We start from the raw sequence: 40,686 nt of genomic DNA, 5'->3' as shown, positions 1-40,686 counted from the left end.
TTCTTGCTCATGATCAGGGTCTCCTGGTCGGTCTGATCAGAGCTTAGCGCCTGGTCCGAATTTCGGGGGCCACTTCAGACAGCGATAACGATCGCCTATCGGGCCAACTGCCTTTCTGCTAATGGCTACCCATCACCCTATCGCCAAGCGAACTTATTGAGAGGTGTGATGGGTAGTCGGGCGTCAGGAGCTCGACGCCCCAGGTTTCATTTCACTGGCGGATACCGTTCGGACATCCCCCTCCTCGCTGACCTTGAGTTCCACATTGGGGTTGGGATCGTTGACCACCATCTCCAGCTCTCTGGTCGCCCTGTCGCGACTGCGCAGGCGCCGTATGGTGTTCACGATCATCAGAATGATCACGATGGAGAAGGGGAAGGCACCAATGATGGTTCCAGTCTGGACCGTATCGACCACCCCACTGCCCCCCAGGGTTAGCAGTACCGTCGCTACCGCACCGATGCTGAGGACCAGGACCACGCGGAACCAGGCGCCAGCGCGCTTCGGTGCGGAAACGAACTCCGCCAGGGCGTAGGTGCCGGCATCCAGGGATGTCACGTAGTAGGTCGCCACCAGTACCGTCGCCACCACCAGCAGCAAGCTGCCGATCACCGGTATGGACTCCAGCATCGCAAACAGCCCGCTGGCAACATCTGCATTCACCGCATCGGAGATACCACGGCCACTCTTGTCGTCGTAATAGATCGCAGCGGAACCGAGAACCCCGATCCAGAGCATGACGATAAAGGAGGGGATGATGGTGACACCGATAACGAATTCACGCAGCGTGCGACCCCGCGAGATCCTGGCGATAAAGCCGGCCACGAAGGGGGAGAAGGCAATCACCCAGCACCAGATGAAGACGGTCCACCAGCCATTCCAGCTCTGCTGCCAGGAGGTCAGCGGATCGGCCGTGCTCGGGGCATCGGTCCAGAAACTCATGGGTACGAAGTTCGTGAAGTAGGAACCGAAGGTCTGGGTGATATTGGAGATGATGAACAGTGTCGGTCCAAAGATGAAGGCAGCCACCACCAGTACCACACTCAGGATCGAGTTCGTCTCACTGATCAGGCGCATCCCCTTGCTGATGCCGAAGAAGGCCGAGATAGCCGCGGCGGCACCCAGGCCCACGATGACAAACAGCCAGATGGTCGGCCCGGAGGAGACTCCGGTGAATGAAGTTAGACCCGCGGTGAACTGCATCGCCGCAAAGGCAAAGGAGGTAGAGAGCCCCAGGATGGTTGCCATGATTGCCAGCAACTCGATGACCACGCCGGCACCACCACGCGACCAGCGTGGCAGCAGATCCACCGTCGCCTCACGGAAGGTCAGGGTCTTGCCCAGGTTGTGGTGCGAATAGGCGAGACACACCGCCACGACGCAGTACATGGCCCAGGCGGTGAAGCCCCAGTGGAAGTAGGCCCAGACGATACCACCGCCCGCCACATTACCCTCCATTGCCTCGAAGACGGGGCTGGAGTCACGCAGCATGATGGGCTCGGCCACCGACCAGAAGATCAGGCCGATCCCCTGACCACAGGCGAACAGCATCGAGTACCAGGCAAAGTTGCTGTATTCGGGCTTCGCCTTGGGGCCGCCCAGCCTGACTCGACTTCCGACCTTGCTGAACACCAGCCAGCCGCATACCGCGACGGCAAAGAGCGAATAGAGGATAAACAACCAGGTGAAGCCACCCGTGACATAGGTCCTCATGTCGAAGATGACCGAGGCAACACCATCGGGGTTTCCAAGCACCATCAGGATCAGCGCAATGATGGCAACGGGAGGAGCAAACTGGATGACCAGTCGCCCGAAGGGGGGGAGGTCTCGTCCCGTGAACCGTGGGACCGTGACCGGTTCTTTATCTGACATCTTGATACCTCGCTATTATTGTACTTGGCATCATCCCTGACATCTCTGGGCCCCGAGGGTGATTCGGAGCCCATGACAGTGAATCAGTTCAAGTGCGATACGATTCCCGATATACACTCCTCGAGGATCATTTCTCCCTTCTCCGGCGTCGAATTGAGCGGAGAAGACAGGGTCCCGGACGGTGCTACCCAGGAGGGGTCGGGGGGAAAGACATCGTAGGGAGGGAAGGTGGCCGGCTCCACGTCGACGGCCTTCGACATGTCGACGAGCTCAGGGTGAAGCTTGAGCATGATCGACGTCTCCAGCACACCGCCATGCTCAACGGCCCAGCCTGTGAAGCCGTCAGGGAACACCTTCTCGATGGTCTCCTCGCTGATGAAGTCCCAGTAGGAGAGCAGATAGATCTTGATCGAAATGCCTTCACCCTTGCACTTGTTGACCAGCCTGTCGGCGGCCTCACAGAGGTGCATGGAGTTCTCGAAGTGGCCATTGATCAGGATGAATTCGCGATTTCCATGGTTGACATAGGCCTGCAACACATCGAATACATAGTTCTCAAGCGAGGCGCCCGACACGCAGGTTGTGCCGGGAAAGAAGTTGCCTCCCCCGGATTTTACCTGTGACTTGTATCCATAGCTGATGGCGGGCGCTACCAGCATGTTGTTGCTTCTTTCCGCCACCTTCTCGCCAATATGGCTGGGAATCAGCACATCGGGATTGAGCGACATATGAGGCCCATGCTGCTCGATGGCCCCCACCGGGAGGATGATTCTGCACTGACCACTTTCCGTCAGCGACTTGTAGGTAACCCAGTCAAGGTTCTCTATCTTGACACTGCTCATCTCGTTTCTCCCCGCACGCTATCGTCAAGAAGGGGGAGCAGAGCTCCCCCTTTGTCGTTAAAACATTACTTGATGATATTGTGCTCCGGGCCATACGGGAAGCCGGTGATATTGTCGGCCCCGTGCTCGTTGACCACCAGGATATCGTGCTCGCGATAGCCACCGGCACCCGGCAGCCCCTCCGGTACGGTGATCATCGGCTCCATGGAGACCACCATGTTGGGCTCGATCACTGTCTCGATGTCCTCACGCAGCTCCAGACCCGCCTCGCGGCCGTAGTAGTGGCTCAGGGTGCCGAAGGAGTGGCCGTAACCGAAGGTGCGGTACTTGAGCAGGTCGTGCTTGGCGAAGATCTCGTTGAGCTCATGGGCGATGTCACAGCAACGCACGCCGGGCTTGATCAACTCCTGACCGCGGCGGTGCACCTCGCAGTTCACCTCCCACAGACGCAGGTGCTCGTCGGAGGCATGTCCGAGGAACATGGTGCGCTCCAGGGCGGTGTAGTAGCCGGAGATCATCGGGAAGGTGTTCAGGCTGAGGATATCGCCGGGCTGCACGCGACGGCTGGTCACCGGGTTGTGGGCACCGTCGGTGTTGATACCGGACTGGAACCACACCCAGGTATCCATCAGCTCGCTGTTGGGGTAGGTCTTGGCGATCTCGCGCACCATGGCGGCCTGACCGGCCAGCGACACCTCGTACTCCGGCACGCCGGCGTAGATGGCATCGCGCACGGCAACGCCGCCCACGTCGGCGATGCGAGCGCCCTGGCGAATCAGCGCGATCTCCTCGTCGGACTTGACCATGCGCATCTGCATGGTGGGCACGCCGGCGTCGACCAGCTCGACATCACCCAGCGCATCGACCAGCTTCTGCTTGTTCTGCAGCGTCATGTGGTCGTACTCGACGCCGACGCGACGCTTGCCTTCGCAGAGCTGCTTGACGGCCTTGAAGAAGTTGTCCTTCTGCCAGTCGGTGTAGACGATGTTGTCGCCCAGGCGATTGCGACGATAGGGCTGACCGCCGTCGATGTTGGCGGTCACGGTGGTGAAGCTGTCCTGGGTCACCACCAGGCCGTAGTCGCGGCCGAACTTGCAGTAGACGAAGTCACTGAAGTAGTTGATGTTGTGATAGGAGGTCAACACAACAGCGTCGACCTCGTTCTTCGCCATGTAGTCGCGCAGGCGAGCGAGGCGCCCCTTCATCTCGTTATCGGAGAACGTCGGTACCACTTTCTCGCCGTTGGGAATCTCGATAAGTGACGGCAGTTGCATGTTGTTATCTCCTCTTGTGTCAACGGAATCGTCATACCAGCCAGGCGTTTCCGGCCTCAGATGCCGGTATCGGGACGCCCCTCGCTTGCCATGTTGTACTGGTTACTGCTGGTACGAATGACTATGGCCAGACACCTTCCGTTGCACCAATGACTAGTGCAAATGCCCCCATTGGCGAGCGAAATACGCTTTATATTCAGATGGTTGACAAAAGAAAAGGCTTCAAGGAACTGCTATTGAGAGCCCTGCCGGCGTGCCTCCCGCGGGGAGTGGCCATAGCGCTCGCTGAAGGCCCGCGAAAAGCTGGATGCGGAGGAGAAGCCACTGGCCAGACCAATGGCGAGTACATCCATGTCGGTCTCGACCAGCAGGTGCTGGGCACGCTCCAGGCGCAGGCCTAGATACCAGCTCCGCGGAGTGGTGGTGAGGTGGCGTTCGAAGAGGCGCTGGAGCTGCCGCGAGGAGACACCGCAGCGGCGGGCGATTTCTGCCACCGACAATGGGGCTTCCAGGTGGCGCTCCATCAGCGCTACCGCCTCCACAAGGCGACGGTTATGGGTTCCCAGGCGTCGCGCCAGGGTCATCCGCTGCTGGTCGCCGCGACTGCGCAACCGTTCGTGGATCAGCTGTTCGGAGACATCGATGGCCAGCCGCGTGCCGTGGCGCCGGGCGATCACCGCCAGGGCCATGTCCATGGCGGCGGCTCCGCCGGCACAGGAGAAGCGCCGCTCGCCGAGTTCGAACAACTCATCGGAGGTGGGGATGGCGGGGAAGCGTTCGCGGAAGACGGGCAGACTCTCCCAGTGCAGGGTGACCCGCTCGTCCTTCAGCAGGCCGGCGGCGGCGAGCAGGAAACAGCCGGTATCCAGCCCTCCCAGGGCACCCCCGGCCTGGTCGAGCCGGTGCAGCCATGCCATCAACGGACGACCGAGGTAGGCCTCGGGCTCGAAACCGCTGCATACCGCCAGGGAGGGAAGATGGTGAACCTCGTCGATGGCGCAGTCGACGAGCAGGGTCATGTCGTTACTGGCGGTGACCGGCTCGCCATCGACGCTGATCAGCGTCCAGTCGAACAGTGGCCGACCGCTGATACGGTTGGCGATACGCAGCGGCTCTACCGCGGCGAAGAACGCCATCATCGAGAACTGCGGCAGGAGTAGAAACCCCACCTGCTCGGGCAACGGGCCCGTGTACTCCAGTCGCACGCTCTCCCCTCTCGTCAGCCGCCGATTCTCTCATTCGCCACCCCTCTCACCTGCCGCAATGCCTAGCCGCCCATCTGGATTATGCTTACTCGTCGACCACCATCAGATCGCGCATCTTCTGCTCGTCGAGCACCGTGAGCCGCTGACGATCGATATTGATGGCGCCGCTGTCGCGCAGCTTTCCCAGCAGTCGGGAGAGGGTCTCCGGGGTCACCGCCAGCTGGGCGGCCAGCCAGCGCTTGGGAATGGTCAGGCGCACCACCCGCGGCTCGTTGCTTCGCCCCGATGGTAGCTGGCGCAGGATGTAGCTGACCAGCCGCGACATGGCATCGCCCTGGGTCAGCAGCGCCATGTCCTCGAGACGGTCGGTAAGTTCCAGCGCCAGACGACTCATGAACTCGGCGCGACATTCGGGGTGACGATCCATGGCCTCGCGGCAGCGCGCGGCAGGGATCGACAGCACATGGGTTCGGCGCAGCGCTTCGGAGGAGTAGAGATAGACACCCTCTCGGGAGACCATGCTCAGTTCACCCAGGGTGCCCCCTCGCTCCACGCAGCGGATGGTGGCCAGCCGACCGTCGCCGGCACTTCGCACCAGCCTTACCGCCCCGCTGATCACGATATGCAGCCACTCGGCAGGGGTGTCCTGGCGAAACAGCCACTCGCGGCTGGCCAGGGTGCGCGGCTCGCAATCCTCGAGCAGCGCCTCGACCTCCGCGTCGGAGAGCGCACCGAGCCACGGCACACCGCGCACCAGATCACGTAGCTGGCGCGGCTTGAACAGCAGGTCAGCGGCCGAACTGGGCGGCTGGGCAGTATCCATAGGCATGGTGTTCCTCCACATCGGTATCCGCGTCGACCAGCAGGTAGCCATGGGCCTGGCTGGCGGCACTCAGCATATGCGACCCCTGCCCACCGGCCAGCTGCGCCACCGGTGTGCCGGAACTCCAGTCGATCACGACACGCAGCAATTCGCGGCGCCCACGCGGTCCACGTCGTGTAAAGCCGGCCTTGACCGGGAAGCGTTGCAGCGGTGGCGGCGTCATGCCCTGGCGCCCCTGCAGCAGCGGCAGGGCGAGGAATTGCCACCCCACCAGCGAGGCCACCGGATTGCCCGGCAGGGCGACCAGCGGTGTGCCGGCGTCGAGGGATTTGCCAAGAAAGCCCAGGGCGAAGGGCTTGCCAGGCTTGATCCCCACCCCATGAAAGACGATGCCCCCCAGCCGCTCGATGGCCGGGCGCACATGATCCTCCTCGCCCACCGATACACCACCGCTACAGACTACCAGATCGGCCTCGTCGCGGGCCCGTTCCAGGGCTCGATGCAGCTCATGAGGGTCATCCAGAACCACGCCGATATCGATCAGCTCGATGCCCTGGTGGGCCATCAGCGACTTGAGCATCGCGCGGTTGCTGTCGAAGACCTGGCCCGGGGCACGCGGCTGGCCTGGCTCGATAAGCTCGTCGCCGGTGGAGAGCAGCGCGACCCTCACCCGTCGCCTCACCGTTACCTCGGCGATGCCATGACTGGCCAGCAGGGCTATCGCGGCGGCCTCGAGACGAGTGTTCGAGGCAAGCAGCGGTGTCCCGGCACGACTCTCCTCGCCCTGGCGGCGGATATTGGCCCCCGGAGAGAGGCCTCCCTCGACATGCACCCGGCCCTCGGCATCCAGACGCACCTTCTCCTGTGGCACCACGGCATCGGCACCGATGGGTACCGGGGCGCCGGTGAAAATACGCGCACAGCCTCCCTCGGGGAGGTGCATCACGCCGGCACCGGCGGGTACGCGCTGGATGACCGGCAGGCCTCGGGGGGTCAGCTCGGCCAGGCGCAGGGCATAGCCGTCCATGGCGCTGTTATCGACGCCGGGCAGATCCAGGGTGGCGGCGACAGCGTCACCCAACACGCGCCCCTCGGCCTCTTCCAATGCCACCCGCTCGACCCCTGCCACCGGACGGGACGCCGCGGCCATGCGCTCACGCGCATCGAACAGGTCCACCAGCCCCGGGGTGATCACCTCAGCGCAGCCGCAGTTCATGCGTCAATCTCCTCGCCGCTTTGCATCTCGCTCAGCGCCTCGCCAGGCGCCGCCTCGGGCTGGCGGCTGGCACAGCTCGAAGCACGTGGCAGCACCATGGCCACGAAGTTGCAGGGCCGGGTACGGGCATCGAGCTGTTCGAGCAGGATGCCGTCCCAGGCGGTGGCACACGCCTTGGGCGAACCGGGCATGGCAAACACCAGGGTTCGGTCGATAAGCCCCGCCACGGCGCGGGACTGAATGGTGGAGGTGCCGATCGTGGCCAGCGACAGATGGCGGAACAGCTCGCCGTAGCCATCGACCGCCTTGTCGAACAGCGGGGCCAGTGCCTCGGGGGTGGTATCGCGGGTGGTAAAGCCGGTGCCGCCGTTGACCAGCACCACCTGAATGTCATCGCGTACCACCCACTTCGAGACCACTGCCCGGATGCGATAGATGTTGTCGGGCACGATGCAGCGCTCCACCAGGGTATGGCCGGCATCGGTCAGGCGCGCGGAAAGCAGGTCACCGCTGCCATCCTCCGCGAAGCCGCGGGTGTCCGATACGGTCAGCACGGCGATACCGAGAGGGGCAAAGGGTGTATTGGCAGAAACATGGGACATGAGGGCCTCCTTTCCGGCCATGGTGCGGCGGAGCGGGGTGTGGGGGAAGTGACGGGCATCAAGAAAGCGCAAGATCCTGCCGCCCGGTGGGGCGACAGGATCTCGAGGGAGGGGTTTACTGCATCAGGGCGCTGCCGCTCTCGTCGTCGAGGCTGACGCCTTCGACGCCGATCTCCGCCTGAAGCGCCATCAGATAGTGGCGCAGGGCGCGGCGGGTGGACTGCTCGCGCAGGCTGTGGCGCACATGCTCGGCTACCTCTTCATAGGGGCGCTCGCGCCCCCCCTGGCGGGCATCGATGCTGACCACATGCCAGCCGTAGCGCGAGGCGAGGGGGCGATCATGGAGTCCTTCGGGCAGGCGATGCAGGGCATCGTCGAGCTCGGCCACGGTCTGGCCCGGGGCCAGCCAGCCCAGCTCGCCACCCTCCTCCTTCGAGGGACAGGAGGAGTGACGCTGGGCAAACTCGGTAAAGCGCTCGGGATGCTCGCCCAGCTCCTTGACGAGCTTCTCGCCCAGACGATAGCCGGCATCCCGAGCCTCGGCATCGTCCGGCGCCGCGGCCAGCAGGATATGGCGAACCTGCAGCCGCGTCGGCTCACTGAAGCGCTCGGCGTGGGTGGCGTGGAAGCGCCGGCAGTCCTCCTCCGAGGGCTCGGGCACGTCCAGCTCCTGCTCCAGCAGGGCGGCGATGATGGCATCATCCTCGTCGAGGTCCGAACCGTCGGCATCGGCCAGGCCCAGGGCGGCGGCGCGCTGGCGGAGCAGCTCGCGCACCACCAGGGCACGGGCGGCCTTGAGCTGGGCGGTACCGGCGCTGTCCGCCGGGTGGTACTGCATCTCCTGGGCGATGTCGGCCTCCGCGATGGTGGCCTCGCCGACCCGGATGGGAGGGGGGCTCGCGCCCCCCGGGATCATCTCGATATCGATCTTATGCATGACTAAATCCTAGGAGCTTTTTTCAAGCGGCCTGACAAAGGGGCTTTTCCGGCGGCAGGCCCCGGGGCGCCGGACCGTCGAGGAGGCGCTGTGAACCCTTCCCTGGGCGCTACCGACGCCATCCATGGCGTAGGACCTCCTCTTCGACCTGCCCCCGGCGCCCTGCCAGAAACGTGGGCAAGGCCTATGTTCAGCCCCGCTTGCGCACCAGCTGGTAACGACGGGTCACGTAGCCGAAGGGCACGCTCCACACATGGACCAGGCGCGAGAAGGGGAACAGCAGAATGATGGTCATGCCCAGGAAGATATGAATCTTGTAGATCCAGGAGACCTCGGCCATGTAGTCCGCCGCGCCGCCGCTGAAGAAGATGATCGACTGTGCCCAGCTGGAAAGGGTCAGCATCATCGCGCCGTCCAGATGACCCAACGAGAAGATGACGGTGACCAAACCCAGAAACGCCTGGAAGACGATCAGGCCGAGAATCACGGTGTCCATGAGGCTCGAGGAGGCCTTGACCCGCGGATTGGTGATCCGGCGATGCAGCAGCATGGCGCCACCCACGAGGCAGGCAATGCCTGCCGCCCCGCCGACGATGATGGCGATCAGCTGCTTGGTGCCGGCGTGCAGGAAGGGCGCGTAGACCCAGTGCGGGGTCAGCATGCCGAACAGGTGGCCGAAGAAGATCACGATGATGCCGACATGAAAGAGATTGCTGGCCAGACGCATGTTCTTCGAGGTGAGCATCTGGCTCGAGCCGGTCTTCCAGGTGTATTGCCCATGGTCGTAACGCAGCAGGCTGCCGACCAGGAACACCGTACCGGCCAGATACGGATAGTAGCCGTAGATCAGGTGTTGCAGATATTCGGAAAACATGGTGATTCTCCTTAACGGTCGGTCGGGCCGCGGTCGGCGGCGCTACTCGCGGCACTGCCGGGCAGGATTCGAACGGGGTCGCTGGGCACGGTCTTCTTGCGCTCGGCCAGCCGGCGCCCCTCGGCGGACTGCAGGGCACAATCCTGGTCGGAATCGGCGGTGAAGCGTACCGCCTCCTCTTCCCACACCTCGTCCAGGGCCTCGGCGGTGTAGTCGGGCGCCTCCTCCTTCGCCGTCTGGCGATGGGCGGCGACGTCATCATCGGCACCGATCAGCGCCAGCAGCGCCAGGGGCACCAGGGCATAATCGGCCTCACGCTCCTCGAGACGCGCGGTCAGCAGCGCCAGGATATGGCGGATCTCGCCCAGCCAGCGGCCGATCTCGGCCTCGGAACGGGTGGAGAGATACTCCAGGAACAGCGGCAGATAATCCGGCAGTTCATGGGCGTCGAGCTCGAAGCCCGCGGCACGGTACTCGGCCATCAGGTCGACCATCGCCTGACCCCGGTCGCGGGACTCGCCATGCACATGCTCGAAGAGCAGCAGCGAGGTATTGCGACCGCGGTCGAACAGCGCCACATACTCCGCCTGGAGCTCCATGATGTCGGCCTCCAGAAGACGCTGGCACCAATCCATCAGGGCGGTGCGTCGCGCCGCCGACAGGCGGCGCTCGGCATTCAGGATCTCGATCATCTCCGGGGCGGCGGCCTGGAGCTCCTCGGTGGGGTAGTCCAGCAGCCGGGCCAGCACGCGCAGGCTCAGCATGTCTGCCACCATTTCCATCTGTTGTGCGGCTTCAGCCATGACGGGCCTCCTCGGTTTTCTTATCGCTCCGAACACTGCTCTGTGCCTGCGGATCGAAGGTCTCTACCGGCTTCACCAGGGTCGCGGTGGTCTTGCGACCGCCAAACAGGCTCTCGCTGCTGTCGCCGTGGCAGCCATCACCGAAGCTGAAGCCGCAGCCGCCACGCTCGGGGAAGGCCTCGGTCGCCATCTCGCGATGGCTGGTGGGGATCACGAAGCGATCCTCGTAGTTGGCGATGGCCAGGTAGCGGTACATCTCTTCCACCTGCTGCTCGGTCAGGCCGACGCCCTCCAGCACCTCGGTGTTGGCCTGGCCCTCCACATGCTTGCCGCGCATGTAGAGGCGCATGGCCATCAGGCGCTTGAGCGCCAGCACCACGGGCTCCTCCTCACCGGCGGTCAGCATGTTGGCCAGGTACTTCACCGGAATGCGCAGCGACTCGATCTTGGGCATCACGCCGTCGAACTCGACCTTGCCGGCCTCGGCGGCGGACTGGATCGGTGACAGCGGCGGCACGTACCAGACCATCGGCAGGGTGCGATACTCGGGGTGCAGCGGCAGCGCCAGCCCCCAGTCCATGGCCATCTTGTAGACCGGCGAGGCCTGGGCGGCCTTGATCACGTTATCGGTGATGCCATCCTTCTTCGCCTGGGCGATCACTTCCGGGTCGTTGGGATCCAGGAAGATCTCGCACTGACGATGATAGAGATCGCGCACGTCCGGTGAACTTGCCACCTCCTCGATACGGTCGGCATCGTAGAGCAGCACACCGAGGTAGCGAATGCGGCCCACACAAGTCTCGGAGCAGACCGTCGGCTGGCCGGCCTCGATGCGTGGGTAGCAGAAGATGCACTTCTCGGACTTGCCGGTCTTCCAGTTGTAGTAGATCTTCTTGTAGGGACAGCCGGAGATGCACATCCGCCAGCCGCGGCACTTGTCCTGGTCGATCAGGACGATGCCGTCCTCCTCGCGCTTGTAGATGGCCCCGGAGGGGCAGCTCGCCACGCAGGTCGGGTTCAGGCAGTGCTCGCACAGGCGCGGCAGATACATCATGAAGGTGTTCTCGAACTGGCCGTAGATATCGGCCTGCACCTTCTCGAAGTTCATGTCCTTGCGCCGCTTGGCGAACTCGGTGCCCAGTATCTCCTCCCAGTTGGGACCCCACTCGATCTTGTTCATGCGCTGGCCGGAGATCAGCGAGCGCGGACGCGCGGTGGGCTGGTGCTCACCCTGCTTGGCGGTGTGCAGATGCTCGTAGTCGAAGGTGAACGGCTCGTAGTAGTCGTCGATCTCCGGCAGGTCGGGGTTGGCGAAGATATTCGCCAGCACCCGCCACTTGCCGCCGATGCGCGGCTCGATCTTGCCGTCCTTGCGACGCATCCAGCCGCCCTTCCACTTGTCCTGGTTCTCCCACTCCTTGGGATAACCGATGCCGGGCTTGGTCTCGACGTTGTTGAACCAGGCGTATTCCACTCCCTCACGACTGGTCCAGACGTTCTTGCAGGTCACCGAGCAGGTGTGGCAGCCGATGCACTTGTCGAGGTTGAGGACCATGCCTACCTGGGAACGAATCTTCATTTCACGGCCTCCTGCTCGTAATCATTGCCTTCACCGTCCAGCCAGTCGATCTTCTTCATCTTGCGCACGATAACGAACTCATCGCGGTTGGAACCGACGGTGCCGTAGTAGTTGAAGCTGTAGGAGAGCTGCGCGTAGCCACCGATCATATGAGTCGGCTTGGGGCACACACGCGTCACCGAGTTATGGATGCCGCCACGGGTCCCGGTCATCTCGGAGCCCGGCATGTTCAGGATCCGCTCCTGGGCGTGATACATCATCGCCATGCCGTTCTTGACCCGCTGACTGACCACCGCCCGGGCCGCGATGGCGCCGTTGGCGTTGTAGAGCTCGATCCAGTCGTTGTCCTCGACACCGATGGATTTCGCATCGTCCTCGGACATCCAGACGATCGGACCGCCCCGCGACAGGGTCTGCATCAGCAGGTTGTCGCTGTAGGTGGAGTGGATGCCCCACTTCTGGTGCGGAGTGATCCAGTTCAGCGCGATCTCCGGGTTACCGTTGCCCTTGTTTTCTGCAAAACCGTGCTCGGCCACGCTTACCGCCGCCTTGGTGTCGATGGGCGGACGATAGACCAGCAGGCTCTCGCCGAAGGCGCGCATCCAGGGGTGATCCTGATAGAACTGCTGGCGACCGCTCACCGTGCGCCACGGGATCAGCTCATGCACGTTGGTATAACCGGCGTTGTAGGAGACGTGCTCGTCCTCGAGGCCGGACCAGGTGGGGCTGGAGATGATCTTTCGGGGCTGGGCGACGATGTCGCGGAAGCGGATCTTCTCGTCCTCCTTGGGCAGCGCCAGGTGGGTATGATCCCGCCCGGTGATCTTGGAGAGCGCGTCCCAGGCTTTCACCGCCACCTGGCCGTTAGTCTCCGGCGCCAGGGTCAGGATCATCTCGGCGGCATCGACGGCACTGTCGAGACGCGGGCGCCCCTTGTGCGGCCCCTCGGTCTTGCGGTGGTTGAGCTTGCCGAGCAGGTCCACCTCGGACTCGGTCTTCCAGCTGATACCCTTGCCGCCGTTGCCGATGCTCTCGAGCAGCGGGCCGATGGAGGTGAAGCGCTCATAGGTCTCGGGGTAGTTACGCTTGACCTCGATCAGCGCCGGCATGGTCTTGCCGGGAATGGGCTCGCACTCGCCCTTCTTCCAGTCCTTCACATCGACCTGAGCCAGCTCGGCCGGGGAGTCGTGCTGATGCGGCAGGGTGACCAGGTCGGTCTCCTCGCCCAGGTGCCCCTCGGCGGCCTCGGAGAATGACTTGGCGATCCCCTTGAAGATCTCCCAGTCGCTGCGCGACTCCCACGCCGGGTCGGTGGCCGCGGTCAGCGGGTGGATGAAGGGGTGCATGTCGGAGGTGTTGAGGTCGTCCTTCTCGTACCAGGTCGCCGTAGGCAGCACGACGTCCGAGTAGAGGCAGGTGGTGGACATGCGGAAGTCCAGGGTCACCAGCAGGTCGACCTTGCCCTCGGGGGCATCGTCATGCCACTTGACCTCTTCCGGCTTCTGGCCGCCGAAGTCGCCCAGGTCCTTGCCCTGGATACCGTGACGGGTACCCAGCAGGTACTTGAGCATGTACTCATGGCCCTTTCCGGAGCTGCCCAGCAGGTTGGAACGCCAGATGAACATGTTGCGCGGGAAGTTCTGGGGGTTGTCCGGATCCTCCGCGGCGAAGGCGAGCTTGCCCTCCTTGAGCTGCTGGACGGCGTAGTCCTGGGTGGACATGCCGGCGGCCTCGGCGGCCGCGGCCAGGCGCAGCGGGTTGGTACCCAGCTGAGGCGCGGAAGGCAGCCAGCCCATGCGCTCGGCGCGCACGTTGAAGTCGATCAGGCTGCCGGGGTAGTCCTCGGCCTTGGCCAGCGGCGACAGGATCTCCTTGATCTCGAGCTTCTCGTAGCGCCACTGTGAGGAGTGGTTGTAGAAAAAGGAGGTACCGTTCATGTGGCGCGGCGGACGCTGCCAGTCGAGGCCGAAGGCCAGCGGGGTCCAGCCGGTCTGCGGTCGCAGCTTCTCCTGCCCGACATAGTGGGACCAGCCGCCGCCGCTCTGCCCGATGCAGCCACACATGACCAGCATGTTGATCAGGCCACGGTAGTTCATGTCCATGTGGTACCAGTGGTTCATGCCGGCACCGACGATGATCATGCTGCGACCCTGGGTCTTGTCGGCATTCTCGGCGAACTCACGGGCGATACGGGTGGCCTGCTCGGCGGGCACGCCGGTGATCTTCTCCTGCCAGGCCGGGGTGTAGGGCTTCACCTCGTCCAGGGAGGTGGCACCGTCATCCTCGCCAAACCCGCGGTCGATGCCGTAGTTGGCGCACATCAGGTCGAACACCGTGACCGCGAGCGCCTCGGAGCCGTCGGCCTTCTTCAGGCGCTTGACGGGCAGGCTGTGGAACAGCAGCTCGTCGCTGGCGCCGCCGCTCTTGACGTGATCGAAGTGTTCGTGAGCGATGCCACCGAAGTAGGGGAAGGCGACCTTCGCCACCTCGTCATGCCTGTCGGCCAGGGTCAGCAGCGGCTTGATCTCGGTGCCTTCGGCGTCCAGCGGCTCGAGATTCCACTTGCCCACCTCGTCGCCGGTCTCGCCCCAGCGGAAGCCGATGGAGCCCCGCGGGACCACCAGCTGGTCGCGGGCCTCGTCCCACGCCACGGTCTTCCACTCGGGGTTGTTGCCCTGGCCCAGGCTCGCCTCGAAGTCGCTGGCGCGCATCTGGCGGCCCGGCGCATAGCTGCCGTCCTCGCGAGCCTCGAGCTCGACCAGGAACGGCATGTCGGTATAGCGCCGCACATAGTCGCTGAAGTAGCTGCTGCTCTTCTCGAGGTGGAACTCCTTGAGGATGACGTGACCCATGGCCATGGCCAGGGCAGCATCGGTGCCCTGCTTGGCGGAGAGCCACTCGTCGGTGAGCTTGGAGACCTCGGCGTAGTCAGGGGTGATCGAGACGGTCTTGGTACCCTTGTAGCGCACCTCGGTGAAGAAGTGGGCGTCCGGGGTCCGCGTCTGCGGCACGTTGGAGCCCCAGGCAATGATGTAGCCGGAGTTGTACCAGTCGGCGGACTCGGGCACGTCGGTCTGCTCGCCCCAGGTCTGGGGGCTGGCCGGGGGCAGGTCGCAGTACCAGTCGTAGAACGACAGGCAGACGCCACCGATCAGCGACAGATAGCGGGCACCGGAAGCGTAGCTGACCATGGACATGGCGGGAATCGGCGAGAAGCCGATGATGCGATCCGGGCCGTACTGCTTGGTGGTATAGACGTTGGAGGCGCCGATCAGCTGGTTAAGCTCGTTCCAGTCGGCGCGCACGAAGCCGCCCATGCCGCGGGCACGCTTGTACTGCTTGGCCTTGGCCGGGTCCTCGACGATGGAGGCCCACGCCTCGACCGGATCCTTCTTCTCCTCCAGCGCCTGGCGCCACAGCTTGAGCAGCGGCTTGCGGATCAGCGGATACTTGAGACGATTGGCACTGTACATGTACCAGGAGTAGCTGGCACCGCGCGGACAACCCCGCGGCTCGTGGTTGGGCAGGTCGGGCCGGGTGCGCGGATAGTCGGTCTGCTGGGTCTCCCAGGTGACCAGGCCATTCTTGACGTAGATCTTCCAACTGCAGGATCCGGTGCAGTTCACCCCATGGGTAGAGCGCACGATCTTGTCATGCTGCCAGCGCTGCCGGTAGCCGTTCTCCCAGCCGCGGGACTCGTCGCGCAGCTCGCCGTGATCATTGGCAAAGGGCTCGCGGGCCTTGCGGAAGAAGTTCAGCCGATCGATGAAGTGACTCATGGTCGCTCTCCAGGCTCCTGAAAAAGAGGTGTGACCTCGCGGGGCCACTCGGTCAGCCTGGATCGAGTGCGCATCATGCGTGGACCAGGCCGGTGACATGCAGGCAATTCTGGGTGATCGGCGCGACGATTACTGCCCGGTTACCTCCATATACCGTCTCTCTACCACCAAGGAGATAGAGGCCCGTCATGGGCGAGGTATCGCCTTTATCAGGCCCCTTTTCCCCCCGCGCCGTTGACGTGATCCCAGAGCATCATCAGCATGCACACCACCAGCGACGCGTAGAGAAACATGAACCCCGCGGTGCGGATGCCTACCCAGTGATTGCCCAGGGCGAACATCAGCGGCAGCAGAGCGCCAAACAGACCGCCCAGGGTCAGCGCCAGCCCGCCCACCAGCGCCAGCTGACTGCCGTGGTCGCGGTGAATCATGCGCATCAGGCTGCCCTGTCCCACCCCCATGATCAGCCCCATGGTCACCAGCAGCGTCAGAAAGCCCCACAGCGGCGCGGCATAGTGCAGCGTCAGCACCCGGCCCACCCCCTCGATCTGCATGGTGAAGGGGGGGTAGGAGAGCAGAAACAGGCAGACCAGCACGAAGGCGCTGACCCACCAGCGCAGGTCGCGAAAGTCGTGGGCGTCCCCCCAGGCGCCGCCAGCCACCTGCCCCAGCCCCACCGCCAGCGGGAAGGGCAGTGCCAGCAGCGCGGCACTTCGCAACTCCAGGCCATACTGGGCACCGAGGTAGCCCGGCAGCCACAGCGACAGCGCCACGAAGGCGCCATAGAAGAAGCTGTAGACCACCGCCAGTCGCCAGGGGCGCCAGTGTCGCAGTGCCTCGAGCCAGCCCGGCCGCTCTCCTCTCGTCATGGCGTCATCGTCGATCTCGCCCGAATCGGCCGAGGGGTCCGGGTCATCGGCGAACAGCCACAACAGCGTCGCCACCGCCAGCACCGGCAGCAGATAGAGCAGAGGGGCACTGCGCCAGCCATAGGCCTGGCTGATCAGCGGCAGCAGCAGGTAGCTGAGTCCGGCCCCCACCATCCCGGCACCATAGAGCCCCAGCGCCAGACCGGCATGCCGCCGCGGTGACAGCGCGGCCACATAGACCAGTCCCGCCGCCAGCGAGCCGGCCCCAAGCCCCAGGCCGGCGCCGGCAAGCAGGAAGTGCAGATAGGTGCTGGAGTGGGCCACCGCCCACAGGAAGGGGCAGATCAGCAGCAGGCAGGCGATCATCACTCGTCGCCCCCCATGGCGCCGGGCCAGGGCGGCCATGGGCAGCGCCGCCATCGCCCCGGTCAGCATGGGGGTGGCCAGCATGAGCGCGAAGCCGAGCTCGCCCAGTCTCAGCATGGCGCGCAGCTCCAGCCCCAGCACCGCGAAGATGGTCCAGCTGGCGAACACCAGCGCAAAGGCCAGCGGCGACAGCAGGACCACCACCAGGGGGCGGTAGCCGACGACAGCATCGCGTTCGGAGACGTGGGGCATCGCAAGGCCAGGGAGCGGTGGAGTGTGGCCAAAGTCTGTGTAGAGCCGCCCCGGGGGTCAAAGGGGCAGTGGAGGTACCTGCCCTACCCCCTTGGGTGTAGTAGACTCGAGCCAGCACCATGCAATGCGCCACTCCCCGACGGCCTGTGGAGACTATGAAACTGCTGCAACACTCCCTGGTGGCGCGCATCGTCGCCTCCCTGCTCGCCATCAGCGCCATGGCCCTGGTCAGTATCGTGGTCACCATGACGGTGGCCAACGACAGCCGTGGTGACGCCGCCGCCATCAACGTGGCCGGCTCGCTGCGCATGAACACCTACCAGATCGTCGCGGCCCTGCAACGTTACGAGCGGCACCCCGAGCCGGCGCAACGCGAACGGGTGGAGTCGCTGATGTCACGCCTGGAGACCCGTCTGGCCAGCCCCCGGCTGACCGCCACGCTGCCCACGGCCGAGGACCACCCCCTGGGGGAGCAGTACCGGTTGCTGGTGGCGAACTGGCACACGGCGCTGGCTCCCCAGGTGAGCCAGGCCATCGACGAGGTAAGGATTCAGGTCGACCCGCTGCGTCAGACGCTGGACAGCCTGGTGGCGGACATCGACCGGCTGGTCAGCCTCCTCGAACAGAACAGCGAATCGAAGATCCAGCTGCTCAGCGCCCTGCAGATCCTGTTCCTGGTGCTGACCGCGGTCGTGGTGGCCATCGCCCTCTACGATATTCGTCACAACCTGGTGGCGCCGCTGCACCAGCTAGTGGTACTGGCGCGCGAGGCCGCCCGACGCAACTTCGATTATCGAACGCACCTTACCGGCAACGACGAGCTCGCCCTGCTCGGGCGCACCCTGGACGGCATGGCGACGGAGCTCGGTGCCAGCTACGCCGAACTGGAGGCACACGCCTCACGCAAGCAGCGGGAGCTCGAGCGCAGCAATCGAGCCATGGAGTTAATGCACGATGGCAGCCGCGCGCTCTACGGCGGTGGCAACGACCTCTGCGCCAGCGCCGCGCCCATGCTGCGCGAGCTGGGCCAGCTGCTCGAGGTCGGTCCGATACGGCTATCGCTGAACGACCCCTACGATGATCGCCAGATCCCGATACTGGCCACCCACTCGCCACGCCGCCCGGAGTATTGCCGCGATCACGACTGCCACGCCTGCCTGATCGACCCCGTGCCCCTCAGGCTGGAGCAGACCGAACAGGGTGAGTGCCTACTGCTGCCGGTGAGCGTCGGCGAGCTGATGCTCGGCACCCTGGAGGTGTGGCACCCCAGTAGCCAGCCGCTCTCCGACAGCGTGCGCCGCCTGCTCAATGCCCTGGCCGACCAGCTGGCCAACGCCATCTATCTGCAGCGTCGCATCGAGGAGCAGCAGCAGGTGTCGCTGATGAACGAGCGCGCCATCATCGCCCGGGAGCTGCATGACTCCCTGGCCCAGTCGCTCTCCTATCTCAAGATGCAGGTGGCCAGGCTCGAGCGCATGCAACAGAAGGATGCCCCGCGGGAGAGCCAGGCGGCGGTATTCGACGAGCTGCGCACCGGACTCGGCAGCGCCTACCGTCAGCTGCGCGAGCTGCTCACCACCTTCCGCCTCAAGCTGGAGGCCCCGGGCCTGACCAGCGCCCTGCGTCAGACGGCCCGGGAGTTCGGCGAGCGTCTCGGTTTCAGCGTCCCTCTGGAGATCGACGTACCGCCTCACCTGCTCAGCCCCAATGAGGAGATCCATGTGCTGCAGGTGGTGCGCGAGGCGCTGGCCAACGTGCTCAAGCATGCCAACGCCCACTGGGCCGCCGTCACCGTCAACTTCCAGGCGGCCAGGCTGCACGTTGTCATCGAGGACGACGGCATCGGCCTTGCCGACGACGGCTCGCCGCCGATGCACTACGGGCTGGTGATCATGCGCGACCGTGCCGACTCCCTGGGCGGTCGCCTGAGCCTGCATAACCGCCCCGGCGGCGGTACGCGAGTCGAGCTGATCTTCACGCCCCAGACCGCCCGCCTGATTCACCAGCAGGTGGCCCCCCACCCAGACGCCGCCACCCTGCCTGCCGACGAGGTGGCCGATTCTCCCCATGGCTACAGGAGTCGAGGATGACCGCCATCACGACCGATCACCCCGCCACCATCCTGATCATCGACGATCATCCGCTACTGCGGCGCGGCGTCTCCCAGCTACTGGAGCTGGAGGATGACCTGCTGCTCGCCGGCGAGGCCGGCGAGCCCGAGGAGGGAATCCGCCTGGTACAGGAGCTCGACCCCGACATGGTGCTGCTCGATCTCAATATGCCGGGCATCGACGGCATCGAGACGCTCAGGCGGCTGCGAGGCAATGGCTTCGCCGGTCGGGTGGTGATGTTCACGGTCTCGGACCATGAAGAGGATGTGGTCAACGCCCTGCAGTCGGGCGCCGACGGCTACCTGCTCAAGGACATGGACCCCGACGAGATGATTCGTCAGCTGCGTCAGGCGGCACTGGGTCGCATGGTGCTCAGCGAGAGCCTGACCTCGCTGCTCGCCGATGCACTGCGCAAGCAGCGCAGCCAGCCGGCGGCACCGGATATCCACAGCCTGACCCAGCGGGAACGCGAGATCCTGCGCGAACTGGCCGCGGGGCTCTCCAACAAGATGATCGCCCGCAAGCTGGAGATCACCGAGGGCACGGTGAAGGTCCACGTCAAGCACCTGCTCAAGAAGCTCAACCTGCGCTCGCGGGTCGAGGCGGCGGTGTGGGCCGTGCAGGAGGGCATCGAGCGCTAGCCGAAGCGGGCTCTGTGTGGATACCTCCAAATACCCCCGGAGCGTCGACGCGCCCCTTACCCTTACCTCTGAAATAATAATAACTCAATAAAAACAGCAAATTAAAAACAGCTCTCTCCTACCCCCCTGGAGGTATGCCACCGCCAGGGGGAGCCGCATGCCACGTTTCCCGATGCCGCCGCGCGGCGTATCTTTCCCCCATCTTCGCGCGCCTTGATATTGATCAACCCGATCATGGCCGATGCGAGCACCGCTAGACCTCAAGGGGGAAACGTCATGACCAGAAAGAATGCCGACATCGAACGGTGGGATGTCGAGAACGAGGAGTTCTGGGAGTCGGAAGGCAAGAAGGTTGCCAACCGCAACCTGTGGGTCTCCATTCCCAGCCTGCTGCTGGGCTTCGCCGTCTGGCTGATGTGGGGCATGATCACCACTCAGATGCAGAACCTGGGCTTTCCGTTCTCGGTGGAGCAGCTGTTCACTCTGACCGCGATTGCCGGTCTGGCCGGTGCCACCCTACGCATCCCGGCCTCCTTCATGATCCGTATCGCCGGTGGTCGCAATACCATCTTCCTGACGACCGCCCTGCTAATGCTCCCCGCCATGGGAACCGGCATCGCGTTGATGAACCCCGGGACGCCGTTCTGGGTGTTCCAGGCCCTGGCCCTGCTCTCGGGCATCGGCGGCGGCAACTTCGCCAACTCGATGAGCAACATCTCCAACTTCTTCCCCAAGAAGCAGCAGGGCTATGCCCTGGGCATGAACGCCGGGCTCGGCAACTTCGGCGTCACCACCATGCAGATCCTGATCCCGCTGGTGATGACGGTGGGCCTGTTCGGCGCTTTGGGTGGCGAGCCGATGGCGCTTGAGAAGGCCAGCGGCACCCTGATCGGCCGCATCGAGGCGGGCACCGATACCTGGATCCAGAACGCCGGGTTCGTGTGGATGCTGCTGCTGATTCCGCTGGCCTTCGCGGGCTGGTTCGGCATGAACAACCTGCGCACCATCACCCCGAATCCAGGCTCCCCACTGCAGGCCTTCGGCAAGATTCTCGGCCTCTACGGGGTCGGCATCGTGACCTCCATCGCCGGCGTGGTGGCGCTGGGCTATCTCAACATGTGGATCGCCCTGCCGCTGACCATCGTGCTAACCGTGGTGCTGCTGCGCCTGATCCCGGGTGATATCAAGCCCGCCATCAAGAAGCAGTTCGAGATCTTCTCCAACAAGCACACCTGGTCGATGACCGTGCTCTATATCGCCACCTTCGGCTCCTTCATCGGCTTCTCCGCGGCCCTGCCGCTCTCCATCTCGGTGATCTTCGGCAACATGATGGAGGTGGCCGCCGATGGCAGCATGGTCCGTGTCGCCAACCCGGACGCCCCCAGCGCCCTGACCTGGGCCTGGATGGGGCCCTTCGTCGGCGCCCTGATCCGTCCGGTGGGCGGCTGGATCTCTGACAAGCTGGGCGGCTCCATCGTCACCCAGGTGATCACCGCGATCATGGTGGTGGGCTCCGTGGGCGCCGGCTACGTGATGATGCTGGCCTACAACTCCACCGACCCCAACCAGTACTTCTGGATGTTCCTGCTGCTGTTCATCCTGCTGTTCGCCGCCAGCGGCATCGGCAACGGTTCGACCTTCCGCAGCATCGGCTTCATCTTCGACCCCCAGCAGAAGGGCCCGGCGCTGGGCTGGACCTCCGCCGTCGCCGCCTATGGCTCCTTTATCGCACCCCGGGTGATGGGTGAGCAGATCAAGGCCGGCACGCCGGAGCTCGCCATGTACGGCTTCGCGGTTTTCTACGCCGTCTGCCTGGTGGTCAACTGGTGGTTCTACCTGCGTCCCGGCGCCTATGTGAAGAACCCCTGATCCCTTACCGAACCCGATATCGTCCCTTAACCCGATAGACTCGGAGGGTCCCATGGCCTCTGAACGCTTCAAGCAGACCTCGGTGCTGATCGCCAACACCTTCGCCTTCACCATGTGCTTCATGGTGTGGACCATGTTCGGCGAGATCGGCGTGCCGATCGCCGAGGAGCTCAACCTCAACGGTACCCAGTTCGGTATCCTCACCGCGGTCCCCATCCTGACCGGCGCCCTGTCGCGCCTGCCCCTGGGCTCGCTGACCGACCGCCACGGTGGCCGGCCGGTGTTCTTCATCATCCTGCTGCTGATCGTGCCGGCCATCTGGCTGGTGCAGTTCGCCACCGAGTACTGGCAACTGCTGGTACTGGGCGCCTTCGTCGGCCTGGCCGGCGGCTCCTTCTCGGTAGGCATCACCTACACCGCCAAGTGGTTCGAGAAGGATCGCCAGGGCCTGGCCATGGGCATCTTCGGCGCCGGCAACGCCGGTGCCGCGGTCACCAAGTTCATTGCCCCCACCGTGATCGTGGTGCTGGGCTGGCAGGCGGTGCCCAATATCTACGCGGGCATCATGCTGGTCACCGCCGTGCTGTTCTGGTTCTTCACCTACTCCAACCCGGCCCACCGCACCACCAACCGTGTCTCGCTGCGCGACCAGCTCAAGGTGCTCAACGACCCCAAGGTGTGGAAGTACTGCCAGTACTACTCCGTGGTGTTCGGCGGCTATGTCGGCGTCTCCCTGTGGCTGACCCGCTACTATATGGGGGAGTACGGCCTCGGCATCCAGGTCGCCGCCCTGATCGCCACCATCTTCGTGCTCCCCTCCGGCGTGATCCGCGCCTTCGGCGGCTGGCTCTCCGACCGCTTCGGGGCGCATACCGTCACCTGGGCCTGCATGTGGGCCAGCCTGATCGCCCTGTTCATCATGTCCTACCCCGAGACCCAGTACCGTGTGGCCGGCGCCGGCGGCGAAGGGGTGGTGGAGTTTGGCTTCGGCATCCCGGTATGGCTGTTCACCAGTGCGCTGTTCGTGGTGGGCATCGCCTGGGGCATCGGCAAGGCCTCGGTCTTCAAGTATCTCTCCAACGAGTATCATGAGAACCTCGGCCTGGTCTCCGGCATCGTCGGCCTGGCCGGCGGGGTGGGTGGCTTCCTGCTGCCGATCATGTTCGGCGCCCTGGTGGACCTCACCGGCGTGGCCACCACCGTATGGATGCTCTGCTTCGGCGTGACCCTGGTCTCGATCATCTGGATGTGGTGGACCGAGCGCCGTGCCCCGATGCTGACCCGCGACGCCAAGCATCCTGAAAAGCCGGCCGTGAGTTGATCCAGGCCAAGGCTATGCACACGGCCTCGCACTATAATAGTATTCTGAATACATCATTAGACCGGCTCGCCAGGGCCGGTCGCCTGTCACGCGAGGACCCGCCATGTCCACCCCTCAGGCCATACCCGCCAATGCTCGCCATATGAACGAAGCGGCTCCCGACAAGCAGTCCCGGGGGCGCGGCGCCGCCGTCATCGTCTACATGCTCTTCCTGGGCAGCGTGCTGGCGGTGGTAACGGCACCTGTCGGCGTGCTGATCGCCCACGTCAAGCAGCGCAGCGCCGAGCCTTGGGTAAAGAGCCACCTGCAGTTCCAGATTCGCACCTTCTGGCTGGGCGTGCTGGGCGGGGCGTTCTTCACTGCCGCCTGGCAGCTGCTCGGGCTGGTCGGCACGCCGCCCATGGCCCCCTGGGCCCTGGGTTACCTCTACTTCACCGCCTGCCTGATCTGGATGGTAGGCCGCTGTGCCGTGGGCATCGCCCGCCTGACCTCCAACCGCCCGGTGGATAACCCGCGCAGCCTGGCCTTCGGCGGCGCCCGGGTCACCCTGAGCGACGCATGAGGGAGCAGGAGCTTCCCAACCCCGGCTGGGGGCCGCTCTCTGCCCTGCCCGGCAACCCGCTGATATGGGTGCTGATCCTCAGCGAGTTGCTGGTGTTCATGGCATTCTTCGCCCTCTACTCCTCGGAGCGCGCCGCCCAGGTGGCGCTGTTCGACGCCTCCCAGCAGCAGCTTGATCCGCTGCTGGGAGGGCTCAACACTTTGGTGCTGCTGACCAGCGGGCTCTGTGTGGCATTGGCGGTGGAGGCCACCGCCAGCGAGCGTATCCGGCGTGCCCGCCAGTGGCTGGCCGCCTCCATGGGGCTCGGCGTGTTGTTCGGCGTGATCAAGGTGGTCGAGTATTCGAGCAAGTTCGCCATCGGCATCACGCCTGAGACCAACACCTTCTTCGGCTTCTACTATGGGCTGACCGCCTTTCATTTCGCCCACGTGCTGTTCGGCCTGGCGCTGCTGGGATTGGTCAGCTGGCGCACCAGCCTGGAGAACGTGGAGACCGCCGCCGCCTTCTGGCATATGGTCGATCTGATCTGGATCCTGCTCTACCCGCTGCTTTATCTCTTGCGCTGAGGGCTCTCTTCTACACAGGCCCGAAGCACAATCGCAGTTGGCTCTGTCTTGATAGCGAAAGGCGCCGGGGACAGGTCGAAGAGGGGGTCCTACGCCAGGGGTGAGAAGCACTGCTTCGAACGGGCTGGCCATGGAGGGCCAGCACCGGTCCTGCAAGCGGAGCAGGATGCGAGAGCGAAGCAGGGCGTCGGTAGCGCCCAAGGAAGGGTTCACAGCGCCCCCTCGCAGGCCTGTCGCCGGAACAGCCTTGAGCGGTGATTCCATCTGCGAAAACCTCACACTGCCCCGGAGGCTTTATGACATCTCTGCCCGGCACCCGCCGCCTGCTGACCACCTGGGCCGTGCTGATGGGCCTGACGGTGGTGTCGATGGTCTCGGCGCTGCTCGATGCCGATGACTGGCAGACGCTGCCGTTATGGTCGGCGGCGCTGGTCATCCTGGCCACCGGCTTCAAGGCCCAGCGCCTGCTGATGGTCTATCTCAACCTGCGCAGGGCCACTCCGGCCTGGAAGGGGGCCTTCGTGGGCCTGGTGATCCTCACCCTCGCGCTGATCGGTACCGGCTATCTGGTGGGCCGGATGGCCTGAGGCGCATTGCTTGAGCGTCACACAACAAAGGGCCTGCAAATGCAGGCGAGGCTATCGCATATAGCCCTGATCGGTCGGGGCTGATCTGGAGGCAAGCCTTTGAGGAGGCGCTGTGGACCCCTCCCTGGGCGCTACCGATGCCATCCCTGGCATAGGACCTCCTCGTCGGCTTGCCACCAGCGCCCCTCATATTTCGTCACACTCTATCGTCCTAGCGTCGCTGAGGATGCTTCGGCGGTGCACTCGCCCGAGCCCAGCTCTCCAGGGAACGCCCCAGGCGCATCAGGCCGTAGACCAGCACCGGCGCCAACAGTATCAGCCCCACCCCCCAGTCGCGGTTATTGATCAGCCACACCAGCGGCAGCACCAGCGCCACGGCGACCAGGCACCAGGCCGCCACGGCGAGGATCAGTCGGGTTCGAGAGGTCATGGGCGCATCTCCTCGGCGATGGTATGGATTGCAGCGGCTCAGGTGGCGATGATCTGGCGATAGATACTCGGCAACGCCAGGGCGAGGTGCTCGGGACGCTGTACGATGGCGTAGCCACCGCGACCGAACAGGTGAGGGATATACTGCCCCGCCTCGCGATCGATGGTCACCCCGAACACCTTCACCTCCTGGCGCCGCGCCTCGAGCACCGCCTTGCGGGTATCCTCGATACCGTAGCGGCCCTCGTAGTAGTCATTATCGTTGGGCTTGCCATCGGTCAGCATCAGCAGCAGGCGATGACGGTTGGGGCGCTCGCTCAGCTGCCTGGACAGGTGACGAATCGCCGGTCCCATGCGCGTGTAGCTACCCGGCTTCAGCGCCGAAATGCGCCGCGTCACCCGCTCCCCCATGGGCTCGTCGAATGACTTTAGCGTATTGACCCACACCTTGTGGCGACGCTGGGAGGTGAAGCTGTGAATCGAATAGTCGTCGCCGCAGCCCGCCAGACCGTGCCCCAGCACCAGCAGGGCCTCCTTGGCCACATCGAGCACGCGACGATCCTGCAGCCACGCCTCGGTGGAGAGCGACACATCCACCAGGATCGAGACCGCCAGATCCCGAGCTTGGGTGCGGCTGGCCAGATAGAGCCGGTCACTCGCCTCGCCGGTGGCGGCCAGATCGCAGCGCGAGCGGATCACGGCGTCCATGTCGAGCTCGCTGCCATCCAGTTGGCCGCGCAGGATCTCGCGCCGCGGGCGCAGCGCCTCGAATTCGCGCCGCACGCGACGAATACGCCGACGGGTCGCTTCATCCGGTTCCCAGTTCTCTCCCTCCTCGCTCTGCACGTCGCTGAGCACCAGGCAGTGATCGGGCAGATAGGCCTGCTTGCGATGGTTCCACTCCGGGTAGGGGTGCTTGCCCTTGAGGCGGCCACCGGCGGCCTCCTCGGGCGCCAGGTCGAGGTCGAGCTTGAGACGGGAGGCGGCCTTCTTGCGATTGACGCTGAGCACGATCTCGTCCATCTGGTCCGCCGCCTGACGCGCCTCTTCCTCCTCCTCATCCTCCACATGACGATTGAGGTTCACCATCTCGGCCCAGGAGAGCATTTTCTCCATATTGTTGAGCATCAATGGATCATCGCGATCGGCCTGCTCCTGCTTGCGGCGATCGGCCTGGCGCTTGCCATGGTCGTCGTCGGCCGAGGCGGCGGCCTCGGGCAGCTCCTCGTCATTCGCGCTTTCCTCGCGGACGCCGGCGCTGGTCCCAAGGGTTACCGCCTGGCCCCAGAGCGGCACCGGCAGCGGCGGACGATAACCGCGGGGGGCACGAAATTCCTCGAGGGGGAAGTCATCCTCGCGGATGGAACGCTGCATGGCCACCGCCCAGGCCTCCTCGGGGACGGGCGCTCCCAGCTCGGCACAGAGTGCGGCCTCCAAGGCACGCTCCATGGCGGGCAGGCGCTTGCGCTGCGGGCGGATGGCGAGCAGCTCGCCACACAGCCGCACATAGCGCTCGGTCAGCCCGGGGAAGCGCGCCAGGGCGGCCCGGGTGGTACGGCGCGCCTCGCGCAGCCGCGCCAGGTCGGCCTGCAGGGGATCCTCGGGAAGACTCAGTGGCCTCGCCTCGGCCAGATAGGCGGTCAGCCATAGATAGAGATCGCGATTGAGGGAGGCCTCGGGAAACAGCGCCAGGCGCGGCGGCAGCAGCAGATGTTCCTCATCACGGCGGGCCTGGTCGAGGGACTCCTCGTCGAGACCCAGCCGCTGGCGCAGGCTCAGTCGGTGGGCCGAGGCGCGCCGGGCGATGGCGGCCACCTCGATGCCCTGCTCTCCTCCGCCGGCGCGAAAGAAGACGCCGAGCATGGGACGCAGGCTCTCGAGGCTGACCGCCGCCTCGGGGTGGTCGGGGTAGCTCGCCGCTCCGGAAGCCCAGCGGTGCCAGTAGCGGCCGACGGTCTCCTCGACCTCAAGAAAGTCCAGCATGATCAAGCTCCCGGTTAAGGCGAAACGAACTCTGACAACACAGGAGCTGATCCGGCGGCAAGCCCCGGAGCGCCGGACCGTCGAGGAGGCGCTGTAAATACCTCCCTGTACGCTACCGACGCCTTCCATGGCGTAGGACCTCCTCTTCGGCTTGCCCCCGGCGCCCCTTCCTCCATGAAATATCTCATCAACCGAAGGTGGCCTGAACGGCCTCCATCAGGCCCTCCTGGACGTCGGCATCATCGGTAAGCGGCTCCACCAGGGTGGCCCGGGCGGCGTCTCGGATCGGCATGCCCGCCTGGATCAGGGTCGCGCAGTAGACCAGCAGACGAGTGGAGATGCCCTCCTCCAGATCCTGGCCCTTCATGGCCCGCAGGCTGGCCGCCAGATTGACCAGTGCCGCACAGCGATCCGGCTCCAGGCCGCTCTCGCGGGCCACGATATCGCGCTCGACCTTCGGCGGTGGGAAGTCGAAGGTCATCGCCACGAAGCGCTGGCGGGTACTGGGCTTGAGTGACTTGAGGATATGCTGGTAGCCGGGGTTGTAGGAGACCACCAGCATGAAGTCGTCCGGCGCCTCGAGCAGCTCGCCGGTACGCTCAAGCGGCAGCAGTCGGCGGTCGTCGGTCAGCGGGTGCAGCACGACGGTGACATCCTTGCGTGCCTCGACCACTTCATCGAGGTAGCAGATACCGCCCTCGCGCACGGCGCGGGTCAGCGGACCGTCGACCCAGCGTGTCTCACCGCCCTGCAACAGGAAGCGTCCGGTAAGGTCGGCGGCGGTAAGGTCGTCGTGACAGGAGACGGTGAACAGCGGCTTGCCCAGTCTGGCAGCCATATGGCTGACGAAGCGGGTCTTGCCACAGCCGGTAGGCCCCTTGAGCAGCAGCGGCAGGCGCTGGGCATAGGCGTGCTCGAACATCGCACACTCGTTGCCCACGCTGTCGTAGTAGGGAATCTCCCGGTCGGCGGGCATTGCCGCCGCAGTGGAGAGGGTCATGGCATAACTCCATCAGGGACAGTCATCAAGAAATCAGCAAAGGCAATCGAAGAGGGCCCCTTGCGGAGCCCTCGGGTGATCAGGCGCGATTGGGGCCTGCGGTCAGCTGAGTGCCGCCAGCGGGGACCTGTTCACGGACAGGGCCGAAGAAGGCGTAGAGCAGCAGGCAGGCGCCGATGGCCACGGCGACGCCGGCGCCCAGCCGCATGCCATAGAACAGTACCAGCTGGTCCTGCACCTCCATGAAGTTCATGCCCAGCACGCGCTGCAGGTGGGTCTGGACAACGCCTGCAAAGGTCAGCGTGAAGGTCATGAACGCCATGGCGCCGGTCATGATCCAGAAGCCCCACATGTTGATCACCTGGTTGTAGGGCTGCACGCGGCGCAGTTGGGGCATGGCGAAGCTGATGATGCCCAGCAGCAGCATCACATAGGCCCCGTAGAAGGCCAGGTGGCCGTGGGCCGCGGTGACCTGGGTGCCGTGGCTGTAGTAGTTGACCCAGTGCAGGGTATGCATGAAGCCCCACACGCCGGCGCCGAAGAAGGCCATGGTCGGGCAGCCGAGCGCCCACAGCATGGCGGCCTTGTTGGGATGGTTGCGGCTGCCCTTCCAGAACATGGTGAAGGCGAAAACCACCATGGCGAAGAAGGGGAGAACTTCCAGGGTGGAGAAGATGCTGCCGATGGGCTGCCAGTAACTCGGCGCACCGATCCAGTAGTAGTGGTGGCCGGTGCCCAGCAGGCCCGAGAACAGCGCCAGGCCGACAATGACGTAGAGCCACTTCTCGATCACCTCGCGGTCGACGCCGGTCATCTTAATCAACAGGTAGCCGAGCAGGGAGGCCATGATCAGCTCCCAGACACCCTCGACCCAGAGGTGCACCACCCACCACCAGTAGAGCTTGTCCACGGCGAGGTTGCTGGGGTTGTAGAAGGCGAACAACCAGAATACCGCGGCCAGCCACAGGCCCAGCATCAGCACCATGTTGATGGCGGTCCGGCGACCCTTGACGAGGGTCATGCTGGTGTTGAACAGGAACATCAGGAAGGAGATGGTGATCAGCACCTTGACCCAGAACGGCTGCTCGAGGAACTCGCGCCCTTCGTGGATCCCGAACTGGTAGCCAACCAGCGCCGCGGCACCGGCGAAGGCGAAGATCGCCAGCTGGATATAGGCGATGGTAGGGCTATGGATCTCGCGCTCCGCCTCTTCCGGCATCAGATAGTAGGTGGAGCCCATGAAGCCAAGTAGCAGCCACACGATCAGCAGGTTGGTATGGCTCACCCGCATGATGTTGAAGGGCATGGCCTCGGCCATGAAGTTCGGCCAGACATAGACGGCGGCGGCCAGCAGCCCGAAGACGATCTGCAGGGCAAAGAGCGCCATGGCCACCATGAAGAATGGCAGTGCCACCTTCTGGGTTTCATATTTCATCGGTGTCGTTCTCCTTGATTCATCCGCGTTACGGCGGTCCGGTGGTCCGGCGACTCAGCGGTCAGGTGGCTTACCCGGCGGGGTGTGGTGGCCAGTCCTGGTCGTCGATGCTGTCGGTCCACTCGAGGAAGTCGATCAGTGCGCTCATCTCCTCCTCGCTGAAGTCATAGGCCGGCATCTGACGGCGGCCCTGGGTGCCCAGGGGCTGGGCACGAATCCACGCGGCCAGACCGGCACGCGCCGCCTCGGGGTTCTGGTGGCCGCCGTAGCGCTCCCAGACGTTGCCCAGCTCCGGTGCGAAGTAGGCGCCCTCGCCCATGATGCTGTGGCAGTTGATGCACATGTTCTTTTCCCAGATGTGCTTGCCCTGCACGACCGACTCGGTGAGCCCCTCCTTGTCGGTGGACTTGTTGACCATGTACCAGTGGCTGTGCGCCGTCAGGGCGGCAAACAGCAGAAAGAAGAACAGCGACCCGCCATAGAAGATATTGCGGGCCGCCGACTTGGTGAGACCGTCGGCCATGAACCTTTCCCCCTTGCTCGTCTGGCAGGCGCTTCGCTTATCTGCGGTTGGCGCCTGACGATTTATTAACATGCATTATCGATACATGTTAAGCGTAGCAGAAGAGGAGGGCTTGAGGCTTTGACGTCGGTCAATTTGTGCGGAAAGGTGCGGGCGACAAGAGCGAGAAAACTGTCGCCCGAGGGTCGTGATCAGCGCCCGTCGGTGATGTCCTCGATCCACGTCAGGGCGGCGACGCCACGCGGCAGCCCCAGGGTGGGGATAGACAGCATGGCCACCTGCTTGAGGGCTTCGCTGGTCTCTCCCTCCTCCAGGGCGCGGCGGGCATGGGAGTGCACGGCACCCTCGGAGCGCGCACCCACGGCCAGGGCCAGCTTTACCAACCGACGCGTACGGGCATCCAGCGGACCGCTCTCGGCGCAGGCCTTGCCCAGCTCGGCGTAGGCGTCCCACACCTCAGGGTACTGCTCGGCCACCTGGCCGGCACCGGAAGGAAGATCCTGTTTCGACATGCCATGTTCCTTGCTGCGGATGAGTGTCACATCAGTATAGGCCACATCAGTACAGGCCAATCAACCGACCTTAGGTCGCGCTGCACGGATGATATGCGACTCTCGAGTCAGGCCAGCCAGGAGAGCGCACTATGACGGATGGCCGCCCCCAGCATATAGAGGAAGACGAGCACCGCGGCCACGGCGGCCATGCCGCGCGCCGCCGGGCTCCGCCCGCGCTTGATCGCCACGGTTCCCAGGCCGATATAGGCCAGCAGGGCGATCAGCTTGGCGGCGAGCCAGGGGTGCTCGTGGGGCCACAGGGAGAGCATCACCATCAGCACCACGCCCAGCGTCAGCAGCAGGGTATCGATGATATGGGGAGCGATCCTGACCCAGCGCGCCTGCAGCATCGGTGCCTCGCGCACCGACCAGACGGCACGCAGCATGAAGAAGAGAATGCTCAGGGTGGCGGCGGTGATATGCAGATGCTTGATCACCAGGTAGTACTCCATCTCGAGGGACTCCTTGTCTCGGGCTAACCATCCTTGCCATCGGCACGTGGCGACAGCAGCGGGCCCGTATAGTGGAACAGGAAGACCCCGTAGGCCAGGCACCAGAAGATGATTCCCAGGTTATAGGTCCAGTGGGTGATCTGCGGGAACAGCACCAGTACCGGTGAACGCAGCAGTGCGGCGGCCACCATCAGCCCCAGGGCCACACCGATGCCGGGTAGCGTACGAACGGGGCGCGCGGTATGGCCCAGCGAGACGCGTGCCATCATCGAGAGCATCATGGTGCCCATGCCACCGATGGTCAGGGCATGCAGCGCGGCATCGGCGCGGCTGTCGGCGAGCAGCGCCAGGGCCCACATGGCGAGGCCCAGCGGAATGCAGGCGTAGCTCAGATGCAGCCCCCACAGCAGCGGCTCACGCCAGCTGTGCAGGCCACCCCAGCGCGACATGCGCACGGCATTGGCCAGTGCCGCAAGCCCCATCAAGCCCGCCAGCACTGTCGGTGGCAGCGCTACGCCCAGGGCAACAAGCAGCTGGCTCGCCACCACCGCCATCATGCTGCCCAGGCTCAGGGTCTCGAGGGCCGGGATCGGTGGCTTGCGCGTGAGGCCCAGCCGGTTGGCGGTGAACATGGCGATCACCCGACCGCCCACCACCACCATCAGCAGCGTGATCAGCAATACCGCCAGGTGCGCGGCGGGCCGGATCAGCTCCGGCTCGCCGCTCAAGACGCCCAGGTGCATCAGCAGGTTGGCCAGGGTCAGAAGCCCCAAAGCCGGCAGGAAGATCAGGTTTCGCCAGCGCCGAGCGCGAATCACCAGGCTTGCCATCACCGCCGCCACCAGCGGCAGGAAGGCGAGATCGACCGTCGCCACCAGCCAGCCCGGCAGCGCCATGGGAAAGGCCATCAGCACGCGCGCTGCAAGCCAGAGCCCGACCAGGCCCAGCAGCGGGCCCCCCTTCAGGCTGGGCAATCCGGTCCAGTTCTGCACCGCGGTGAGCAGGAACCCCGCCACCACGGCGGTGGCGAAGCCGAACAGCATCTCGTGCTGGTGCCAGAACATCAGCCCCCCCTGGGGGCGCAGCAGGATATCGCCGTGCCAGAAGGCGAACCACACCACCAGGGAGAGGATGCTGAACAGCGCGGCGAGCAGGAAGAAGGGCCGAAAGGCCAGGCGCGCCACGGGCAGATGCGTCGGCGAGATGGCGGTCTGGCTGGTGCGGGAGGAGGACATGTCAGGATACCCCGTCAGGAGGCTTGGGTGGGTCCATTGTGCGCCGATGGGCGCACGACTTCCATGACAAGTATCAAAAATACTTCTTATTCCACCTCAGTGGCTGGTGCCCTCCTCATAGCGAGTCTTGTTCCAGACATTGTACTTGCCCGAGGGCTTGCTCATGGGGATGCGTTTCTCCTCCTCGAGACTCTCGGCGTCATAGACGATCACCGCGCCGTCATCTTCCCACAGGCTAAGCAGCAGCTTCTCGCCGTAGCGATCGAACTCCACGTGGGCGGCGGTCTTGCCCGGTTCGGGAATCAGGGTCTCGACGATCTCGAGGCTCGCCTTGTCGATGACATGCACCCGGTCGCGGTTGGGCCCGAAGAAGACATCCGCCCAGACGTAGGGCGAGTTGGCATGACTGCGCATAAAGAAGCCGGGGCCGTCGGTCTCCAGGGTCCTGATCACCTCCCAGGTGGTCATGTCGATGATCGACACCGCCGCCCGAGTCAGATGAGGAGTGGCCATCACCCGGCGCCCCTCATGCTCCCAGGTGATGCCCGAGCCGAGATGGGGCATCCCCTCCAGGGGCAGGTCGGCGACCTTCTCACCGCTATCCAGGTTGATCACCATGCCGCCCTGGCCGTCGCTCTCTCCACCCCGGGAGGCGCCGATGACGTGGGCATACTCCAGATCGAAGAAGAAGTCGTCCAGGTAGTTCGGCACCGGGATGCGCCGCACCCGGAAGTTGGCGGTATCGTGGGCGCGCCGTGGCGCCAGCGGGGTCGCCATATGGCCGGTGGAGACCACCGGCTCGGTGGGCAGCGGCCAGGGAATCTCCCAGACCTCCTCGATATCCTTGAGGGCGGCGATAAAGCTGCCCCGTGGCGGGGCGGCATAGACGGCACTGACCCGTGAGCTCTCGCCATCCTCGCCCAGCGCCGGATAGACCTTCATCAGGTCGAGGTTATGGGCATCGAAGAGCACCAGGCTATGAGGCAGGTAGTTGGCGGCCATCACGTAGCGGCCATCGCCTGAGACGGCAATATTGCGCATATTGATGCCGGCGCGCACCTCGGCCACCACCTCCATGTTGTAGATATCGTACTTGGTGATCCAGCCGTCCCGGGAGCCGAAGAAGACATGGCGACCGTCGGGGGTGTACTTGGGCCCGCCGTGCAGGGCATAGCGGGTCTCGAAGCGGTGGATCGGCTCGAAGGTATCACCGTCGAGCAGGGTGGCATGATGATCGCCGGTCTCCACCACGATAAAGAGGTTGAGCGGGTCGGCATCGAAGCGCGGCTCACCTGGCAGGCTGCCATCCCGGTGATGCACCACCTGGCTGGCCAGTATCTCGTCGCGCCCCCAGATGGGTTCCTTGTCGGGCGCGCGGTAGATCCACTCGGCCAGGTTGGAGATCTGACTCTCTTCCAGCTGGGTTGCAAAGCTGGGCATCTGGCTGGCGGCACGACCGTCGCGGATGACCACCTCGGCCGCCGCCGGCTTGAGCCGCGACAGATTGCCAGGCAACAGCGCCGGGCCGATTCCCCCCAGGCGCTCTTCTCCATGGCAGGAGGCGCAGTGAGTCTGATAGAGCGCCTTGGTCTCCGTGTTTGCCTGGGCCGAGGCAGCCGCCGAGGGCAAGAACAGCGCCGCCACCAACAGGGGCAGGAGCCGCGAGATCACGACACTTCGTGTATCGGTCATCACAGGGCAACCCGCTCCAGAACGGCACCCTCGATAAAGGCCGCCTGCTCCGGTACCGGCTGGGAGAGGGTGTCGGCCAGACGCACCACCTCTCCGACCACGATCAGGGTGGGTGGCTTCAGCCCCTCACTCGCGATGGTCTCGACCAGCTCCCCCAGGCAGGTGATCACCCGGCGCTGCTCCGGGGTGGTGCCGCGCTCCACCAGGGCCACGGGGTGCGAGGCAGGCAGGCCATGGCGCTGCAGTTCGCCGCGGATCAGTTCGGCATTGGCCAGCCCCATGTAGAACACCGTGGTCTGGTTCGGGGCGGCCAGCGAGGCCCAGTTCAAAGCCAGGTCGCCGTCACCCTTGCAGTGGCCGGTAACGAAGGTGACGCTCTGGGCATGGTCGCGATGGGTCAGCGGGAAGCCGCCGTAGGCGGCGCACCCCTGGGCGGAGGTGATGCCCGGCACCACGCGGAAGCTCACGCCGTGTTCGATCAGCACCTCGGCCTCCTCGCCGCCGCGGCCGAAGATATAGGGGTCGCCACCCTTGAGGCGCACCACCCGCCTGCCCTCGCGGGAAAGGCGCACCAGCAGGGCATTGGTCTCGTCCTGGGTCAGGGCATGGCAGCGCGAGGCCTTGCCCACATAGAAGCGCCGAGCCCTGGGGCTCGCCAGCGCCAGTACCTCGCGGGAGACGAGCCGATCGTAGACCAGACAGTCGGCCTGCTCGATCAGTGACAGCGCCCGCAGGGTCAGCAGGCCCGGGTCACCGGGGCCGGCACCGATGATGGCCACTTCGCCGGACGCCAGCGGCGCCTCGGCCAGATCGTAGGAAACGCGGTGTGACGGCATGGCGATACTCCTCGCAAGCCTCAGGTGATCTCGACGGCCTGGATGGCCTTATAGGGGGTAGCGAGATGGGGCGCCGCCACCCGGCGCTCGTCCTCCTCGGCAACACCGATCTCGGCATTGGTCAGATAGCAGCCGGGATCCTCCTCCCAGGGGTCACCGGTGACCTTCCAAGCGCGAACCCGTGTATTGCCGTTGCAGATCGACAGATAGTGGCACTCGGCACAGCGCCCCTTGAGCGGTCGCGGGCGCTGGCGGAAGCCGACCATCAGCGGGTCCTGGGTATCGCGCCAGATCGCGGAGAAGGGGCGCTCCCGGACACTGCCCAGGTCGTGGTCCCACCAGAAGGTATCGGGGTGCACATGCCCCAGGTTGTCGATATTGGCGATATGCTCGCCGGAGGCGTTGCCTCCCCAGTCGAGCAGCCACTGCTCCAGGGCCGCGGCCTGGTCGGGGAAGTGTTCCCGGGCCCACATCAGCAGGAAGGGGCCATCGGCATCGTTGTTGCCGGTGACATACTCGCGCTCGACGCCGCGCTCGAGTTCATCGCGGCAGTGGTCGAACAGCCGAGTCATGGCGTCGCGGGTCATGCGATACCAGGCATCCTGCTTGCTGTGGCGCCGGCCACGACCGCCATAGTTGAGGTGCGAGAGGTAGAACTTGTCGACGTCGTGCTCGTCGAGCAGCGCCAGAATATCGCCGAGCTGCTCGTAGTTCTCCCGGGTCAGGGTAAAGCGCAGGCCGACCTTGATGCCGCGCTCCTTGCACAGCTTCACCGCGTGCATGGATTCGCGGAAGGCACCCTGGCGCTGACGGATGACGTCGTGAGTCGCCTCCAGCCCGTCGATGCTGATGCCCACGTAGTCATAGCCCACCTCGGCAATGGTGTCGATATTCTCCTCGGTGATCAGGGTGCCGTTGGTGGAGAGCCCGGTGTAGATTCCAAGCTCCCGGGAGCGACGCGACAGCTCGAAGATGTCGGGGCGCATCAGCGGCTCACCGCCGGAGAGGATCAGCGCCGGCACCCGGAAGGCGCTCAGGTCGTCGAGCACCGCATGGGCCTCGGCGGTGGAGAGCTCACCGGCGAAATCGATATCCGCCGAGGTGGTATAGCAGTGCTTGCAGGTCAGGTTGCAGCGACGAATCAGGTTCCAGATCACCACCGGGCCGGGCGGCTTGCGCGCCGCGCTTCTCGTTTCATGACCCGGGGAACCCGGTTCCATCAGGCTCTTGATATAGCGGGTGACGCGGAACATGGCGTTCTCCTGCTGAGAAATGCTGTGCCGGGTCGCCGTGACAGGCGCGACTCAGCTTTGACGGTCGGCGTTCGTGGCGACATCGTTCGGCCGCTTGCCGGCCAGGCGCAACCCGGTCTTCTTGAGGATGCGCGAGCTGTAGAGGATGCGGTGGTCGCGGCAGGCATCACCCAGGCGCCTGCGCAGCACCTCTGCCTGGCGCTCGACCTCCTCCCGGCTGCGACCATGCAGCATGGCGAATAGATTGTAGGGCCAGTGCGGCAGGTGCCGCGGGCGGCGGTAGCAGTGGCTGACACCCTCGATGGCGGCCACCTCGCGGCCCAGACGCTCGATCTGCGTATCGTCGACGTCCCACACCGTCATGCCGTTGGCCACATAGCCGAGCCGGTAGTGATTGGGCACCGCCGCGACCCGGCGGATCACCCCGCTCGCCTGCATGGCCTGCATGCGCTCGAGCACCTCCGCACCACTGATGCCTACCTCGCGGCCCACCGCCCCCCAGGGATCGGGAACCAGTGGCAGGCCGGCCTGGGTCGCCAGCACGATGGCACGATCGGTGGCATCGAGCCCCCGGGCATCACACCGCTGCGCATAATCGACGATGGGCGTGCTAGATGGGCAGGTGGAGACGGACATGGAACTCCTCCTCCTTGGGCATATTGAAGACCGGCAGACCGGTGGTCGCCTCGATCTCGGCCAAGATTTCGGCGATGCGTGCCGGGGTCTCGGTGGCGAGTACGAACCACATGTTGAGCGCATGCTCGCGACGATAGTTATGGGCCACCTCGGGGAAGGCATTGACCCTCCCGGCGATCTCGTCATAGTCAGCCTCGGGCACCGCCAGCGCGGCCAGGGTCAGGCCGCCTCCCAGCCGTTCGGCGTGGTACATGGGGCCGAAGCGACTCAGCACCCCACCATCGCGCAGCCGCTCCAGACGATACAGCAGCTCTCCCTCGCCGATGCCCAGCTGCGTGGCAACGACCGCATAGGGGCGTGCCACCAGCGGCAGGCCATCCTGCAGGTGATTGATCAGACGACGGTCGACGGCATCCAGCTCCTCGAGGGTCATGACGCCTCCTCGCGCACATAGCGGCCGCCGCACTGGCGATAGGCATGGGTGCTGAACAGCGCCCGATGCTCCAGCGCCTCCAGCCCCTGGCGCTGGACGATGGCATCCAGCTCGCTCAGCACCCGCTGGCGGTGGGTACCATGAATCATGCTGAACAGATTGTAGGGCCAGTCGGGCAGGCGGCGCGGGCGGCGATAGCAGAGCGTTACCGCCGTCTCGCGAGCCAGGCGGCGCCCCACCTCGGCAACGCGCTCGTCGGGCACATCCCAGACCACCATGGCATTGGCCTGGATGCCAAGCCGGCGATGCTTCACCACCAGTCCCAGGCGCTTGATCATGCCATCGGCCTGCCAGCGGCGTACGCAGGCCATTACCTGCCCCTCGGCCATCCCGGCCTGCTCCGCCAGGGTTTGCCAGGGGCGCGACGTGATCGGCAGCCCCTGTTCAAGCAGGCCGCGCAGGCGGCGTTCGGCTTCGCTCGAGGGTGTGGAGAGAGCAGCGCCGGTGGCGGCGAGGCTCAGGTCGTCGGTCGTCTTCATGCGCGCTCCAGCTCGGCCCAGGGAATGGGGAAGGAGAGATCGATGTGGTAACCCTCCAGCATCGGCAGACGCAGGATCGGCACCCCCAGGCACCTCTCCAGGTCATCGAGACGCGCCTCGAGCTCGGGCTCGTCCGGTGCGGTCATCACGAACCAGAGGTTGTAGCCGTGTTCACGAGCCTGTTCTTCACGAGCCTGTTCTTCACGAGCATAGTTGTGATTGACGCCGGGAGCGGCGTTGATGAGCTCTGCGAAGGCATCGCGTTCGGCCTCGGGCACGGCCACCGCGGCGAGCAGGCTGGCGCCGGCTCGGGCGTGGTCGAACACTGGCCCCACTCGGCTCAGCACCCCCAGGGCCTGAAGGCGCTCGAGTCGTGCGAGAACCACCTCCTCACTGCTGCCCAGGCGCTCGGCGATGGTGTGGAATGGGCGGGTACAGACCGGCAGGCCACGCTGGTAGCTGTCGATCAGGCGACGGTCCAGCGCATTGAGGTCTTCGGCTTTAATTGACGGGGCTTGGCAATGCATCGGCACAGCTCACTTGCGGCGGGTGGCGGCGGGCAGGGCCCGCCGCCGATCCCGATCAGTAGATATCTTTCTGAGTGTTGATCACGTTGAACTTGCCGGTCGGGGTGACCAGACGTTCATCCTTGATCACGTGCTTCAACTCGCGGGTCTTGTCATCGACGACCACGATCGCGGAGGTATCGTCCATGGTGTTCCACACCGAGAACCACACCTCGTCACCGGCCTGGTTGTACTCGGGCTGCACCACGCGCTTGGGTCCCTCGCCGACATCGGCCCAATCGGCGATCGGCAGGACCTCGAAGCCCGCCTCCAGATCATTGATGTCGTAGACCGCCACGCTCTGACTGATGGCCTCATTGGGGTTGAGGGCGGTGTCGACGTAGAGGTTGTCGGACTCCGGGTGGGTCTTGATGAACAGCGAGCCGCCGCCCTGCCCTTCCAGGGTGCGCACTACCTGCCAGGCGCTGTCCGGATGCCCTTCCGGGTCGGTGCCGATCAGCTGGATGGTGGCATCGCCCAGGTGGCTGGTGCCCCACACCGGACCATGCTCGGGGTCCTCGAAATTGGCGCCACGGCCCGGGTGCGGGATCTTGCCCACGTCGACGATGGCTTCGAGCTCACGCTCCTGGGCATCGATGACCACGATCTGGTTGGACTCGTTGGCCGCCGTCAGGAAGTAGCGACCCGAGGCGTCCCAGCCACCATCGTGCAGGAAGCGCGAGGTATCGATCTCGACGGTGGAGAGTGCATCCAGGTTCTCGTAGTTGACCAGGCGTACCTTGCCGGTCTCCTTGATGTTGACGATAAACTCCGGGTGCTGGTGGGAGGCCACGATAGCCGCCACGCGGGGTTCCGGATGGTACTCCTGCTCGCCGACGGTCATGCCGCGGGTCGCCACGATCTTCTTGGGCTCCAGCGTCTCGCCATCCATGATCACGTACTGCGGCGGCCAGTAGGCCCCGGCGATGGCCAGGTCATCCTCGTAACCCTCGAACTTGGAGGTCTCGACGGAGCGGGCCTCCATGCCGATCTTGATGGTGGCGACGATGCTCGGGTCCTCCATCCATAGATCGATCATGTCGATCTTGGCGTCGCGACCGATAACGAACAGGTAGCGGCCTGAAGCGGACATGCGCGAGATATGCACCGCATAGCCGGTGTCGAGAATCTTGACGATCTCCTTGGATTCGCCATCGATCAGGGCGATCTGGCCGGCGTCACGCAGGGTGACCGAGAACAGGTTCTCGATATCCAGGTCGTTCATCTGCTCGGTGGGCCGGTCCTCGGGGGCGACCAGCACCTCCCAGGTCTCCTTCATGTCGGCCATGCCGAACTCGGGAGGCTGTGGCGGCTCATGCATGATGTACTTGGCCATCAACTCCACTTCACTCTCGGTCAGATCGCCCGAGGTCCCCCAGTTGGGCATGCCGGCCGGTGAGCCGTAGTGGATAAAGGCCTTGAGATACTCCAGGCCGCGCTCCTGGGTGATCTCGGTGGTCAACGGCTTGCCGGTGGCCCCCTTGCGCAGCACGCCATGGCAGCCGGCGCAGCGCTGGAAGTAGATCTCCTTGGCTTTCTCGAACTCCGCATCGGACAGATCCGGCGCCCCGGGGGTGCGCACCACCCTGGCCGAACCCGGATCCACGGCGGACTCGGTGCCCTGATAGGCCGCCTGGGTCTCGTCGAGCTCCTTCTTGTCATCCTGGGCGTAAGCCGCGGAGATGCCCAGTGCCACGGTAGTGACCGCCACCGCCAGTGGCTTGAGATACCAGTCTTTCTTCATTATCGATCCACCTCTGTCATGATCCTTGAATGCGCTGTCGCCAGGACATGGACGTGTCGTTATTGTCATTCGACGGATGGCCAGCCGGTATCAATGGGCCGATGACCTTCCTGGAAAGAGAGTGGCTCAATAACGCGCATACTTCATGCTTCTTAACTGCTTTCCCCCCTCTTTCCCGAGGGTCATTGACGTATATCAAAGCACGTGACGGCTACCCACAAAGAGAAATTGAGCTGCCCGGATTTTACTGATATGCCCACAGGTAGGAGGCTTTCGTTGACGCCAATCAATGCGCACCGACGCTCAGGCAGAGACACTCTTGTCAGTCCTTACCTCAGGAGTCGCCATGTCGCCGCCCCCCTTTCTTCGCCTGACGCTGCTGGCCGTGGCCTGTGCGCTACCGCTTGTCGGACATGCCGAGCCATC

Annotated in this window: 37 protein-coding genes (1 of these 37 running past the window's edge); 8 read left to right on the top strand and 29 right to left on the bottom strand. The window is 64.7% G+C overall.

What is annotated here, in order from left to right; all coding sequences use genetic code 11:
- Positions 1–183 precede the first annotated feature (183 nt).
- The 13 genes from Q0894_RS10025 to Q0894_RS09965 form a co-directional block, all read right to left on the bottom strand.
- Positions 184–1,872, bottom strand: a complete 1,689-nt coding sequence (locus Q0894_RS10025; RefSeq protein WP_299234604.1) for a BCCT family transporter — start codon at positions 1,870–1,872, stop codon at positions 184–186.
- 83 nt (positions 1,873–1,955) lie between these two features.
- Positions 1,956–2,714, bottom strand: a complete 759-nt coding sequence (locus Q0894_RS10020; protein ID WP_299234601.1) for a creatininase — start codon at positions 2,712–2,714, stop codon at positions 1,956–1,958.
- 65 nt (positions 2,715–2,779) lie between these two features.
- Positions 2,780–3,988, bottom strand: a complete 1,209-nt coding sequence (locus tag Q0894_RS10015; RefSeq protein ID WP_161422907.1) for a M24 family metallopeptidase — start codon at positions 3,986–3,988, stop codon at positions 2,780–2,782.
- Between the two features lie 233 nt (positions 3,989–4,221).
- Positions 4,222–5,193 (bottom strand): GlxA family transcriptional regulator, encoded by a 972-nt coding sequence (locus tag Q0894_RS10010; protein WP_299234596.1) that lies wholly within the window; start codon positions 5,191–5,193, stop codon positions 4,222–4,224.
- 85 nt (positions 5,194–5,278) lie between these two features.
- Positions 5,279–6,022, bottom strand: coding sequence for a Crp/Fnr family transcriptional regulator (locus Q0894_RS10005; protein WP_229333173.1), 744 nt, complete (start codon positions 6,020–6,022; stop codon positions 5,279–5,281).
- A complete protein-coding gene (glp, locus tag Q0894_RS10000; RefSeq protein ID WP_299234590.1) occupies positions 5,982–7,232 on the bottom strand; it encodes a gephyrin-like molybdotransferase Glp in 1,251 nt (416 codons plus the stop codon). Before glp ends, Q0894_RS10005 begins: the two co-directional genes overlap by 41 nt.
- Positions 7,229–7,834 (bottom strand): molybdenum cofactor biosynthesis protein B, encoded by a 606-nt coding sequence (gene moaB, locus Q0894_RS09995; RefSeq protein WP_299234587.1) that lies wholly within the window; start codon positions 7,832–7,834, stop codon positions 7,229–7,231. The genes glp and moaB overlap by 4 nt, the downstream gene beginning before the upstream one ends.
- Before the next feature lie 115 nt (positions 7,835–7,949).
- On the bottom strand, positions 7,950–8,771 hold the full coding sequence (locus Q0894_RS09990) for a peptidylprolyl isomerase (protein WP_299234585.1): 822 nt from the start codon (positions 8,769–8,771) through the stop codon (positions 7,950–7,952).
- Positions 8,772–8,961: 190 nt separating this feature from the next.
- Positions 8,962–9,645 (bottom strand): respiratory nitrate reductase subunit gamma, encoded by a 684-nt coding sequence (gene narI, locus Q0894_RS09985; protein WP_299234582.1) that lies wholly within the window; start codon positions 9,643–9,645, stop codon positions 8,962–8,964.
- Positions 9,646–9,656: 11 nt separating this feature from the next.
- Entirely contained in the window at positions 9,657–10,448 is a 792-nt protein-coding gene (gene narJ, locus Q0894_RS09980) for a nitrate reductase molybdenum cofactor assembly chaperone (RefSeq protein WP_299234579.1), read from the bottom strand.
- The gene (gene narH, locus Q0894_RS09975) at positions 10,441–12,027 is read right to left on the bottom strand and encodes a nitrate reductase subunit beta (protein WP_299234576.1); all 1,587 of its coding nucleotides are present in this window, start codon (positions 12,025–12,027) and stop codon (positions 10,441–10,443) included. Before narH ends, narJ begins: the two co-directional genes overlap by 8 nt.
- Complete coding sequence (locus tag Q0894_RS09970) at positions 12,024–15,806, bottom strand: nitrate reductase subunit alpha (RefSeq protein WP_299234573.1); 3,783 nt, start codon at positions 15,804–15,806, stop codon at positions 12,024–12,026. Before Q0894_RS09970 ends, narH begins: the two co-directional genes overlap by 4 nt.
- Positions 15,807–16,015: 209 nt before the next feature.
- Entirely contained in the window at positions 16,016–17,293 is a 1,278-nt protein-coding gene (locus Q0894_RS09965) for an MFS transporter (protein ID WP_299234570.1), read from the bottom strand.
- A gap of 155 nt (positions 17,294–17,448) precedes the next feature.
- Here Q0894_RS09965 and Q0894_RS09960 point away from each other — a divergent pair, with 155 nt between their 5' ends.
- The 7 genes from Q0894_RS09960 to Q0894_RS09930 all read left to right on the top strand — a co-directional run bounded on the left by Q0894_RS09960 (position 17,449) and on the right by Q0894_RS09930 (position 24,950).
- Positions 17,449–19,383, top strand: coding sequence for a type IV pili methyl-accepting chemotaxis transducer N-terminal domain-containing protein (locus Q0894_RS09960; RefSeq protein WP_299234567.1), 1,935 nt, complete (start codon positions 17,449–17,451; stop codon positions 19,381–19,383).
- Positions 19,380–20,045, top strand: coding sequence for a two-component system response regulator NarL (narL, locus tag Q0894_RS09955; RefSeq protein ID WP_366130996.1), 666 nt, complete (start codon positions 19,380–19,382; stop codon positions 20,043–20,045). Before Q0894_RS09960 ends, narL begins: the two co-directional genes overlap by 4 nt.
- 276 nt (positions 20,046–20,321) lie before the next feature.
- Positions 20,322–21,914: an MFS transporter gene (locus Q0894_RS09950; RefSeq protein WP_299234564.1), complete on the top strand. Its 1,593-nt coding sequence runs from the start codon at positions 20,322–20,324 to the stop codon at positions 21,912–21,914.
- 52 nt (positions 21,915–21,966) lie between these two features.
- Positions 21,967–23,235, top strand: coding sequence for a nitrate/nitrite transporter (locus Q0894_RS09945; protein WP_299234561.1), 1,269 nt, complete (start codon positions 21,967–21,969; stop codon positions 23,233–23,235).
- A 103-nt stretch (positions 23,236–23,338) separates the two neighbouring features.
- Positions 23,339–23,797: a hypothetical protein gene (locus Q0894_RS09940; RefSeq protein ID WP_299234559.1), complete on the top strand. Its 459-nt coding sequence runs from the start codon at positions 23,339–23,341 to the stop codon at positions 23,795–23,797.
- Positions 23,794–24,363 (top strand): cytochrome c oxidase subunit 3 family protein, encoded by a 570-nt coding sequence (locus tag Q0894_RS09935; protein WP_299234556.1) that lies wholly within the window; start codon positions 23,794–23,796, stop codon positions 24,361–24,363. Before Q0894_RS09940 ends, Q0894_RS09935 begins: the two co-directional genes overlap by 4 nt.
- Positions 24,364–24,659: 296 nt before the next feature.
- On the top strand, positions 24,660–24,950 hold the full coding sequence (locus tag Q0894_RS09930) for a cytochrome C oxidase subunit IV family protein (protein WP_299234553.1): 291 nt from the start codon (positions 24,660–24,662) through the stop codon (positions 24,948–24,950).
- Positions 24,951–25,161: 211 nt separating this feature from the next.
- Here Q0894_RS09930 and Q0894_RS09925 read toward each other — a convergent pair whose 3' ends face one another.
- The 16 genes from Q0894_RS09925 to Q0894_RS09850 all read right to left on the bottom strand — a co-directional run bounded on the left by Q0894_RS09925 (position 25,162) and on the right by Q0894_RS09850 (position 40,260).
- The gene (locus Q0894_RS09925; protein ID WP_195689630.1) at positions 25,162–25,380 is read right to left on the bottom strand and encodes a hypothetical protein; all 219 of its coding nucleotides are present in this window, start codon (positions 25,378–25,380) and stop codon (positions 25,162–25,164) included.
- A gap of 38 nt (positions 25,381–25,418) precedes the next feature.
- The gene (locus Q0894_RS09920; protein ID WP_299234547.1) at positions 25,419–27,362 is read right to left on the bottom strand and encodes a VWA domain-containing protein; all 1,944 of its coding nucleotides are present in this window, start codon (positions 27,360–27,362) and stop codon (positions 25,419–25,421) included.
- Between the two features lie 187 nt (positions 27,363–27,549).
- Positions 27,550–28,362, bottom strand: a complete 813-nt coding sequence (locus Q0894_RS09915; RefSeq protein ID WP_299234544.1) for a CbbQ/NirQ/NorQ/GpvN family protein — start codon at positions 28,360–28,362, stop codon at positions 27,550–27,552.
- A 79-nt stretch (positions 28,363–28,441) separates the two neighbouring features.
- Positions 28,442–29,797 (bottom strand): cbb3-type cytochrome c oxidase subunit I, encoded by a 1,356-nt coding sequence (locus tag Q0894_RS09910; protein ID WP_299234541.1) that lies wholly within the window; start codon positions 29,795–29,797, stop codon positions 28,442–28,444.
- A 70-nt stretch (positions 29,798–29,867) separates the two neighbouring features.
- The gene (locus tag Q0894_RS09905; protein WP_299234538.1) at positions 29,868–30,320 is read right to left on the bottom strand and encodes a cytochrome c; all 453 of its coding nucleotides are present in this window, start codon (positions 30,318–30,320) and stop codon (positions 29,868–29,870) included.
- Between the two features lie 191 nt (positions 30,321–30,511).
- Positions 30,512–30,832 carry a carboxymuconolactone decarboxylase family protein gene (locus Q0894_RS09900; protein ID WP_299234535.1) on the bottom strand — a complete coding sequence of 107 codons (321 nt, stop codon included), beginning with the start codon at positions 30,830–30,832 and terminating at the stop codon, positions 30,512–30,514.
- Between the two features lie 107 nt (positions 30,833–30,939).
- Positions 30,940–31,326 carry a SirB2 family protein gene (locus Q0894_RS09895; protein WP_299234532.1) on the bottom strand — a complete coding sequence of 129 codons (387 nt, stop codon included), beginning with the start codon at positions 31,324–31,326 and terminating at the stop codon, positions 30,940–30,942.
- Between the two features lie 23 nt (positions 31,327–31,349).
- Positions 31,350–32,561 (bottom strand): NnrS family protein, encoded by a 1,212-nt coding sequence (locus Q0894_RS09890; RefSeq protein ID WP_299234529.1) that lies wholly within the window; start codon positions 32,559–32,561, stop codon positions 31,350–31,352.
- A gap of 96 nt (positions 32,562–32,657) precedes the next feature.
- Positions 32,658–34,253 (bottom strand): nitrite reductase, encoded by a 1,596-nt coding sequence (locus Q0894_RS09885; RefSeq protein ID WP_299234526.1) that lies wholly within the window; start codon positions 34,251–34,253, stop codon positions 32,658–32,660.
- Positions 34,253–35,089 (bottom strand): uroporphyrinogen-III C-methyltransferase, encoded by an 837-nt coding sequence (gene cobA, locus Q0894_RS09880; RefSeq protein WP_299234523.1) that lies wholly within the window; start codon positions 35,087–35,089, stop codon positions 34,253–34,255. Before cobA ends, Q0894_RS09885 begins: the two co-directional genes overlap by 1 nt.
- Positions 35,090–35,109: 20 nt before the next feature.
- Positions 35,110–36,342, bottom strand: coding sequence for a heme d1 biosynthesis radical SAM protein NirJ (nirJ, locus tag Q0894_RS09875; protein WP_299234520.1), 1,233 nt, complete (start codon positions 36,340–36,342; stop codon positions 35,110–35,112).
- A 51-nt stretch (positions 36,343–36,393) separates the two neighbouring features.
- Entirely contained in the window at positions 36,394–36,978 is a 585-nt protein-coding gene (locus Q0894_RS09870; protein WP_299234516.1) for an AsnC family transcriptional regulator, read from the bottom strand.
- Positions 36,953–37,411 (bottom strand): AsnC family transcriptional regulator, encoded by a 459-nt coding sequence (locus Q0894_RS09865; RefSeq protein WP_299234513.1) that lies wholly within the window; start codon positions 37,409–37,411, stop codon positions 36,953–36,955. Before Q0894_RS09865 ends, Q0894_RS09870 begins: the two co-directional genes overlap by 26 nt.
- Positions 37,408–37,950 (bottom strand): AsnC family protein, encoded by a 543-nt coding sequence (locus tag Q0894_RS09860; protein WP_299234510.1) that lies wholly within the window; start codon positions 37,948–37,950, stop codon positions 37,408–37,410. Before Q0894_RS09860 ends, Q0894_RS09865 begins: the two co-directional genes overlap by 4 nt.
- Entirely contained in the window at positions 37,947–38,477 is a 531-nt protein-coding gene (locus tag Q0894_RS09855) for an Lrp/AsnC family transcriptional regulator (RefSeq protein WP_299234506.1), read from the bottom strand. Before Q0894_RS09855 ends, Q0894_RS09860 begins: the two co-directional genes overlap by 4 nt.
- Before the next feature lie 55 nt (positions 38,478–38,532).
- A complete protein-coding gene (locus tag Q0894_RS09850) occupies positions 38,533–40,260 on the bottom strand; it encodes a nitrite reductase (RefSeq protein WP_299234503.1) in 1,728 nt (575 codons plus the stop codon).
- A gap of 346 nt (positions 40,261–40,606) precedes the next feature.
- Between Q0894_RS09850 and Q0894_RS09845 the strand changes: the two genes are divergently transcribed.
- On the top strand, positions 40,607–40,686 hold the 5' end (the start) of the coding sequence (locus tag Q0894_RS09845) for a cytochrome c (RefSeq protein WP_299234500.1). It continues 262 nt past the right edge of the window; 80 of the gene's 342 nt are visible here — the first part of the coding sequence; the start codon lies at positions 40,607–40,609; its stop codon lies beyond the right edge, outside the window.

It is taken from the genome of uncultured Halomonas sp. (genome assembly GCF_947501415.1).
In the GTDB taxonomy this organism is placed as follows: Bacteria; Pseudomonadota; Gammaproteobacteria; order Pseudomonadales; family Halomonadaceae; genus Halomonas.
This window is presented reverse-complemented; position numbering and strand designations above follow the sequence as displayed.

Bases quoted from the DNA above. Each gene is read 5' to 3' on its own strand.
- Q0894_RS10025 (WP_299234604.1), bottom strand. From the start codon at position 1,872: ATGTCAGATAAAGAACCGGTCACGGTCCCACGGTTCACGGGACGAGAC.
- Q0894_RS10020 (WP_299234601.1), bottom strand. From the start codon at position 2,714: ATGAGCAGTGTCAAGATAGAGAACCTTGACTGGGTTACCTACAAGTCG.
- Q0894_RS10015 (WP_161422907.1), bottom strand. From the start codon at position 3,988: ATGCAACTGCCGTCACTTATCGAGATTCCCAACGGCGAGAAAGTGGTA.
- Q0894_RS10005 (WP_229333173.1), bottom strand. From the start codon at position 6,022: ATGCCTATGGATACTGCCCAGCCGCCCAGTTCGGCCGCTGACCTGCTG.
- glp (WP_299234590.1), bottom strand. From the start codon at position 7,232: ATGAACTGCGGCTGCGCTGAGGTGATCACCCCGGGGCTGGTGGACCTG.
- moaB (WP_299234587.1), bottom strand. From the start codon at position 7,834: ATGTCCCATGTTTCTGCCAATACACCCTTTGCCCCTCTCGGTATCGCC.
- Q0894_RS09990 (WP_299234585.1), bottom strand. From the start codon at position 8,771: ATGCATAAGATCGATATCGAGATGATCCCGGGGGGCGCGAGCCCCCCT.
- narI (WP_299234582.1), bottom strand. From the start codon at position 9,645: ATGTTTTCCGAATATCTGCAACACCTGATCTACGGCTACTATCCGTAT.
- narJ (WP_299234579.1), bottom strand. From the start codon at position 10,448: ATGGCTGAAGCCGCACAACAGATGGAAATGGTGGCAGACATGCTGAGC.
- narH (WP_299234576.1), bottom strand. From the start codon at position 12,027: ATGAAGATTCGTTCCCAGGTAGGCATGGTCCTCAACCTCGACAAGTGC.
- Q0894_RS09970 (WP_299234573.1), bottom strand. From the start codon at position 15,806: ATGAGTCACTTCATCGATCGGCTGAACTTCTTCCGCAAGGCCCGCGAG.
- Q0894_RS09965 (WP_299234570.1), bottom strand. From the start codon at position 17,293: ATGCCCCACGTCTCCGAACGCGATGCTGTCGTCGGCTACCGCCCCCTG.
- Q0894_RS09960 (WP_299234567.1), top strand. From the start codon at position 17,449: ATGAAACTGCTGCAACACTCCCTGGTGGCGCGCATCGTCGCCTCCCTG.
- narL (WP_366130996.1), top strand. From the start codon at position 19,380: ATGACCGCCATCACGACCGATCACCCCGCCACCATCCTGATCATCGAC.
- Q0894_RS09950 (WP_299234564.1), top strand. From the start codon at position 20,322: ATGACCAGAAAGAATGCCGACATCGAACGGTGGGATGTCGAGAACGAG.
- Q0894_RS09945 (WP_299234561.1), top strand. From the start codon at position 21,967: ATGGCCTCTGAACGCTTCAAGCAGACCTCGGTGCTGATCGCCAACACC.
- Q0894_RS09940 (WP_299234559.1), top strand. From the start codon at position 23,339: ATGTCCACCCCTCAGGCCATACCCGCCAATGCTCGCCATATGAACGAA.
- Q0894_RS09935 (WP_299234556.1), top strand. From the start codon at position 23,794: ATGAGGGAGCAGGAGCTTCCCAACCCCGGCTGGGGGCCGCTCTCTGCC.
- Q0894_RS09930 (WP_299234553.1), top strand. From the start codon at position 24,660: ATGACATCTCTGCCCGGCACCCGCCGCCTGCTGACCACCTGGGCCGTG.
- Q0894_RS09925 (WP_195689630.1), bottom strand. From the start codon at position 25,380: ATGACCTCTCGAACCCGACTGATCCTCGCCGTGGCGGCCTGGTGCCTG.
- Q0894_RS09920 (WP_299234547.1), bottom strand. From the start codon at position 27,362: ATGCTGGACTTTCTTGAGGTCGAGGAGACCGTCGGCCGCTACTGGCAC.
- Q0894_RS09915 (WP_299234544.1), bottom strand. From the start codon at position 28,362: ATGACCCTCTCCACTGCGGCGGCAATGCCCGCCGACCGGGAGATTCCC.
- Q0894_RS09910 (WP_299234541.1), bottom strand. From the start codon at position 29,797: ATGAAATATGAAACCCAGAAGGTGGCACTGCCATTCTTCATGGTGGCC.
- Q0894_RS09905 (WP_299234538.1), bottom strand. From the start codon at position 30,320: ATGGCCGACGGTCTCACCAAGTCGGCGGCCCGCAATATCTTCTATGGC.
- Q0894_RS09900 (WP_299234535.1), bottom strand. From the start codon at position 30,832: ATGTCGAAACAGGATCTTCCTTCCGGTGCCGGCCAGGTGGCCGAGCAG.
- Q0894_RS09895 (WP_299234532.1), bottom strand. From the start codon at position 31,326: ATGGAGTACTACCTGGTGATCAAGCATCTGCATATCACCGCCGCCACC.
- Q0894_RS09890 (WP_299234529.1), bottom strand. From the start codon at position 32,561: ATGTCCTCCTCCCGCACCAGCCAGACCGCCATCTCGCCGACGCATCTG.
- Q0894_RS09885 (WP_299234526.1), bottom strand. From the start codon at position 34,253: ATGACCGATACACGAAGTGTCGTGATCTCGCGGCTCCTGCCCCTGTTG.
- cobA (WP_299234523.1), bottom strand. From the start codon at position 35,089: ATGCCGTCACACCGCGTTTCCTACGATCTGGCCGAGGCGCCGCTGGCG.
- nirJ (WP_299234520.1), bottom strand. From the start codon at position 36,342: ATGTTCCGCGTCACCCGCTATATCAAGAGCCTGATGGAACCGGGTTCC.
- Q0894_RS09870 (WP_299234516.1), bottom strand. From the start codon at position 36,978: ATGTCCGTCTCCACCTGCCCATCTAGCACGCCCATCGTCGATTATGCG.
- Q0894_RS09865 (WP_299234513.1), bottom strand. From the start codon at position 37,411: ATGACCCTCGAGGAGCTGGATGCCGTCGACCGTCGTCTGATCAATCAC.
- Q0894_RS09860 (WP_299234510.1), bottom strand. From the start codon at position 37,950: ATGAAGACGACCGACGACCTGAGCCTCGCCGCCACCGGCGCTGCTCTC.
- Q0894_RS09855 (WP_299234506.1), bottom strand. From the start codon at position 38,477: ATGCATTGCCAAGCCCCGTCAATTAAAGCCGAAGACCTCAATGCGCTG.
- Q0894_RS09850 (WP_299234503.1), bottom strand. From the start codon at position 40,260: ATGAAGAAAGACTGGTATCTCAAGCCACTGGCGGTGGCGGTCACTACC.